This is a genomic window from Citrobacter sp. MGH105, from assembly GCF_001037485.2.
GTDB classification, from domain to species: Bacteria; Pseudomonadota; Gammaproteobacteria; order Enterobacterales; family Enterobacteriaceae; genus Citrobacter; species Citrobacter portucalensis.
On the sequence record NZ_CP073048.1, the window covers coordinates 3,614,001 to 3,671,671 of the forward strand.

Here is a 57,671-nt window from a genome sequence, read left to right on the forward strand (position 1 = left end):
GCTGCCGTCGAACAGACCGTCAACAAACCATTTAAAGCCAACCGGCACTTCGACCAGTTTACGCCCTAAATCATTCACCACGCGGTCAATCATTGCCGAGGACACCAGCGTCTTACCAACGGCAACATCTTTGCCCCACTGCGGACGATGCTGGAACAGGTAGTTGATCGCCACCGCCAGATAGTGGTTCGGATTCATCAGCCCTGCCGGGGTGACGATACCGTGACGGTCGTAGTCTGGGTCGTTGGCAAAGGCCAGATCGAACTTGTCGCGCAGCGCCAGCAGGCCCGCCATCGCGCACTCGGAGGAGCAGTCCATGCGGATTGCGCCATCTTTGTCGAGATGCATGAAACGGAAAGTCTGATCAACGTGATCGTTAACGATAGTCAGGTTCAGGTTGTAGTGCTTAGCAATACGCTTCCAGTATTCGATACCGGAACCGCCCAGCGGATCGACACCCAGCGTCAGACCCGCTTTTTGGATCGCCGCCATGTCGACGATGTCAGCCAGTCCTTCAACAAACGGCTGAACCAGATCCTGCTCTGTTACATGACCAGATGCCAGCGCAGCGTCCAGCGACATGCGCTTCACGCCTTGCAGGCCGTCAGCCAGCAGCGCGTTGGCTCTGTCTTCCACCACTTTGGTGACGTTGGTATCTGCCGGACCACCGTTTGGCGGGTTATATTTAATGCCGCCATCTTCCGGCGGGTTGTGGGACGGCGTGATCACAATGCCGTCAGCCAGCGGGCCGCCTTTTTTGTTGTGGACCAGGATAGCATTCGACACAGCAGGGGTTGGCGTAAAGCCGTTATTTTCCTGCACGATGACGTCAACGCCGTTCGCCGCCAGCACTTCCAGTACAGAGATAAAAGCCGGTTCAGACAGCGCGTGGGTATCCTTGCCCACATAGCACGGGCCAGTAATCCCGTTTTTCGCACGTTCTTCAGCAATCGCCTGAGCGATAGCCAGAATATGCGGCTCGTTAAAACTATGACGACCTGCACTGCCACGATGTCCGGACGTACCGAACTTAACGGCGTGCTCAGCGTTCCCTGCTGTTGGTTTCAGTACATAGTACTGTGCCGTCAGTTGGGCGACGTTAATCAAATCACTCTGTTGCGCAGGTTGACCTGCACGGTTGTGGATTGCCATTGCCTGGTCCTTCTAATGCAAGGATTAAATTGTTCCGCAAACCTTTTCAATCAATTCCGCAGGGAATTGCATTGACTGCATGATGTGTTCAACCATGCTGCATTTACGGCCGGTATTGGTGTTGGTGATCACCCAGTACGGCGTGCCTGGCACGTGTTTCGGTTTGGTTTGATTACCATTTTTCAGCAGCGTCTGTTCATCCGCTGCAAAATAAACGCGCGTACGGCCATGCAACGATTCCGTTGCTTCGGCGAACGCGTTTTGATCCAGTGAATAGAGTGTAGACAGCACCAGCATAAAGCGATTTACTGCTTTCTTCTGTTCCGCGTATTCGTCGGACAGCAGCAGTTCACGCATCGCGCGCACTTTATCTTTTACGGGGTTAACCGGCTTAGCTTCCACGACAGGTTGCACAGCGCGGACTTCTTTGACTACCGGAGTGACAGGCTGTGATGCGGCGGAAAATTTCAACATACGCCGTAAAATGTCGGATGCGCTCTCGCCAATATGCTTGGTGTGGCTGGCAATATAGCTATAGAGTTCATCATCAACTTCAATCGTTTTCATCTTAATCCAGTGCAGTGTTTAGCTGAATACAAGTTGTCGGGGTAAACACACGTAGTGTAAAGGCAAATCCCAACAGCGGATAGCGTCAAGCCTGGTGGCCAGCAAAACTCAGAGTAACCGTAGTTGTTGCAGCCATGTGGCAGAATGGTCAACATGATACCCTAACCCGTGAGTGTGAAAAAAAGAACTTTGCCATGAAATTGAATATCCGAGCGCAATCTGCGCAAAACCTGCACAATAATTCTCCCATCGTCCTGGTTCACGGCCTGTTTGGCAGTCTTGATAACCTGGGGATCCTGGCGCGCGATCTGGTGGTCGATCACGATATCATCCAGGTTGATATGCGAAATCATGGCCTCTCCCCTCGCTCCCCTGAGATGAATTATCCGGCCATGGCGCAAGATTTGCTGGATACGCTGGACGCTCAGCAAATAGAAAAGGCGACCTTTATTGGTCACTCGATGGGGGGGAAAGCCGTCATGGCGTTAACCGCGCTGGCTCCTGATCGTATCGATCGACTGGTGGCCATTGATATTGCTCCGGTCGACTATCATGTTCGCCGTCACGATGCGATCTTTACCGCTATTAATGCCGTAACCGATGCCCAGGCCACTTCGCGTCAGCAGGCGGCCAACGTCATGCGTCAGCATCTGCATGAGGAAGGCGTAATCCAGTTTCTGCTGAAATCTTTCGTAGACGGCGAATGGCGTTTTAACGTTCCCGTGCTGTGGGATCAGTATCCTCATATCGTCGGTTGGGAAACCATTCCTGCGTGGGAGCACCCGGCGCTGTTTATCCCTGGCGGCAACTCACCGTATGTTACCGAAGCGTATCGCGAACAACTGCTGGCGCAATTCCCACAGGCTCGGGCGCATGTTATTGCTGGAGCCGGTCATTGGGTGCATGCGGAAAAACCGGAGGCAGTGCTGCGCGCCATCCGTCGTTATCTGAACGAACAGGCTAACTGATTAAAAACTCAGCGTCTGCGCGCGATTACGCGCGTGGGCGTTGGCGTGTCCCCCCTGCTGATGTATTATGGCGCGCTATCCATCCGGGCAGACGCCTGGCTGATTGTTTCCCCGAAGTCACCAAGATCATGGCCAAAGAACAAACGGACCGTACGACATTAGATCTGTTCGCGCAGGAGCGTCGCCCGGGACGACCCAAAACTAATCCGCTCTCGCGTGATGAACAGTTACGTATTAATAAACGTAATCAGCTTAAGCGTGACAAAGTTCGCGGGCTTAAGCGTGTCGAACTGAAACTGAACGCTGATGCCGTTGACGCTCTGAACGAGCTGGCTGAGGCGCGCAACATGAGTCGCAGTGAACTCATCGAAGAGATGCTGATGACCCAACTCAGCACATTGCGCGGTCAGGCATAGTCTGAATTTCTGCTCTAAATCATAAATCGTGTAGCACAGAGTGCAGTCCTGCGTGTTTGCTGTTTCCGCATGCCTGACTGTTCTGCTATGATTGCCCTTATCCGTGGGCAATGCGCCACCACCATTTCAATAAGTTTCAAGAGGTTATTTTACTCATGGCAATCACTGGCATCTTTTTCGGCAGCGACACCGGTAATACCGAAAACATCGCAAAAATGATTCAAAAACAGCTTGGTAAAGACGTTGCCGATGTTCATGACATTGCAAAAAGCAGCAAAGAAGACCTCGAAGGTTATGACATTCTGCTGCTCGGCATCCCAACCTGGTACTACGGTGAAGCTCAGTGTGACTGGGACGACTTCTTCCCTACCCTCGAAGACATTGATTTTAATGGAAAACTGGTTGCATTATTCGGCTGCGGCGACCAGGAAGATTACGCAGAATATTTCTGCGATGCGTTAGGGACCATTCGCGACATCATCGAACCGCGCGGCGCAACTATCGTTGGTCACTGGCCGACTGCGGGTTATCACTTTGAAGCGTCTAAAGGCCTGGCTGACGACGACCACTTTGTCGGTCTGGCTATCGATGAAGATCGCCAGCCAGAACTGACAGCAGAACGCGTAGAAAAATGGGTTAAGCAGATCTCTGAAGAGCTGCACCTCGACGAAATCATTAATGCCTGATTTCGTGCGGCGTAGATTTCCATCTGCGCCGCATCAATAGATAAAACCAATCAAAATAATTGCTACAAATTTGTAACTTTTTCGTCTGACCCTGTACAATGGCTGGATGCCAATCGGGTGTTGCACAGTGTGTTTGTCGGCGATACCACGTTTTGATTAACAATATATGCCAGAGACTTGCAGTTTTCATTTAGCCATGGCAGTTCTATAATGATACGCATTATCTCAAGTGCAATTTCTGTCACTTCTGTTAATGAAGTGAATCGTTTAGCTACAGGACAGATTCCGCATGACTGACAACAATACCGCATTAAAGAAGGCTGGCCTGAAAGTAACGCTTCCTCGTTTAAAAATTCTGGAAGTTCTTCAGGAACCGGATAACCATCACGTCAGTGCGGAAGATTTATACAAACGCCTGATCGATATGGGTGAAGAGATTGGTCTGGCGACCGTGTATCGTGTGCTGAACCAGTTTGATGATGCCGGTATCGTGACCCGCCATAATTTTGAAGGCGGTAAATCCGTCTTCGAACTGACTCAACAGCATCACCACGATCACCTCATTTGCCTCGACTGCGGCAAAGTGGTCGAGTTCAGCGATGATTCCATCGAAGCGCGCCAGCGTGAGATTGCGGCTAAACATGGTATTCGTTTAACCAACCATAGTCTCTATCTCTACGGCCACTGCGCTGAAGGCGATTGCCGCGAAGATGAGCATGCCCACGACGGCAAATAATGTAATGCTTTTTGAAAAGCCAACCTTCCGGTTGGCTTTTTTTATGGGCATTACCTGCCCTTTTCCCCTTCCCTCCGCTCCTGTGTTACTTTAATGTAAAAATCAATTGCCCCTTCCGGAGAGTCGAAATGGAACTTCGCCAGCTACGCTATTTTGTGCGCATTGTAGAAACCGGCAGCTTGGGTAGCGCGGCGCTCGATCTCAATATCGGGGTTTCGGCACTCAGCCAGCAAATGTCGCGTCTGGAAAACGAACTCGCTATTCGCCTGCTGCAGCGCACCTCGCGAGGCGTGACGCCCACCAGCGCCGGGCTGGCTTTTTACTCCCAGGCGCAGCTGGCGCTTCGTCACGCAGACGACGCGATCCTCGCCGCACGCGAGTCCCGGCTTTCCGGGCACGTCAGCGTCGGCATGGCTCCCAGTACCGCTTCCGTTCTCGGAATGCCGTTTATCAACGCCATGCGGGAAAGCTACAGTGATGTCCGTCTGCATGTGGTGGAAAGCCTCTCTGGCAATCTGGAGCGGATGATTAATACCCGCCAGATTGATCTGGCTGTCGTGTTTCAGAAAGAAAAGATCCTGCGCTGGAGCGCCATACCGATTCTCGAAGAGCGGCTGTTTTTGATTGGGACTCATGCCTTACTGGCTGATATTGCCGATGACAATATTGCTCCAGCCCAGCTGGCAAGTATCCCATTGATAATGCCAAGCCCGGGCCACGGTCTGCGCGGCCGGCTGGAAGCGATTTGTCAGGAACACGCGCTGAACATTGAGATCGCCACGGAAATTGATGGTCTGGCGCTACTCATGCGCGCCGTGCGCAGTGGCATTGGTGCCACTCTCCAGCCCGGCGCGGCAATTTCCCATCTAGATAAAGAGACGCTAAGAGTGATCGGCGTTCACAATCCAATACTTAGCCGCCCCAACTTTCTGGTGAGTCTCTCAGACGATGAACTCACCCCGGCAGGCCTCGCGGCCCGCGTGGTGCTGACGAAAGTGATGCATCAACTGGTGGAATCAGGAAGCTGGCCTGGCGCCATCCTTTACAATAACTAAAGTACCGTTTAGCACCACGTCATAGCGCCCGCACAAGCTGTGCGTATACATTTCAATTACAAATTTAACAAATGATTAAATGGTAATGGAGTATACGATGGTTGATGTTCTGGTGATTGGTGGTGGCAATGCCGCGTTATGCGCTGCCTTGTCCGCCCGGGAGCAAGGAGCTTCGGTACTTCTGCTCGAAGCGGCTCCCCGGGAATGGCGAGGGGGAAATTCCCAACACACGCGTAATCTGCGCTGTATGCATGATGCGCCGCAGGATGTGCTGGTGGAAAGCTATCCGGAAGAGGAGTTCTGGCAGGATCTGCGCCGCGTCACGGAAGGAAATACCAACGAAGCCCTGGCGCGTCTGGTGATCCGTACCTCTTCCCAATGCCGCGACTGGATGCGCCAGCACGGCGTTAACTTTCAGCCTCCTCTCTCTGGCGCTTTGCACGTGGCGCGTACCAACGCCTTTTTTATGGGGGGCGGAAAAGCCCTGGTGAATGCCTATTACCGCAGCGCAGAAAAGCTGGGCGTGCAAATCCGCTATGACACTCCCGTTCAGGCGCTTGAACTGCACAACGGCGAGTTCGTGGCGGCGCTGTCAGGCAACGAGCGTATCACAGCGAAATCCTGCGTGCTTGCCGCTGGCGGATTCGAATCTAACCGGGAGTGGCTGCGAGAAGCCTGGGGAGAGAACGAGCGCGGCGAGTGGCCAGCGGATAACTTCCTGATTCGCGGCACGCGTTTTAATCAGGGCGTACTGCTCAAATTTATGATGGATGCTGGCGCAGACATTATCGGCGCTCCCTCCCAGTCACACTGTGTGGCAATTGATGCCAGAGCGCCATTATATGACGGCGGGATTTGCACCCGCGTGGACTGCGTTTCGCTCGGTATTGTGGTGAACCGGGACGCTGAGCGTTTTTATGATGAAGGTGAAGATTTCTGGCCCAAACGCTACGCCATCTGGGGACGTCTGGTCGCTCAACAGCCAGGACAGATTGGCTACTCCATCATCGACAGTAAAGCTATCGGACACTTCATGCCTCCGGTCTTTCCTGGCACGCAGGCCAATACGCTGGCTGAACTGGCCTTTCAGTTAGGACTGGATGCCGAACGCTTTACCCACACCGTGACAGAGTACAACAACGCCTGCCAGCCAGGTCAGTTCGACCATACCGTTCTGGATAACTGCGCCACTAAAGATTTGCTACCCGCGAAAACGCATTGGGCGCGACCGCTGGATCAACCTCCTTACTACGGCTACGCCCTTCGGCCAGGAATCACCTTCACTTATCTTGGGTTAAAAGTGAACGAACGCGCCGCTGTGCATTTTGCAGGGCTTCCAAGCCGTAACCTGTTCGTCGCCGGAGAGATGATGGCGGGCAACGTGCTGGGCAAGGGATACACCGCAGGTGTGGGCATGTCGATCGGCACGACCTTTGGCCGCATTGCCGGAAAAGAAGCTGCGCTGGCCGCACGTAAGGAGACACGTCATGAAGCAGCTTGAGAAACTGATCATCGAAGCGCAAATTATCACCGAACCGGAAGCGGAAGTTGAACGCGTGATGCAGGTGTGTAACGCCTGCCGCTATTGCGAAGGCTTTTGCGCCGTGTTCCCGGCCATGACTCAGCGTCTGGAATTCGGTAAAGCGGATATCAATTATCTGGCAAACTTGTGCCATAACTGCGGCGCTTGCCTGCACGCGTGTCAGTATGCCCCGCCTCATGAATTTGCCATCAACGTACCGAAAGCGATGGCGGAAGTCCGGCTCGAAACCTATCAGCACTACGCGCAACCCGCCGCCTTTGGCGCGCTTTATCGTCGCGCAGGCGTCACCGTGACGCTGGCGCTGGTTTTCGGTCTGATCCTGTTTTTACTCCTCGCTATAGGTTTGAAAGGTTCACTATTCCATCCTCCGCTGGCCTGGGATTTCTATCAAATTTTCCCGCATAACCTGCTGGCCTGGATGTTTGGTTCGGTCTTTTTTCTGGCGATCGGTTTGCTGATGGCAGGAGTGATCCGCTTCTGGCGCGAGATTTCTCCGGGCATGCCGCGTTCCGCCGAGATTGCTGAAGCCTCGCACAATGCGCTGACGCTGAAGTATCTCGATGGAGGCCATGGCAAAGGTTGTAACGAAGCGGATGATGCTTTCACCCTGATGCGTCGCCGTTTCCACCACTTTACCTTCTACGGTTTTATGCTCTGCTTTGCCGCCACCGTGGTCGCAACGGGCTATCACTACTTTGCAGGCATAGAAGCTCCCTATCCGTTCTTCAGCGTTCCGGTGATGCTGGGCACGTTGGGTGGCATTGGCCTGGTTGTCGGCCCGGCTGGCTTGCTATGGCTTAATCTTAAGCGCTCACCGCTACATGGCGACGCACGGCAAAAACCGATGGATCGCGGTTTTATTTTGCTGCTGCTGCTGACCAGTCTGACCGGTCTGGCGCTGCTGGCGGGAAGGGACACTTCATGGATGGCTATTTTACTGGCCATTCATCTCGGTGTGGTCATGGCGCTTTTTCTGACCATTCCTTACGGAAAATTTGCCCACGGATTTTACCGCTGCGCAGCCTTACTCAAGTGGGCGATTGAGAAACGGCGCGGCAAACAGGCGGGGGTCACAGGCGACTAACCCGCAAACTCTTACCTCTATAAATATTATGATAAGACAGTGGAGCAAACCCAATGACACAACAACCATCGCGCGCCGGAACTTTCGGCGCAATACTGCGGGTAACCAGCGGTAATTTTCTCGAACAGTTCGACTTTTTTCTGTTCGGGTTTTACGCCACCTATATTGCAAAGACGTTCTTCCCCGCTGAGAGTGAGTTTGCCGGGCTCATGTTGACCTTTGCGGTTTTCGGTTCAGGTTTTTTAATGCGGCCCGTTGGCGCAATCGTGCTGGGTGCTTATATCGACAGAATTGGTCGCCGCAAAGGACTGATGGTGACGCTGGCGATCATGGGCTGCGGGACCCTGTTGATTGCTCTGGTTCCCGGTTATCAAAGTATTGGCCTGCTGGCTCCTGTGCTGGTATTAGTCGGTCGATTATTGCAGGGCTTCTCTGCGGGCGTAGAGTTGGGCGGCGTTTCGGTTTATCTTTCTGAAATCGCCACGCCTGGCAATAAAGGTTTCTACACCAGCTGGCAGTCTGCCAGCCAACAGGTTGCCATTGTGGTGGCAGCGCTGATTGGCTACGGCCTGAATGCCACGCTGGGGCACGATGAAATCTCTGAATGGGGCTGGCGCATTCCGTTCTTTATTGGTTGTATGATTATTCCGTTGATCTTCGTCCTGCGCCGCTCGCTTCAGGAAACGGACGCATTTTTACAACGTACACACCGTCCCGACACCAGGGAAATTTTCACCACTATCATCAAAAACTGGCGTCTGATCTCAGCGGGTACACTGCTGGTGGCGATGACCACAACGACGTTTTACTTTATTACCGTCTATACCCCGACCTATGGCAGGGCTGTACTCCACCTGAGCGCGCGCGATAGCCTGGTCGTCACCATGCTGGTCGGTATTTCTAACTTTATCTGGCTGCCGATTGGCGGAGCGATTTCTGACCGAATTGGTCGCCGCCCGGTGTTGATGGGGATTACCGTACTCGCACTGCTCACCACCTGGCCGGTCATGCACTGGCTCACCGCCGCGCCAGATTTTATGCGCATGACGTTGGTTCTGCTTTGGTTCTCGTTCTTTTTTGGCATGTACAATGGGGCAATGGTCGCGGCACTCACCGAGGTGATGCCTGTCTATGTCCGTACGGTGGGTTTTTCACTGGCCTTCAGTCTGGCTACGGCGATTTTTGGCGGTCTGACACCCGTCATATCCACGGCGCTGGTCCAGCTAACCGGAGATAAAAGCTCGCCGGGATGGTGGCTGATGTGCGCGGCACTTTGCGGACTCGCCGCCACGGCAATGTTGTTTGTCCGCCTGAGTCGTCATTATCAACCGGCCGAACAGAAACTCTGACATGCAAACGGGCGGAGAATTCTCCGCCCGTTGTATTTTCATTTTTCGATTTACTGCGCAGTATTCTTACTGCGTATTTCCTGCCAGACCTTGTCACAATCAGCATTGACGGACTGACCGTTACCCGTGCGCGTGGCCTGGATACACTGCTGATAATCCAGCACGCGTACGCTTTCTTCATTGGCAAACTGTTGGTGCTGTTTTTCTTTCTTCAGCACATTCAACACGCTTTGGCAGGCTTCAATTTTCTCCGGCGATCCCTGCGCGGTATTAATACACGCGCTGTAGGCTTCTTTCAGACGGCTGTCCTCTTTCGGCGCAGGAGATTGCGCACATGCCACCAGCCCTGATGCCATAACGGCGATGAGTATCAGTTTTTTCATAGCACTTTCCTCAACGAGGCGGCAGGCACCCGGCCTGCCGCTGTTGGCATTAGAAGATGGTGAACGGAGCAATAACGATGAACTTCACGTCGCGCTCATCCTGGAACATGTTGCCGTAGCCACCGCCCCAGCTCGGAATGTCTGAATGGTTGTCGTACTGAGTGAAGTGCAGCTTAAACATGGTGCCCTTCGCACGACCTTCCTGCAGGGTGTAGACCGCATCCAGGCTGTAAGAAGATTCTTCGATAGTCCGGTTTTTGTCGTAGTACGCATCCGGGTTGAGCTGCCAGGTTGATGGCTTAGCATCCCATGCGTAAACGTAGGATGCACCTACCGCCCAGCCCGGCAGATTCCAGTTCTTCAGGTCATACATTGCGCCGAAGAAGACTGCCTTTTCACCGTTGGCGTTGAAGTCAGAACGGTTATCCCACCAGACATCCAGACGACCGTTTGAAGAGGCGTAGGTTGGGGTCATACGCTGCAGGAAGTAACCCTGCTGGCCGTCCGCTTTAACCCAGGTCCCTTCCAGACGAAGGTCAACGACTTCTGCCACTTTGTAGCCAAAGGTCAACGCCTGCAACCAGGCAGTGCCATCATAAATATCGTTCACGGTACGATCATCAACCTTGTCGCGTGCACCGTAGAACTGGTAGCTGGTGGTAAATGGGTTACCGCCTAAATCGAATTTGTAGCTGGCTTTTGCGAAGTACTGATCGACGTAACCTTCAGACTGACCAAATGCCGCTTCCAGCAACAGGTTATTCTTGAAGTCATATTTCGCGCCAATTGAGTGCAGGTAATCAACGCTGGTCTTTTTATCAGCCTGATAGAATTTATCGACTTCGGTGTGCCACGGTGCTTTATATTCGTTAGCCCACATATAGGAGAAGCTCAGTGCGCCAGCATCACCGTAATCGAAGTTGGCACCGGCTTCAGCTCCCTGATAGGTACCTGGCATAAAGCTCCAATGCGGTGCCAGCAGAGTCTGCCCGGTTGGTTGAATGTAACCGGCGCGCGCCCAGGTTGGGCCGTATTTAAATTTAGCTGCTGCTTTATAAAGGCTAATCCCGCTCTTATCGCCGGAGTAATCCTCGTCATAGCCTTTATTTTTGGAAGAGAATGCGATTTCGTTTGGATGGCCGCTTTCGCTACTTTCGTTCATTTCAATAGCGGTAAATGCTGCGATATCAATACCAAACATATCGGCCGCATAACCGGACTGGAAGTCGAGGTTAGCGTTCCAGGTGGAGTGAGAAAGGTTGGTTTTGTATTTGTCATGATCGGTCACATCTTTACGGTCACGCTCACGCTGCCAGTAATAGATGCCACCGGTTAAGGTTGAGTCATCAATAAATCCTTCGGCGTGTACCTGCGGAGCGACAACAAAACCCGACATTGCTGTGATACCGGCGATAGCCAGCGCCAGCGTACTACGTTTGCCACTAAACGTACGCATATGTTAATCCTCTTTGACGTATAAAATGCTGCCGACAAAAGCGGACAGCGAAAAAACAAAAAATAAAAAAGTAGCGCTAAGAAAACCTCAGTGACTACAATGAATAGACTATTTTTCGCGACGCGAATTATCAATCTCTTTCTGTAACGAGTATGTAATAGTATGAGCAACCGCACATATTTGATTGCTTTCTGTTACATTTTTTATGGGAAGATAAAAAAGCGTTGAAAAAATGAAAAAATCGCTTGTTTTCCATGGAGATGAAATCGGTTTCAGCCCATTTCATATTGAGGTAAGTTATTTAAACGTAAAAACATTCGCCCAGTCCATTATTACGGACATGTAATTAATTCGCTCCGCAAACGGAGCCTGGAACACGGTTTTTTTGCGAAAAAAAACGCCGCATGAAGCGGCGTTTAGAGAGGATGTGTTGCGGCTTATTCGCCCGCTTTAGCCCACGTGTCACGTAGACCAACGGTACGGTTAAACACCAGCTTGTCAGCCGTTGCATAACGACTGTCCAGGCAGAAGTAACCTTCACGCTCAAACTGGAACGCTTTACCTGCAACCGCTGCCTTCAGCGACGGCTCACCGTAACCCTGCTTAATGACCAGCGATTCCGGGTTAATAACGGACAGGAAGTCTTCCGCCGCGCCTGGATTTGGCACGCTAAACAGACGATCGTACAAGCGGATTTCAATCGGCAGCGCATGGGATGCGCTCACCCAGTGAATAACGCCTTTGACTTTACGACCATCGGCCGGGTCTTTGCTCAGGGTGTCGGCATCGTAGGTGCAGAAAATGGTGGTGATATTCCCTTCCGCATCTTTCTCAACACGTTCGGCTTTGATCACATAAGCATTACGCAGACGTACTTCTTTGCCCATCACCAGACGCTTGTACTGCTTGTTCGCTTCTTCACGGAAGTCTGCGCGATCGATCCAAATTTCACCGCTAAATGGCACTTCGCGGCTGCCCATTTCCGGTTTGTTCGGATGGTTAGGCATGGTGACCAATTCGCTTTCGCCCTGCGGATAGTTTTCGATAACCAGTTTAACCGGATCGATAACCGCCATCGCGCGCGGGGCGTTTTCGTTCAGATCTTCGCGGATACAGGATTCCAGAGAAGCGATCTCAATGGTGTTGTCTTGTTTGGTCACGCCAATGCGTTTGCAGAACTCACGGATCGCGGCAGCGGTGTAACCGCGACGACGCAGGCCAGAAATCGTCGGCATACGCGGATCGTCCCAGCCTTCAACGTGCTTGTCGGTCACCAGCAGGTTCAGCTTGCGCTTGGACATCACGGTATATTCCAGATTCAGGCGCGAGAATTCGTACTGACGCGGATGAACCGGAATGGTGATGTTGTCCAGCACCCAGTCGTACAGACGACGGTTATCCTGGAACTCCAGCGTACACAGGGAATGCGTAATGCCTTCCAGCGCATCGCTGATGCAGTGGGTAAAGTCGTACATCGGGTAGATGCACCACTTGTTGCCGGTCTGGTGGTGTTCGGCGAACTTAATACGGTACAGCACCGGATCGCGCATCACGATAAACGGCGACGCCATATCGATTTTCGCACGCAGGCAGGCTTTACCTTCTTCAAAACCACCGGCACGCATTTTTTCGAACAGCGCCAGGTTCTCTTCGACGCTACGATCGCGGTACGGGCTATTTTTGCCAGGCTGAGTCAGCGTGCCGCGGTATTCACGGATTTCGTCCGCTGACAGTTCGTCAACGTACGCCAGGCCTTTATTAATAAGCTCTACCGCATAGGCGTGAAGCTGATCGAAGTAATCCGAAGAGTAGCGAATGTTGCCAGTCCAGTGGAAACCTAACCATTCAACGTCGTTTTTAATCGACTCAACGTACTCGATATCTTCTTTAACCGGGTTCGTATCATCAAAACGCAGGTTGCACTGGCCCTGGTAATCTTGCGCAATGCCAAAGTTCAGACAAATGGATTTCGCGTGGCCAATGTGCAGATAGCCATTTGGCTCCGGCGGAAAACGGGTATGGATAGTGGTGTGCTTACCACTGGCCAGATCTTCATCGATGATCTGACGAATAAAGTTACTCGGGCGGGCTTCAGCCTCACTCATCGTGGATTCCTCAAAGCGTAAACAACGTATAACGGAGTATGATCTTATAAGCGACGTCAGGAGACAACTATTAGTTGCACAAAAAAGGTGTTTCAACAGGATATATGAGGGCATTTGCTGCAAAAAAAAGCGGCGGAGGAATATCCCCCGCCGCTTAAGGCACTTAACTCACTTTACTCAGGAGCAGTTATTTACCTTTAATCTCATACAGTGGTGTTTGACCGGCAACCACATGACCTTCGGCTTTAATAACCAGAGCGCCGAAATCATCGCTGTTGCTGCACACAACCGGGCTTATCATGGAACGTGCGTTAGCGTTCAGGAACTCCAGATCCATTTCCAGAATCGGTTGGCCTGCAGTAACTTCCGCACCTTCTTCGACCAGACGCTTAAAGCCTTTGCCTTCCAGCGCTACGGTGTCGATGCCCATATGGACCACGATTTCCGCGCCTTTAACAGTTTCCAGGCAGAACGCATGGTTAGTGTTGAAGATTTTCACGATGGTGCCCGCAGCCGGAGCAACCACGATTTTATCCGTTGGTTTCACTGCAACGCCGTCGCCTACTGCTTTGCTGGCGAAGGCTTCATCAGGAACCTGTTCCAGCGCAACTACGTCACCAGTAATCGGAGAAACCAGCGCTTCAACGGTGACTGCATTCGCTACAGCCTGCGGTTTTGCTACTGGGGCCGCTGCTGCTGGCGCACTTTCACCAGATGCTGCTGCCACCGGGCCACGCGCGACAACTTTCTTCATTTCGTCGCCGATGGATTCGGCTTTCGCCCCCACGATGACCTGGATAGTTTGCTTGTTCAGCTTAACTACCCCAGATGCGCCTAAACGCTTACACATCGCATCGTTAACGCGACCGGAGTCGGCAACGGTCAGACGCAGACGAGTGATACAGGCATCAATCGCTTTCAGGTTATCAGTACCACCAACCGCTGCAATGTAGTTGGTTGCAAGTTGAGCCAAACCTTCTTCAGTGTTGCTGTTGGCTTCTTCAGTAACGATATCGTCTTCTTTATCTTCGCGGCCCGGCGTTTTCAGGTTAAACATACGAATAACCGCGCTGAACAGCACAAAGTAGATAACGAAGAACACCAGCCCCATCACTACCAGCATCCAGACGTTCTGGCTTGCTGCCGGCAGGTTGTACATCAACACGTAGTCGATAGCTCCTGCGGAGAAGGAGAAGCCTGCGTGGATCCCCAGCAGTGTTGCAACGAACAGGCTGATACCCGTTAACAGTGCGTGCAGGAGATACAGCAGTGGAGCCAGGAACATGAACAGGAATTCCAGCGGCTCGGTAACACCGGTCAGGAACGCGGTAATCGCAACGGACAGCAGCATACCGCCCACCATCGGACGACGTGCTTTCGGAGCCGCGAAGTACATTGCCAGCGCCGCACCCGGCAGACCAAACATCATGATTGGGAAGAAGCCAGACATGAACATACCCGCAGTGCCGTCACCCGCGTAGAAGCGGTTGATGTCACCGTGGAATACGGTACCTGCAGCGTTAGTAAATTCGCCAATCTGGAACCAGGCGATGGTGTTCAGCACCTGATGCAGACCGGTTGGGATCAGCAGACGGTTGATGAAACCAAAGATACCGGAACCCAGCGCGCCAGCGCCCACGATCCACTCACCACCCGCATGGATGGCGTTCTGTACCGGCGGCCATACGTAACCGAAGATAGCAGCCAGCACCAGACAGAAGAAGCCAGTGGCGATCGGCACAAAGCGTTTGCCGCCAAAGAAGCTCAGGAAGTCAGGCAGTTTGATACCAGACCAGCGGTTATACACGGCACCGCCGACCAGACCGGTGATGATACCAGCCAGCACGCCCATATTGATTGCAGGGTTAATGGTAACCATTGCTTTGGTCAATATGAAATAACCGACCGCACCTGCCAGCGCTGCTGCACCTGCGCTGTCTTTTGACCAGCTGGAAGCAACACCGATCGCAAAAATTAACGCGAGGTTATCAAAGATGGCCCCACCCGCTTGCGCGATGAAGGGTACGTTAAGTAAATCTGGTTGGCCGAATCGCAGCAGCAGTGCCGCGACTGGCAGCACAGCGATGGGGAGCTGTAACGCCCTACCCAGCCGCTGGAAAAAACCTAAAATATTCATTTTATTCCCCCTACGAGACCCCGATTAGGCTTCTTTGAAGCCATATTTTTATTGTGCGACCATTCCTGACAGCAAGATTCTGGAACAACGATATTAACCATTCATCTACATTCAGAGTGTGTGAAAAATTAATTCGTATCGCAAATTAAACGCGTGTTTTTTGTGATTCCAGTCACCAAATATCGTTATTAACCCTCCCTTTCACTGGCTAACTACGAAAACTTATTTTATCATTCAAAAAATCGAAACGGATTGATCCTTACCGATGCAAAACCAGGTTACGCTTATTACTGCACAGAGACTCAATCCGCCAACTGCTTACTTTTACTTTTGAGGTGAAGAATGAGACTGATCCCCCTGAATACCGCTGAACAAGTCGGCAAATGGGCTGCTCGCCATATCGTTAACCGTATTAACGCGTTCAAACCAACGGCAGATCGTCCGTTCGTTCTGGGCCTGCCGACTGGCGGTACTCCACTGACAGCTTATAAAGCATTGGTTGAAATGCACAAAGCGGGCCAGGTGAGCTTCAAGCATGTTGTTACGTTCAACATGGACGAATATGTTGGCCTACCGAAAGAGCATCCGGAAAGCTACCACAGCTTTATGCACCGCAATTTCTTTGATCACGTTGATATTCCAGCAGAAAACATCAACCTCCTCAATGGTAACGCGCCGGATATTGATGCAGAATGCCGTCAGTATGAAGAAAAAATCCGTTCTTACGGTAAAATCCACCTGTTTATGGGCGGTGTAGGCAACGATGGTCACATCGCGTTCAACGAACCAGCTTCCTCTTTGGCTTCCCGTACCCGCATCAAAACGCTGACTCACGACACACGTGTTGCTAACTCACGCTTCTTTGACGGCGACGTAAGCCAGGTGCCTAAATATGCGCTGACCGTTGGCGTGGGCACCCTGCTGGATGCTGAAGAAGTGATGATCCTGGTTCTGGGCCACCAGAAAGCACAGGCGCTGCAAGCTGCCGTTGAAGGCAACGTTAACCACATGTGGACCATCAGCTGCCTGCAGTTGCATCCAAAAGCCGTTGTGGTCTGCGATGAGCCTTCCACCATGGAACTGAAAGTGAAGACGCTGAAATACTTCAACGAGTTAGAAGCGGAAAATATTAAAGGTCTGTAATTGATGTCTCCGCCCTGTCGATAAGTTGCAGGGCGGCATTTTTTGAAATCGGGGGTCGGAATGTATGCTTTAACCCAGGGCCGGATCTTTACCGGTCACGAAATTCTTGATGACCATGCGATTATTGTCGCCAATGGCCTGATCGACAGCGTTTGCCCACTGGCTGAATTACCGTCAGGGATTGAACAGCGCTCACTGAATGGGGCCATTGTTTCCCCCGGTTTTATTGATGTACAGCTGAACGGCTGCGGCGGTGTGCAGTTTAACGATACGGCAGAAGCCGTAACCGTTGAAACGCTGGAAATCATGCAGAAAGCCAATGAAAAATCTGGCTGCACCAACTATCTGCCAACGCTTATCACCACCAGCGATGACCTGATGAAACAAGGTGTTCGCGTGATGCGTGAATACCTGGCGAAACACCCCAATCAGGCATTAGGACTTCATCTTGAAGGCCCGTGGCTGAACCTGGTGAAAAAAGGTACACATAATCCGGGATTTGTCCGTCAGCCGGACGCTGCGTTGGTTGATTTCCTGTGCGATAATGCGGATGTGATCACCAAAGTCACACTGGCACCAGAAATGGTCCCGGTAGAGGTCATCACCAAACTGGTGAATGCGGGTATCGTGGTTTCTGCGGGTCACTCCAATGCAACGGTAAAAGAAGCAAAAATCGGATTCCGTGCAGGTATTACCTTTGCAACGCATCTGTTCAACGCGATGCCGTACATTACCGGCCGCGAACCCGGTCTGGCGGGCGCTATTTTGGATGAAGCCGATATCTACTGCGGTATCATCGCCGATGGCCTGCACGTTGACTACGTTAACATTCGTAATGCTAAGCGCCTGAAAGGCGACAAGCTGTGCCTGGTCACTGACGCGACAGCGCCAGCAGGTGCAAACATTGAACAGTTCATTTTCGCTGGTAAAACAATATACTACCGCAATGGACTGTGTGTTGATGAGAACGGCACGTTGAGCGGTTCATCATTAACCATGATTGAAGGCGTACGCAATCTGGTCGAGCATGCAAATATCGCCCTCGACGAAGTCTTACGCATGGCAACGCTCTACCCTGCTCGCGCCATCGGCGTCGACAAACAACTCGGCAGCATCGCGCCAGGCAAAGTAGCCAACCTGACTGCGTTCACGCACGACTTTAAAATTATCAAGACCATCGTTAATGGCAACGAGGTCGTTACTGAGTAAGAGAAAGAATGACACCAGGCGGACAAGCTCAAATAGGTAATGTTGATCTCGTAAAACAGCTTAACAGCGCGGCGGTTTATCGCCTGATTGACCAGCATGGGCCAATCTCGCGAATTCAAATTGCCGAGCAAAGCCAGCTTGCCCCCGCCAGCGTAACCAAAATTACGCGTCAGTTGATCGAACGCGGGCTGATCAAAGAAGTCGATCAGCAGGCCTCCACCGGGGGCCGCCGCGCTATCTCTATCGTCACAGAAACTCGCAATTTCCACGCCATTGGCGTACGACTGGGTCGCCACGACACAACGCTCACGCTCTATGATATGAGCAGTAAAGTTGTCGCCGAAGAGCATTACCCCCTCCCGGAGCGCACCCAGGAAACGCTGGAATATGCGCTGCTCAACACCATTGCCATCTTTATTGAGAGCTGCCAGCGGAAAATCCGTGAGCTGATCGCAATTTCTGTCATCCTGCCAGGCCTTGTCGATCCTGAAAGCGGCGTCATCCGCTATATGCCACACATTCAGGTCGAAAACTGGGGACTGGTCGAAGCGCTCGAAAAACGCTTCAAAGTCACCTGCTTTGTTGGTCATGATATTCGCAGCCTGGCGCTGGCTGAGCACTATTTCGGGGCAAGCCAGGATTGCGAAGACTCCATTTTGGTGCGAGTGCACCGCGGAACCGGCGCGGGTATCATCTCCAATGGCAGAATTTTCATCGGTCGCAATGGCAACGTCGGCGAGATTGGTCATATTCAGGTAGAGCCGCTGGGTGAGCGCTGTCACTGCGGTAATTTCGGCTGCCTGGAAACCATTGCCGCCAATGCTTCTATTGAACATCGCGTGCAGAACTTACTGAAGCAGGGTTATCCAAGTCGACTCACGCTGGATGATTGCAGCATCAAAGCCATCTGTAAGGCCGCGAATAAAGGCGATAATCTGGCAGCAGAAGTTATTGAGCACGTTGGTCGCCACCTGGGTAAAACTATCGCCATTGCCATCAACCTGTTTAACCCGCAAAAAATCGTCATTGCGGGCGAAATTACCGAGGCTGATAAGGTGCTGCTGCCTGCGATAGAAAGCTGTATCAACACGCAGGCGTTGAAAGCGTTTCGCCATAATTTACCGGTGGTTCGGTCCACGCTGGATCACCGCTCCGCCATTGGCGCCTTTGCGCTGGTGAAGCGCGCAATGCTCAACGGGACATTGCTACAACGTTTGCTGGAAAGCTAATGCTCTCATATAGTAGTCGATTACTATCAGACTCATAACGAATTCCCTGGGTAGTCCATGGCCATTAAGAATGTAATTTGTGATATCGACGGCGTGCTGATGCACGACAATGTTGCTGTACCGGGTGCGGCAGAATTTTTGACTGGGATTCTGGAAAAAGGTTTGCCGTTAGTCCTGCTGACTAACTACCCTTCGCAAACCGGGCAAGATCTGGCAAACCGCTTCGCCACCGCGGGTGTGAATGTCCCTGATAGCGTCTTTTATACTTCCGCGATGGCTACCGCTGATTTTCTTCGTCGCCAGGAAGGGAAAAAGGCCTACGTGGTGGGTGAAGGCGCGTTAATTCACGAACTGTATAAAGCTGGATTTACCATTACCGACGTGAACCCCGATTTTGTGATTGTTGGCGAGACACGTTCCTATAACTGGGACATGATGCATAAAGCAGCCTATTTTGTCGCCAACGGCGCGCGTTTTATCGCCACTAACCCGGATACCCACGGTCGCGGCTTTTATCCCGCCTGTGGAGCACTCTGTGCCGGTATTGAGAAGATCTCAGGTCGTAAACCGTTTTATGTCGGCAAACCCAGCCCGTGGATTATTCGCGCGGCTCTCAACAAAATGCAGGCGCACTCGGAAGAAACCGTTATCGTTGGTGACAACCTGCGTACCGATATTCTGGCAGGTTTTCAGGCGGGTCTGGAAACTATCCTGGTACTGTCTGGCGTATCCAAGCTTGATGATATTGACAACATGCCGTTCAGACCAAGCTGGATTTACCCGTCCGTTGCTGAAATAGACGTCATTTAATCTCTTTAGCCGGATAACAACATCTGCAAGTTATCCGGCCTGAAAAATACATCCATTCAATAAAATCACCACTTCACTGTTGATTCATCAATAATAGCGTTCATTACATAATCTTTTTTCATCAATCAGCAATGACCATTGCGTTTTTTATTTTCTGACCCGTAATTCGCTTGCGCCCTCTCCAGCTTTGCGGCATTTTCTTTATCAAGCAAACATAAAAAGCATCACGCAACAGGTTAACGGAGAAGGTTATGTGTTCTATTTTTGGCGTATTCGATATTAAAACTGACGCAGTTGAACTGCGTAAAAAAGCCCTGGAACTGTCTCGTCTGATGCGCCACCGCGGCCCGGACTGGTCAGGTATTTACGCCTGTGATAACGCCATTCTGGCGCACGAACGTCTGTCCATCGTCGACGTCAATGCCGGTGCTCAGCCGCTGTACAACGTGAAGAAGACACATATCCTGGCGGTTAACGGTGAAATTTATAACCACCAGACACTGCGTGCTGAATACGGCGATCGCTACCAGTTCCAGACCGGTTCCGACTGCGAAGTTATCCTCGCCCTGTATCAGGAAAAAGGACCCGCGTTCCTCGATGACCTGCAAGGGATGTTCGCTTTTGCCCTGTACGACAGCGAGCAGGACGCCTACCTGATCGGTCGTGATCATATCGGGATCATCCCGCTGTATATGGGTTACGACGAGCACGGTAACTTCTACGTTGCGTCTGAAATGAAAGCGCTGGTTCCCGTCTGCCGCACAATCAAAGAATTCCCGGCCGGTAGCTATTTGTGGAGTAAAGACGGTGAAATTCGTCAGTACTACCAGCGCGACTGGTTTGAATACGATGCAGTCAAAGACAACGTTACCGATAAAAACGAGCTGCGCCAGGCACTGGAAGATGCGGTGAAAAGCCACCTGATGTCAGATGTTCCTTATGGAGTGCTGCTGTCCGGCGGTCTGGATTCATCCGTAATTTCCGCGATAACTAAAAAATACGCGGCACGCCGTGTTGAAGATCAGGAACGTAGCGAAGCCTGGTGGCCACAGCTGCACTCCTTCGCCGTCGGCCTGGAAGGCGCTCCGGATCTGAAAGCTGCGCAAGAGGTGGCGAACCATCTGGGGACCGTGCACCATGAGATCCACTTCACCGTGCAGGAAGGTCTGGATGCGATCCGCGACGTGATTTACCACATCGAAACTTACGATGTCACGACGATTCGCGCCTCGACGCCAATGTACTTAATGTCGCGTAAAATTAAAGCGATGGGCATTAAAATGGTGTTGTCGGGTGAAGGTTCGGACGAAGTGTTTGGCGGCTATCTCTATTTCCACAAAGCGCCAGATGCAAAAGAACTGCACGAAGAAACCGTGCGCAAGCTGCAAGCGCTGCATATGTTCGACTGCGCCCGTGCCAACAAAGCCATGTCGGCCTGGGGTGTAGAAGCCCGCGTGCCCTTCCTGGATAAGAAATTCCTTGATGTGGCGATGCGCATCAACCCACAGGACAAAATGTGCGGCAACGGCAAAATGGAAAAACACGTTCTGCGCGAATGTTTTGAGTCCTACCTGCCGGCAAGCGTCGCATGGCGTCAGAAAGAGCAGTTCTCTGACGGTGTCGGTTACAGCTGGATTGACACTCTGAAAGAGGTGGCTGCAGAACAAGTTTCTGACCAACAACTGGAAACTGCCAGCTTCCGTTTCCCGTACAACACGCCATCGTCAAAAGAAGCGTATTTGTACCGTGAGATTTTCGAAGAGTTGTTCCCGGTAGCAAGCGCTGCCGAATGTGTGCCGGGCGGGCCGTCGGTTGCCTGTTCTTCTGCTAAGGCGATCGAATGGGATGAGGCGTTTAAAACCATGAACGATCCGTCTGGCCGTGCCGTTGGCGTACATCAGTCCGCTTATAAATAAGTTAATCCTTAGATAAGAGCCCTGCGGGGCTCTTTTTTTATGTTTGTTTTCTGTGCAAAAAAACAATTAATAACTAATAATTGCCGAATATTGCGTCATGCTGTTCGCAACCTAACCAAACAGTCACATTCCAGCTATTTTCAATGAAAAAGGGGTTGACGCTTCAAGGCTCAATACGCATAATGCGCCCCGCAACGCCGATAAGGTTACGCGAAAAAAAGATGGCTACGTAGCTCAGCTGGTTAGAGCACATCACTCATAATGATGGGGTCACAGGTTCGAATCCCGTCGTAGCCACCATCTTTTTTGCGGGAGTGGCGAAATTGGTAGACGCACCAGATTTAGGTTCTGGCGCCGCAAGGTGTGCGAGTTCAAGTCTCGCCTCCCGCACCATTCACCCGTAAGCGTTGCACGGATGGGGTATCGCCAAGCGGTAAGGCACCGGTTTTTGATACCGGCATTCCCTGGTTCGAATCCAGGTACCCCAGCCATTTTTTCTTCGATATAGCGGTTCACCGCAACGGTCATTGGGGTATCGCCAAGCGGTAAGGCACCGGTTTTTGATACCGGCATTCCCTGGTTCGAATCCAGGTACCCCAGCCATCGAAGAAAATGTTAGTATTTGGCTACGTAGCTCAGCTGGTTAGAGCACATCACTCATAATGATGGGGTCACAGGTTCGAATCCCGTCGTAGCCACCATATTAAGGACATATCGACTCGTTCGGTAAATCCAAAAAATTGTTGGGGTATCGCCAAGCGGTAAGGCTCTGGTTTCTGATACCAGCATTCCGAGGTTCGAATCCTCGTACCCCAGCCAATTTCAAAAAGTCGTCCACTCTGTGGGTGCACCCGTTGGGGTATCGCCAAGCGGTAAGGCTCTGGTTTCTGATACCAGCATTCCGAGGTTCGAATCCTCGTACCCCAGCCATATTAAAAAAGCTCGCCTCGGCGAGCTTTTTGCTTTTCTAACGTTGGGTGACGGCAAGCCTTAACCGGCCTACATGACTTGTAGGCCTGATAAACGTAGCGCCATCAGGCACCACTCGAGCTACAACCCTAACGCATACTTCAGTGCCTGACGTTTCAGTACGCCAGCGCGCTCTGCGGCCATGAGCCCGAGATTACGCATGATGCGCAGCGGCTGCAGGTTATTGCTGAATCCGGCATAGAACAGATCCATACCGCTTTGCATTATGAAATTGTCAGTCATACGGCGATTCTGATAGCGCTTGAGCACCGGCTGACTGGCCCAGGATTCACCGTAGCTGCGCGCGTTCACCAGCACATCAATCAACGCATCGACATCACGAAAGCCCAGATTAACGCCCTGCCCCGCCAGCGGATGAATGGTATGCGCGGCATCACCTACCAGCGCCAGCCCCGGTTGCACATATTGCAGCGCATGACGACGCGTAAGCGGGAACGCCCCCGCAGCCACTGGCATCACCTTACCGAGTCGCGATGGAAAATGTTTAGCAATCTCCGTCTGCAATTGCGGCATATTCAGCGCTTGCAATTGGCGGATGCGAGCCGGTGAGTCGTACCACACCAACGAGGCCCAGTTATCAAACAGCGGTAAAAACGCGCGCGGGCCGTCAGGCGTAAATTGCTGCCAGGTGCTGTCTCCCGGTGAATTTTCGCATTGCACGGTTATCAACATACAGGACTGCGCGTACTGCCAGGCATGGATACCAATCCCGGCCATTTTTCGCACCTGAGAGTTGGCACCATCGGCGCCGATGACCAGCTTCGCGCTAATAGTTTCGCCACCTGCCAGCTCAAGCTCATGTCGATCGTTATGTTGATGCAAAGAAATCAGGGACGCCGGTACGCGCAGCGTGACTTTAGGGTGAGCTTGCAGCGCCTGCCAGAGCGCCTGTTGCAGGACCGTGTTTTCCACCATATAGCCCAACAGAGGCAGCTTAAGCTCGGCGGCATCAAACATCACATGGGCATTTTCCCACTCCCACGTTTCCAGTCGACGATAAGGATGGCTGCGCATCCCCTGCACCGTATCCCAGACGCCCAGCCCTTTTAGCAACGACACCGACGCGGAACTAATGGCAGAAATTCTGACATCAGGCTGTCCGTCAGCCACAAACGGCGCGGGAACGGCATGCTCGATGACCGTTACCGTAAATCCATGCTGCGCCAGTCCAAGCGCCAGCGCGCCGCCGACCATCCCCCCGCCGACAATGGCAATTTCCGTTGGTTGATTTGTCATGGTCAATTATCCAGTTACATGTATTGTGTAAGTTTACAGGATTTTTTACCCCTTGAGGCTGACATCCGTCATACTGGTCACAACCGCGCCAAAGCAGTACACTATGCGCCCTGCATTTCAGCCACAATTTCGCAAGAGCAAGTCGATGACCAAAAAACTCCATATTAAAACCTGGGGCTGTCAGATGAACGAATACGATTCATCGAAGATGGCCGATCTGCTGGATGCCACTCATGGGTATCAACTGACTGACGTGGCGGAAGAAGCGGATGTGCTGCTGCTGAATACCTGCTCAATCCGTGAGAAGGCTCAGGAAAAAGTGTTCCATCAACTGGGCCGCTGGAAACTGTTAAAAGAGAAAAACCCCAAGCTCATCATTGGGGTCGGTGGCTGTGTTGCGTCTCAGGAAGGCGATCATATTCGCCAGCGCGCGCATTACGTCGATATTATTTTTGGGCCGCAAACGCTGCACCGCCTGCCGGAAATGATCAACAAAGTGCGTGGAAGCACGACCCGTAGCCCGGTGGTTGATATCAGTTTCCCGGAGATCGAAAAGTTCGACCGCCTGCCGGAACCGCGTGCTGAAGGTCCAAGCGCGTTTGTGTCCATCATGGAAGGTTGTAATAAATATTGTACTTACTGCGTGGTGCCCTACACCCGTGGTGAGGAAGTCAGCCGTCCGGCGGATGATATTCTGTTTGAAATCGCCCAGCTTGCAGCCCAAGGCGTGCGTGAAGTGAACCTGCTGGGGCAAAACGTGAACGCCTGGCGTGGGGAGAACTACGACGGCACGATCGGATCTTTTGCCGATCTGTTACGTCTGGTCGCAGCGATCGACGGCATTGATCGTATCCGCTTCACCACCAGCCATCCGATCGAATTCACCGATGATATCGTTGAAGTTTATCGCGATACGCCAGAGCTGGTGAGCTTCCTGCATCTGCCGGTACAGAGCGGTTCAGACCGCGTACTGAACCTGATGGGGCGTACCCATACCGCGCTGGAATACAAAGCGATCATCCGCAAACTGCGCGCTGCGCGTCCGGATATCCAGATTAGCTCCGACTTCATCGTTGGCTTCCCGGGTGAAACCACGCAGGATTTCGAGCAGACCATGAAGCTGATTGCTGACGTCAATTTTGACATGAGCTACAGCTTTATTTTCTCTGCGCGTCCTGGCACCCCTGCCGCCGATATGGTTGACGACGTACCGGAAGAAGAGAAGAAACAGCGTCTGTACATTCTACAGGAGCGTATCAACCAGCAAGCTATGGCCTGGAGCCGCCGTATGGTCGGCACGACCCAGCGCATTCTGGTTGAAGGCACATCGCGTAAGAGCATCATGGAACTGTCAGGCCGTACCGAAAATAACCGTGTGGTGAACTTTGAAGGCAACCCGGATATGGTCGGTAAGTTCGTAGACGTAGAAATTACCGATGTCTGGACTAACTCCCTGCGCGGTAAAGTGGTGCGTACCGAGGACGAAATGGGTCTGCGTATCGCAGAATCCCCTGAATCGGTCATTGCGCGTACCCGCAAAGAAAACGATCTGGGCGTCGGTATTTATCAGCCTTAATCCTGCTGAAAAACGTAAAAAAGGCCCGATACTGCTACACTTATCGGGCCTACAATCCTGGGCTCGCTGTCCCGGCGGGTCTTGTAATCTGCCCTATCATCCCCATATTTGCTGCAATGCTTGCGCCTTTCCCCCATGGCGTGAATAATTTCCTTAGATGCCGGTAAATGTTCAGCGTCCGGCGAGACATGCATAAGAGGAACAGTTTGAACATAGACACTCGCGAAATCACCCTTGAACCAGCAGACAACGCCCGCCTGTTGAGCCTTTGCGGCCCATTTGATGACAACATCAAACAGCTGGAACGTCGCCTCGGCATCGAAATTAACCGCCGTGATAACCACTTTAAACTGACCGGTCGTCCAATTTGCGTCACCGCTGCGGCAGATATTTTACGTAGCCTGTACGTCGATACCGCCCCAATGCGCGGTCAGACGCAGGACATCGAGCCTGAACAAATTCATCTGGCGATCAAAGAAGCGCGTGTGCTTGAGCAAAGCGCAGACAGCATGCCTGAATTTGGCAAAGCGGTGAACATCAAAACCAAGCGTGGAGTAATTAAGCCGCGCACGCCGAACCAGGCACAGTACATTGCGAATATCCTCGACCACGACATCACATTTGGCGTTGGCCCTGCGGGTACAGGTAAAACGTATCTCGCGGTTGCCGCTGCGGTTGATGCGCTTGAGCGTCAGGAGATCCGTCGCATTCTGCTGACCCGTCCGGCAGTGGAAGCGGGCGAAAAACTGGGATTCCTGCCAGGAGATCTCAGCCAGAAAGTCGATCCGTATTTACGACCGCTGTATGACGCGCTTTTCGAAATGCTCGGCTTTGAAAAGGTTGAAAAGCTGATTGAGCGTAACGTCATTGAAGTTGCGCCCCTGGCCTACATGCGCGGTCGTACGTTGAACGATGCGTTCATCATTCTTGATGAAAGCCAGAACACCACCATCGAACAGATGAAAATGTTCCTGACCCGTATCGGCTTTAACTCCAAAGCGGTCATCACTGGCGATATCACCCAGATTGACCTGCCGCGTAGCACCAAATCCGGTCTGCGTCATGCCATTGAAGTGCTGGCTGAAGTCGACGAAATTAGTTTTAATTTCTTCCATAGCGAAGACGTGGTGCGCCACCCGGTGGTCGCCCGTATCGTCACGGCGTATGAAGCCTGGGAAGAAGCAGAACAGAAACGCAAAGCCGAGCAGGCTGCAGAACGCAAGCGCGAAGCTCAGGAGCAGGAACAAAAATGAGTCAGGTTATCCTCGATTTACAGCTGGCATGTGAAGACGAATCCGGTTTGCCAACAGAAAGTCAGTTTCAGGGCTGGCTGGATGCGGTGATCCCGCAGTTTCAGGAAGAGTCTGAAGTGACGATTCGTCTGGTCGATGACGCGGAAAGCCACGACCTGAACCTGACCTATCGCGGGAAAGATAAATCCACCAACGTGCTCTCTTTCCCGTTTGAAGCCCCGCCGGGCATTGAAATGCCGCTACTGGGCGATTTGATCATCTGCCGTCAGGTGGTCGAGAAAGAAGCGCAGGAGCAAGGCAAACCGCTTGAGGCCCACTGGGCGCACATGGTGGTGCACGGTAGCCTGCATTTACTCGGCTACGACCATATTGAAGACGATGAAGCGGAAGAGATGGAATCCCTCGAAACAGAGATTATGCTTGCTCTGGGCTATGAGGATCCGTACATTGCCGAGAAGATTGCAGAATAGTAGCTTGCCGGATGGCGGCGCTTGCGCCTAATCCGGCCTACATTCATGCCTTTCGTAGGCCTGATAAGCGTAGCGCCATCAGGCAAAACATGCCGTCAACAGCTGAGTAAACGCATGACGCGCTTTGTATTAACTAACATGAGAACCCATACGACGCCATGAGCGACGACAATTCACACAGTAGTGACACCTTAAACAGCAAAAAGGGATTTTTTTCCCTGTTACTGAGCCAACTTTTCCACGGTGAACCGAAAAACCGCGACGAACTGTTGGAGCTGATCCGTGATTCCGGGCAAAACGACCTTATCGATGAAGATACGCGCGATATGCTCGAAGGGGTAATGGATATTGCGGACCAACGCGTTCGCGACATCATGATCCCTCGCTCCCAGATGATTACCCTGAAACGCAACCAAACTCTGGACGAATGCCTCGATGTCATTATCGAGTCTGCCCACTCGCGTTTCCCGGTAATTAGCGAAGACAAGGATCACATTGAAGGGATTCTGATGGCCAAAGATCTGCTGCCATTTATGCGTAGCGATGCCGAAGCCTTCAGCATGGAGAAAGTGTTACGCCAGGCGGTTGTCGTCCCTGAAAGCAAGCGGGTTGACCGCATGCTGAAAGAGTTCCGCTCCCAGCGTTATCATATGGCTATCGTCATCGACGAGTTCGGCGGTGTCTCAGGTCTGGTGACCATTGAGGACATCCTTGAACTGATTGTCGGTGAAATTGAAGATGAGTACGACGAAGAAGACGATATTGATTTCCGTCAACTCAGTCGCCACACCTGGACTATTCGCGCGCTGGCGCCAATTGAAGACTTCAACGAAGCTTTCGGCACGCATTTCAGCGATGAAGAAGTGGATACCATTGGCGGGTTGGTCATGCAGGCCTTCGGTCATCTGCCCGCACGCGGGGAGACTATCGACATTGATGGTTACCAGTTCAAAGTGGCAATGGCCGACAGCCGTCGTATTATTCAGGTTCATGTCAGAATTCCGGACGACTCACCCCAGCCCAAACTGGACGAATAAACCCGAAACTGGATCTAAGACTACATGGCATTTGCCCCATTAATTGAACGCCAGCGCATTCGCCTGCTGCTGGCGTTATTATTCGGTGCCTGCGGGACACTGGCTTTCTCACCGTATGACATCTGGCCCGCTGCGATTGTTTCGCTGATGGGTCTGCAGGCTCTCACCTTCAACCGCCGTCCGCTCCAGTCTGCCGCTATCGGCTACTTCTGGGGACTGGGACTGTTTGGCTCAGGCATCAACTGGGTTTACGTCAGTATCGCGCAGTTTGGCGGTATGCCGGGCCCCGTTAACGTATTCCTCGTGGTTCTGCTTGCTGCTTACCTTTCCCTCTACACTGGCCTGTTTGCCGGCGTTTTGGCGCGTCTGTGGCCGAAAACTACCTGGATACGTGTAGCGATTGCCGCGCCGGTAGTCTGGCAAATCACTGAATTTCTACGCGGCTGGGTACTGACCGGTTTTCCGTGGTTGCAATTCGGCTACAGCCAGATCGACGGTCCGTTAAAAGGGCTGGCGCCGGTAATGGGCGTTGAGGCGATAAACTTCCTGCTGATGATGGTTAGCGGCCTGCTGGCACTTGCACTGGTAACGCGTAACTGGAAGCCGCTGGCTGCCACCGTGGTGCTTTTCGCTCTGCCCTTCCCGCTACGTTATATTCAGTGGTACACGCTGGAGCCGGAAAAAACCACCCAGGTCTCGATGGTGCAGGGTGACATCCCGCAGTCGCTCAAATGGGATGAAGGCCAGTTACTCAACACCCTGAAGATTTATCTCGACGCCACCCAGCCTGAGATGGGCAAATCACAGCTCATCATCTGGCCAGAATCCGCTATTCCGGACCTGGAAATTAACCAGCAGCGTTTTCTGAGTATGATGGATGACCTGCTGAAATCGAAAAACAGCACGCTGATTACCGGTATTGTAGACGCGCGTCTGAACAAGCAGAATCGTTACGACACCTACAACACCATCATCACACTGGGTAAAGACAGCCCATACAGCTACGACTCCAGCAACCGCTACAACAAAAACCATCTGGTACCGTTTGGCGAATTTGTCCCGCTGGAATCTATCCTGCGCCCGCTAGCGCCATTCTTTGATCTGCCAATGTCTTCGTTCAGCCGCGGTCCTTATGTACAGCCACAGTTGCATGCACACGGCTTTAAGCTGACCGCTGCCATCTGCTACGAAATCATTCTTGGCGAACAGGTACGGGATAACTTCCGCCCGGATACGGACTACCTGCTGACTATCTCTAACGATGCATGGTTTGGTAAATCTATTGGCCCGTGGCAGCACTTCCAGATGGCGCGTATGCGTTCCCTGGAGCTGGCGCGACCTCTGCTGCGTAGCACCAACAACGGTATTACGGCGGTGATTGGTCCACAGGGCGAAGTTCAGGCGATGATCCCGCAGTTTACCCGTCAGGTGCTGACCACCAGCGTGACGCCAACGACGGGCTTAACCCCTTATGCCCGTACCGGAAACTGGCCGCTCTGGCTGCTAACCGCGCTGTTTGGCTTTGGCGCAGTGGTAATGAGTCTGCGCCAACGTCGTAAGTAAAACAGCGCCCCATCAAATGCAGGCCGGATAAGGCGGTACGCCGCCATCCGGCAGTTGTGCAGCATCGTGCCTGATGGCGCTACGCTTATCAGGCCTACTTCCCCCCTCCAAAAGACCATTCTGGCACGTCTATTGCTTTGTTCTACAAGGCAAACGCTGTTTTGGCTGAATGTGCAACCTGGTCGCACCAAAGTTGAGCGCCGGTAGCACCTGAAAAGTGCAACAAGATATTTTTGCCCCCAAATGGTGCGGCGCACTTCGCAAAAATAAACAATAACACAGCAAATTCTTTACATTCATCCAAACTAAATGTTAACAAACACATACAAGACTGCACGTTTTAGTAGCAAACAATAACAACATCACAATGGGTATCAATGCGTCCCTGGCGCAGACGATAAAGGAGTTGGATATGCAATTACGTAAGCTCGCCACTGCCATGCTGGTCATGGGAATGTCCGCCGGTCTGGCGCACGCAGAAGACGCAGCACCAGCGGCAGGCAGCACGCTGGATAAGATCGCCAAAAATGGCGTGATCGTTGTCGGCCACCGTGAATCATCAGTACCGTTTTCTTACTACGATAATCAGCAAAAAGTGGTCGGTTATTCACAGGATTACTCCAACGCGATCGTTGACGCCGTGAAGAAAAAGCTGAACAAGCCTGATCTGCAGGTGAAACTGATCCCGATTACTTCACAAAACCGTATCCCGCTGCTGCAAAACGGCACCTTCGATTTTGAATGTGGATCCACCACCAACAACGTCGAGCGCCAAAAACAAGCCGCTTTCTCTGACACCATTTTCGTTGTCGGCACCCGTCTGCTGGCGAAAAAAGGCGGCGACGTCAAAGATTTCGCCGATCTGAAAGGTAAAGCCGTAGTCGTGACTTCGGGTACCACCTCCGAAGTTCTGCTGCACAAGCTGAATGAAGAACAAAAAATGGATATGCGCATCATCAGCGCGAAAGACCACGGTGACTCTTTCCGTACTCTGGAAAGCGGTCGCGCCGTTGCCTTTATGATGGATGACGCCCTGCTGGCTGGTGAGCGCGCGAAAGCGAAGAAACCAGACAACTGGGAGATCGTCGGCAAGCCACAGTCTCAGGAAGCCTACGGCTGTATGTTGCGCAAAGATGATCCTGAGTTCAAAAAGCTGATGGACGACATTATCGCCAAGGCGCAAACCTCAGGCGAAGCTGAGAAATGGTTTGATAAGTGGTTTAAAAATCCAATTCCGCCGAAGAACCTGAACATGAATTTCGAACTGTCAGACGAGATGAAAGCCCTGTTCAAAGAACCGAATGATAAAGCGCTTAACTAACTAAAATAAATGGGAGGCTTCCCCTCCCTCTCGATTGTTACTCGGCACGGACAGACTATAAGCCTGATGGTCGTTCCCCATCAGGCCTGAAAACCGCAAAACGCCGAATAACAATCTTCGAGGGTAGCGCTGCTACCCTTTTTTTTCTGGAGTAGATTTATGTCTATAGACTGGAACTGGGGTATTTTTTTACAACAAGCCCCGTTCGGCAACACCACCTATCTCGGCTGGCTCTGGAGTGGTTTCCAGGTCACTGTCGCGTTATCCATCACCGCATGGATTATCGCTTTCCTCATAGGCTCTTTATTCGGCATCTTACGTACCGTTCCAAATCGTTTCCTTTCTGGGATCGGCACGCTGTACGTTGAGCTGTTTCGTAACGTTCCGCTCATCGTCCAGTTTTTTACCTGGTATCTGGTTATTCCTGAACTGCTGCCGGAAAACATTGGGATGTGGTTCAAGGCTGAGTTGGATCCCAACATCCAGTTCTTCCTTTCATCGATGCTTTGTCTGGGGCTGTTTACCGCCGCGCGCGTCTGCGAACAGGTTCGCGCCGCTATTCAGTCTCTGCCTCGTGGGCAGAAAAACGCCGCACTGGCGATGGGGCTGACGTTGCCTCAGGCTTATCGTTATGTTCTGCTGCCAAACGCATACCGCGTGATTGTTCCGCCAATGACCTCAGAGATGATGAACCTGGTGAAGAACTCCGCGATCGCCTCCACCATCGGCCTGGTCGATATGGCGGCACAGGCGGGCAAACTGCTGGATTACTCCGCCCACGCATGGGAATCGTTTACCGCTATCACTCTGGCTTACGTCCTGATTAACGCCGTCATCATGCTGGTGATGAATCTCGTTGAACGTAAAATCCGCCTGCCTGGCAATTTGGGAGGCAAATAATGTACGAATTTGACTGGAGTTCTATCATCCCTTCCCTGCCGTATCTGCTGGACGGGCTGATGATCACGCTGAAAATCACCGTTACGGCGGTCGTCATTGGTATCGTATGGGGAACTATCCTGGCCGTCATGCGTCTGTCCAGCTTCGCGCCGATAGCCTGGTTTGCGAAAGGCTACGTCAACGTATTTCGTTCTATTCCGCTGGTCATGGTGCTGCTGTGGTTCTACCTGATTGTGCCCGGCTTCCTGCAAAACGTACTGGGTCTGTCGCCAAAAACCGATATTCGCCTGATCTCAGCAATGGTCGCGTTTTCGATGTTTGAAGCCGCGTACTATTCCGAGATTATCCGTGCCGGTATCCAGAGTATTTCTCGTGGGCAATCCAGCGCCGCGCTGGCGCTAGGGATGACCCACTGGCAGTCGATGAAGCTCATTATTCTGCCGCAGGCATTCCGCGCGATGGTACCGCTGCTGCTAACCCAGGGCATCGTACTCTTCCAGGATACCTCGCTGGTCTATGTATTAAGTCTGGCAGACTTCTTCCGTACCGCCTCCACCATTGGCGAGCGTGACGGCACACAGGTTGAAATGATCCTGTTTGCTGGCGCCGTTTATTTTGTATTCAGTCTGAGCGCATCGTTGTTGGTCAGCTATTTGAAGAAAAGGACAGTTTAATGATTACCCTGAAAAATGTTTCTAAATGGTATGGTCACTTTCAGGTGCTGACCGACTGCTCCACGGAAGTGAAAAAAGGGGAAGTGGTTGTGGTCTGCGGCCCGTCAGGTTCAGGTAAATCAACGCTTATCAAAACGGTGAACGGGCTGGAGCCGGTACAACAAGGCGTCATCACCGTTGATGGTACCGTGGTGAACGACAAAAAAACCGATCTGGCCAAACTGCGCTCTCGCGTTGGTATGGTGTTCCAGCACTTTGAACTGTTCCCCCACCTGTCGATCATTGAGAACCTGACTCTGGCGCAGGTAAAAGTGCTCAAGCGCGATAAAAAACCGGCCCGCGACAAAGCGCAAAAGTTACTGGAACGCGTTGGTCTATCAGCACATGCGGAGAAGTTTCCAGCTCAGCTCTCAGGGGGCCAGCAACAGCGTGTCGCTATCGCCCGGGCGCTGTGCATGGATCCTATCGCCATGCTGTTTGACGAACCGACGTCGGCGCTTGATCCTGAAATGATCAACGAAGTACTGGATGTTATGGTTGAACTGGCCAATGAAGGGATGACCATGATGGTGGTAACCCACGAAATGGGCTTTGCGCGTAAAGTGGCGAACCGGGTGATCTTCATGGATGAAGGGAAAATTGTTGAAGACTCACCGAAAGAAGAGTTTTTCGCTAATCCGAAATCGGACCGCGCCAAAGACTTCCTCGCGAAAATACTGCACTAATCTTGCTGGCGCGCATCTCCATGTGCGCGCCACCTCACGCTTTATCCCTTCGCCTCTCGAAACACATACAGCCCAGCGTTAACCTTGTCACAAAGTCCCACTTACAAGGAGCAACAATGGCACTTCCTATCCTGTTTGATTGCGATCCGGGTCATGACGACGCTATCGCAATTGTGCTCGCCCTCGCCTCACCAGAACTGGATGTGAAAGCGATAACCTCATCAGCCGGTAACCAGACACCTGACAAAACGCTGCGTAACGTGTTGCGCATGTTAACGTTGCTCAACCGTACGGATATCCCAGTGGCTGGTGGCGCAGTGAAACCACTGATGCGCGATCTGATTATCGCCGATAACGTTCACGGCGAGAGTGGGCTGGATGGCCCGGCGCTGCCGGAACCCGCTTTTGCGCCACAAGACTGTACCGCCGTGGAACTGATGGCGAAAACCCTGCGTGAAAGCCCGGAACCGATGACGATTGTCTCCACCGGGCCGCAAACTAACGTCGCATTGCTCCTGAATAGCCATCCTGAGCTGCACGCCAAAATCGCCCGTATCGTGATCATGGGTGGTGCGATGGGCCTCGGAAACTGGACGCCCGCCGCCGAGTTCAATATTTTCGTGGATCCTGAAGCCGCTGAAATCGTATTCCAGTCTGGCATTCCAGTGGTGATGGCTGGTCTGGACGTCACGCATAAAGCGCAAATACATCGCGAAGATACCGAACGATTCCGCGCTATCGGCAACCCTGTTTCGACGATCGTTGCTGAACTACTCGACTTCTTCTTTGAATATCACAAAGATGAAAAATGGGGATTCATCGGCGCGCCACTGCATGATCCATGCACCATTGCCTGGCTGCTGAAACCTGAACTGTTTACCACCGTTGAACGCTGGGTCGGCGTGGAAACTCAGGGTAAATATACCCAGGGAATGACCGTGGTGGATTACTACTTCCTGAGCGGCAATAAGCCAAACGCCACCGTAATGGTAGACGTGGATCGCGAAGGGTTTGTCGATTTGCTGGCAGAACGTTTAAGATATTACGCGTAAAACTGTAGGCCGGATAAGGCGCTTGCGCCACCATCCGGCATATTGCCTGATGGCGATGCTGGCGCATCTTATCAGCCCTACAAATAACTTCTGGCACGCCTAATCATCACGGCTCAAACGGTCGGCGCTGGAACTGATCGTGTCCGCATTTCGGACACAGCGGCAGCACATCCGGGGTGTAAACCGCTAAATGGAAGTGGCACTTCTCGCAGACCAGATTACCTAATCCGACCACCTCGCCGCTGTGATAAACCCCGTGATGACTGAGGTCCTGGAACACCTCGCGCCATTCGAGCTGGGTTTTATCTGTAATATCGGCCAGTTCCTGCCAGATACTCTCCTTGATAACCCGCATAAAGACGCTGTCTGTCTCCTCATCGAGACTTTCTTCATAGCTCAGAGCAAACTCTTCCAGGTCGCGTCTGACGGCCCGGGTGAGCTCTTCCACCTCGGTTCGCGTTAACTCCCCGGTCTGCATAACTCGTTGACGCGCCTGCTCCACCAACGCATCAATATCGCGTTCACCATTACGCAGACGTTCGCTCAGTGAAGCCACCAGTTCACGGTAATATTGAGCAACCTTGTTCATCGCTTCGCCTCCTGGGTCGTTAACTGTCTATAATAATAGACGTTATTTACGCTACGCTTTGCAAGACTGTCCACAGAGTGTGTAAATTCGTGCAAGAATTATCCTTGCGGGAATTCAACGCTGAATGCGCGAAAGGCTGTTTTGGCGCGGGCGTTTGGGCTATGCTATGCGGATCTGAAACACCACATCTAGAGCTACGTTTGTAGCTGTATTGAAAACAGGACCACTGGCTGCCATGCAAGAGCAATACCGCCCGGAAGAGATAGAATCCAAAGTACAGCTTCACTGGGATGAGAAGCGCACATTTGAAGTTACCGAAGACGAGAGCAAAGAGAAGTATTACTGCCTGTCTATGCTTCCCTATCCTTCTGGTCGACTACACATGGGCCACGTACGTAACTACACCATCGGTGACGTGATCGCCCGCTACCAGCGCATGCTGGGCAAAAACGTACTGCAGCCAATTGGCTGGGATGCGTTCGGTCTGCCTGCAGAAGGTGCTGCGGTTAAAAACAATACCGCGCCAGCACCGTGGACGTACGACAACATCGCATACATGAAAAACCAGCTCAAAATGCTGGGTTTCGGTTACGACTGGAGCCGTGAGCTGGCGACCTGCACCCCGGAATACTACCGTTGGGAACAGAAATTCTTCACCGAGCTGTACAAAAAAGGCCTGGTGTATAAGAAAACGTCTGCGGTCAACTGGTGCCCGAATGACCAGACCGTACTGGCGAACGAACAGGTTATCGACGGCTGCTGCTGGCGTTGCGATACCAAAGTCGAGCGTAAAGAGATCCCACAGTGGTTCATCAAAATCACCGCTTACGCTGACGAACTGCTGCGTGACCTGGATAACCTGGATCACTGGCCTGACACCGTGAAAACGATGCAGCGCAACTGGATTGGCCGTTCTGAAGGCGTGGAAATCACCTTCGATGTGAACGGTTACGACAACACGCTAACCGTTTACACCACCCGCCCGGACACCTTTATGGGTGCGACCTATCTGGCCGTTGCCGCAGGTCACCCGCTGGCGCAGAAAGCTGCTGCAAATAACCCAGAACTGGCCGCCTTCATTGACGAATGCCGCAACACCAAGGTTGCTGAAGCCGAAATGGCAACCATGGAGAAGAAAGGCGTCGACACGGGCTTTAAAGCCGTTCACCCGCTGACTGGCGAAGAAATCCCCGTTTGGGCAGCAAACTTCGTCCTGATGGAATACGGTACGGGCGCAGTCATGGCCGTTCCGGGCCACGATCAGCGCGATTACGAGTTTGCGACAAAATATGGCCTGACCATCAAGCCAGTAATTCTGACCGCTGAAGGCGCAGAGCCGGATCTGTCCGAACAAGCTCTGACCGAAAAAGGCGTGCTGTTTAACTCCGGTGAGTTTGACGGCCTCGACTTCGAAGCTGCCTTCAACGCCATTGCTGACAAGCTGGTAGCGAAAGGCGTGGGTGAGCGTAAAGTGAACTACCGTCTGCGTGACTGGGGTGTTTCCCGTCAGCGTTACTGGGGGGCGCCAATTCCGATGGTGACGTTGGAAGACGGTACCGTGCTGCCGACGCCAGAAGATCAGTTGCCGGTTATTCTGCCGGAAGACGTGGTTATGGACGGCATCACCAGCCCAATCAAAGCCGATCCGGAGTGGGCAAAAACCACCGTTAACGGCATGCCTGCGCTGCGCGAAACCGACACTTTCGATACCTTTATGGAATCCTCCTGGTACTACGCGCGCTACACCTGCCCGCAGTACAACGAAGGGATGCTGGATCCAGAAGCCGCAAACTACTGGCTGCCAGTTGATATCTACATTGGTGGTATTGAACACGCCATCATGCACCTGCTCTACTTCCGCTTCTTCCACAAGCTGATGCGCGATGCGGGCATGGTCAACTCTGACGAACCGGCCAAACAGCTGCTGTGCCAGGGTATGGTACTGGCTGATGCGTTCTATTACGTTGGTGCAAACGGCGAGCGTAACTGGGTTTCTCCGGTTGATGCCATCGTTGAGCGCGACGAAAAAGGTCGTATCGTCAAAGCTCAGGACGCAGAAGGCCATGAACTGGTCTATACCGGCATGAGCAAAATGTCCAAGTCGAAAAATAACGGTATCGACCCGCAGGTTATGGTTGAACGTTACGGTGCTGACACGGTACGTCTGTTCATGATGTTCGCTTCTCCGGCTGATATGACGCTGGAATGGCAGGAATCCGGCGTTGAAGGGGCGAACCGCTTCCTGAAACGTGTATGGAAGCTGGTTTACGAACATACTTCCAAAGGCGATGTAGCTGCCCTGAACGTTGATGCGTTGAGCGAAGACCAAAAAGCGCTGCGTCGCGACGTACATAAAACCATTGCTAAAGTTACCGATGATATCGGTCGTCGTCAGACCTTTAACACCGCAATTGCGGCGATTATGGAGCTGATGAACAAGCTGGCGAAAGCACCGCAGGAAGACGAACAAGACAGAGCCCTGATGCAGGAAGCGTTACTGGCCGTCGTTCGCATGCTGAACCCGTTCACCCCACATGTTTGTTTCACGATGTGGGAAGCACTGAAAGGCGAAGGCGATATCGACAACGCACCGTGGCCGGTGGCGGACGAAGCCGCAATGGTTGAAGACTCGACGCTGGTTGTAGTTCAGGTGAACGGTAAGGTCCGTGGCAAAATTACCGTTCCGGTAAATGCGACAGAAGAACAGGTTCGTGAACGTGCTGGCCAGGAGCATCTGGTGGCAAAATATCTTGATGGCGTTACCGTACGTAAAGTGATTTATGTACCGGGTAAACTCCTCAATCTGGTCGTTGGCTAAGCGCGGGAGGAAGCGTGCGACTTCTGACAACATTGTTGTTATCTCTGGCGGTGCTTGTCACCGCCGGGTGTGGCTGGCATCTGCGTAATACTACGCAGGTCCCACCCTCAATGAAAACCATGATCCTGAACTCTGGTGATCCGAACGGCCCATTAAGCCGCGCGGTTCGTAATCAGCTGCGTCTGAACGGCGTTACGCTGCTTGAAGACGGCTCAATGCGTAAAGATGTGACGTCCTTACGTCTTGGCGCGGTCAGCATTTCGCAGGATACGGCGTCGGTATTCCAGAACGGTCAAACGGCTGAATACCAGATGGTGATGTCCGTGAGTGCATCCGTGCTGATCCCAGGTCATGATATTTATCCAATCAGCGCCAAAGTTTATCGTTCGTTCTTTGACAACCCACAGGCTGCACTGGCGAAGGATAACGAGCAGGAGATGATCATCAAAGAGATGTATGACAAAGCGGCTGAACAGTTAATTCGTAAGCTGCCAAGCGTACATCTGGCCGATACTCTGTCATCCAATGCTGATGATGATGCTAAGCCAGCGGCGACAAAAGCCGCAGAGCCTGCATCATCTCCGGCGCGTGTTTCCACCACGCTGGGTAACTGATGCTCAAGTTGTACCCTGAACAACTCCGCGCACAGCTCAATGAAGGGCTGCGCGCGGCGTATTTGCTCTTAGGTAACGATCCTCTCTTATTGCAGGAAAGCCAGGACGCTATCCGTCAGGCAGCAGCAACGCAAGGATTCGAAGAACACCACGCTTTCACCCTGGACAACAGCACCGACTGGGGAGAGATTTTTTCACTCTGCCAGGCGATGAGCCTGTTTGCCAGCCGTCAAACCCTGTTCCTGCAGTTGCCAGAAAATGGCCCCAATGCCGCCATTAACGAACAGCTCGCTTCACTCGTCACACTGCTACATGACGACCTGCTGCTGATTGTTCGCGGCAACAAACTGACTAAAGCGCAGGAAAACGCCGCATGGTATTCCGGACTTGCCAATAATGCGGTGCAGGTAAGCTGCCAGACGCCGGAGCAAGCACAGCTTCCTCGTTGGGTCGCCGCCAGAGCGAAGCTTAACAATCTACAACTGGATGACGCAGCCAATCAGCTGTTGTGCTATTGCTATGAAGGTAATCTGTTAGCACTGGCGCAAGCGCTGGAACGGCTAGCATTGCTTTGGCCTGATGGCAAACTAACGCTGCCTCGCGTGGAGAAAGCCGTTAACGATGCCGCGCACTTTACCCCGTTCCATTGGGTGGATGCGCTGCTGATGGGCAAAAGCAAACGCGCGCTGCACATTCTGCAACAGTTACGTCTGGAAGGCAGTGAGCCGGTTATTTTGCTACGTACGATACAGCGTGAATTACTGCTGTTGGTCAACTTAAAACGGCAGTCAGCCCATACGCCTTTACGCACGTTGTTTGATAAACACCGGGTGTGGCAAAATCGCCGGGGTATGATGGGAGACGCGCTAAACCGGCTGAATCCTGCGCAGTTGCGTCAGGCGGTAACGCTGTTAACGCGTACGGAAATTACGCTTAAACAAGACTATGGTCAGTCAGTGTGGGCGGAACTTGAGGGGCTTTCCCTGTTACTCTGCCATAAATCGCTGGCCGATGTTTTTATTGATGGTTGATATGAAATCATTGCAGGCTCTGTTCGGTGGCACCTTTGATCCGGTGCATTATGGTCATCTTAAACCGGTTGAAATTCTGGCGAATCTGATTGGCCTTTCCCGGGTCATTATCATGCCCAATAACGTGCCGCCGCATCGTGCGCAACCCGAAGCGTCCGGCGAACAACGTCAACGCATGGTTGAACTGGCCATTGCCGATAAGCCGCTGTTCTCCCTTGATGAACGCGAACTGAAACGTGATACTGCCTCCTACACTGCGCAAACGCTCAAAGAGTGGCGCGAGGAGCAAGGACCGGACGTACCATTAGCGTTTATTATTGGCCAGGACTCACTGCTTACCTTTCCGTCCTGGCATGACTACCACACGATACTGGGTAACACCCACCTCATTGTCTGCCGACGTCCGGGCTATCCGCTCGAAATGGCGCAGGAAAAGCACCAGCAGTGGCTGGAGGATCATCTGACCCATTCGCCAGATGACCTGCACAACTTGCCTTGCGGGAAAATTTATCTGGCTGAAACGCCGTGGTTTAACATCTCCGCCACGCTCATCCGTGAGCGTCTGGAAAAAGGCGAGCCGTGCGACGACCTGATGCCAGCTGCAGTGCTTGACTATATCAATCAGCAGGGGTTGTACCGCTAAGCACCTTGCGTAAAGCCGCCAACAGGCGGTTATTCTCTTCCTGGCTGCGAACGGCTACCCGATAATAGCGCGCATCCAGCCCCGGATAATTAGTACAACTGCGAATCAAGACATGTTGTTCCAGCATTGCGCGTTGCAGATCAAAATCCGCCCGCTCGCAGCGCAATAAGCGATAATTTGCCCTGCCAGGATACACCGTCAGGCCGGGCAGTTCTTTCAACTGCCGATCAAACCTCGCGCCCTCTTGCTCCAGCCACTTCCACGTTGCCTGCTGATATGCGCTGTCGTGTAAAATAATCTCGCCTGCCAGTGCAGCAAATGCGTTAATTGACCACGGCATTTGTCGACGGCGCATCTGTGCCACAGCCTGTTCATTACGGTTGACCAGATACCCTAACCGCAGCCCCGGTATCGCATAGAACTTGGTGAGAGAGCGCAGCACCCAAATATGCGGGTTATCACGAAGCAGCGGAATAAACCCCGGCTCCCCGGCAATAAAATCGATAAACGCTTCATCAAGGATCAGATTGATCCCAAGCAACTCACAACGCGCGGCTATTTCCCGCAGCAGGCGGTTATCGGGCAGCAAGCCAGTGGGATTGTTGGGCGTACAGAGAAACAGGCAGCCCAGCTCTGAGGATAACGCATCGAGGATTGCATCGGTAAGCTGCCAGCCATCGTCTTCGCACAGCGCAAACTCATGGATCGTACAGTCTCCCCATTGCAGCGCCCGACGATATTCAGCAAACCCGGGCGTCACGATCATCGCATGACGTGGTTTAAGTCCTTGCACCAAAGTGAAAATCGACTCAGTCTCGCCGTTTCCGGCAAGTATCCATGAGGCAGGAATCTGATGATGCTCCGCCAGCGCCGCATGCAGTTTAGCGTAATCAACATCCGGGTAACGCTCCGCGCAGTCCAGGCTGTCGACGATCGCGCGTTTTAAACTTGCCGGCATACCCAGCGGATTAATATTCGCGCTAAAATCCAACAATTGTTCAGGCGAGATGCCCAACAGTTCGGCGGCTTCTCGGGTATTGCCACCATGCGCGCTCTTCAATAAAGACATCGTGCCGCTCCACGCAAAAAAAGGTATTTTAGTGAAAAATCTCTGCGCAATCAGGGCAAACATCATGTTTTGTGCGAATAACCTCAAGAGGAAAAAATGAGACTCTGGTTAGTACGTCATGGAGAAACTGAAGCCAATGTCGCTGGTTTATACAGCGGCCATGCCCCCACACCGCTAACGGAACGGGGTATCGCTCAGGCGCAAACACTGGGTACGCTGTTACGCCATGTGCCTGTCGACAACGTTCTGTGCAGCGAGTTGGAACGTGCCCGCCATACAACGCAGTTGATCTTAGGCGATCGTGAGGTCCCTGTGCGCAACATGCCTGAGCTCAATGAGATGTTTTTTGGTGACTGGGAAATGCGCCATCATCGCGATCTGGCGCGAGAAGACGCCGAAAACTACGCCGTGTGGTGTAACGACTGGCAGAATGCGACGCCAACCAATGGTGAAGGCTTTCAGGCGTTTTCCCAGCGCGTGGAACGCTTTATTGCTCAGCTCGCTGATTACAAAACGTGCCAAAACCTGCTGGTGGTGAGCCATCAGGGTGTTCTGAGCGTGTTGATCGCCCGTCTGCTGTCCATGCCGGCTGCAGCAATGTGGCATTTTCGCGTCGAACAAGGTTGCTGGAGCGCAATTGATTTTTGCGACAATTTTGCGGTTCTGAAAGTGCTCAACAGCCGGGCTGTATGGCACGACGGGGAGTGAACGCACTGTTTTTTCTGCCGAAGGGCTTCTCTCCCATTGACACCCCATGACAGGCTGTTATTCTCCGCAACCTGACTTTTCCCGCCCTTCAGAGCTTTGCAGAAATTGTTTTACAAAAATGGCGATGCATTCTGCGGCGTGGGGTGGGATGATAGCGCACTTCAAAAGCGCTTTCGGAGACATTTGTCCCGATATCGCCTCTGGTTCAGGTATACTAACAGACGTTTTTAACTCTTTTCACCCAGGGGGAACACTTGCAGGGTAAAGCACTTCAGGATTTTGTAATCGACAAAATTGATGACCTGAAAGGTCAAGACATCATCGCCTTAGACGTTCAGGGCAAATCCAGCATCACTGATTGCATGATTATCTGCACCGGCACGTCCAGCCGCCATGTAATGTCTATCGCAGACCACGTTGTTCAGGAGTCCCGCACTGCTGGTCTGCTGCCGCTCGGCGTAGAAGGCGAGAACGTTGCAGACTGGATCGTCGTTGACCTCGGTGATGTGATTGTCCACGTGATGCAGGAAGAAAGCCGTCGCCTGTATGAACTGGAAAAACTCTGGAGTTAATGCGTGAAGCTGCAACTTGTCGCTGTGGGTACGAAAATGCCTGACTGGGTGCAAACCGGGTTTACGGAGTATCTCCGTCGGTTTCCAAAAGATATGCCCTTTGAGCTGATCGAAATCCCGGCAGGAAAACGCGGCAAGAACGCGGATATTAAACGCATTCTCGACAAAGAGGGTGAGCAGATGCTGGCTGCCGCAGGCAAAAACCGCATCGTCACCCTTGATATCCCTGGTAAACCCTGGGACACGCCGCAGCTGGCGACTGAACTGGAACGCTGGAAACTGGACGGTCGTGACGTCAGTCTGTTGATTGGCGGGCCGGAAGGTCTCTCTTCTGCCTGTAAAGCGGCAGCGGAACAAAGCTGGTCACTCTCTGCGTTAACCCTTCCTCACCCTCTTGTTCGGGTTCTGGTCGCGGAGAGTCTGTACAGGGCGTGGAGCATCACCACCAACCATCCTTATCACCGTGAGTGATCATTGATTCTTGAGTAGATTAAGCAGCGGATGAAACTACAGAATTCTTTTCGCGACTATTCGGCTGAGTCCGCGCTGTTTGTGCGCCGGGCGCTGGTCGCTTTTTTGGGGATTTTGCTGCTCACCGGCGTGCTGATCGCCAACCTTTATAATCTGCAAATCGTTCGCTTTACTGATTATCAGACTCGCTCGAACGAAAACCGCATCAAACTGGTGCCTATCGCCCCCAGTCGCGGCATCATTTATGACCGTAACGGAATTCCGCTCGCCCTTAACCGCACCATTTATCAGATAGAAATGATGCCGGAAAAGGTCGACAACGTTCAGGATACCCTCGACGCGCTGCGTAACGTCGTAGACCTGACGGACGACGACATTGCCGCCTTTAAAAAAGAGCGCGCCCGTTCACACCGCTTCACCTCCATTCCGGTAAAAACTAACCTGAGTGAAGTTCAGGTGGCACGGTTCGCCGTTAATCAATATCGCTTTCCCGGCGTCGAAGTTAAAGGCTATAAACGCCGCTATTACCCCTACGGCTCTGCGCTGACCCACGTCATTGGCTACGTATCGAAGATCAACGATAAAGACGTGGACCGCCTGGACAAAGACGGCAAGCTGGCCAACTACGCGGCGACGCACGACATCGGTAAATTGGGTATTGAACGCTATTATGAAGACGTACTTCACGGCCAGACTGGTTATGAAGAAGTTGAAGTGAACAACCGTGGCCGCGTCATTCGCCAACTGAAAGAAGTGGCGCCGCAGGCCGGGCACGATATCTATCTCACCCTTGACCTGAAACTCCAGCAGTACATCGAAACGCTGCTGGCGGGCAGTCGTGCCGCGGTGGTAGTCACCGACCCGCGTACCGGTGGCGTTCTCGCACTGGTGTCCATGCCGAGCTACGACCCGAACCTGTTTGTCGATGGTATCTCGAGTAAAGATTACTCCGGGTTGCTCAATGACCCGAATACCCCATTGGTTAACCGCGCGACTCAGGGTGTCTACCCCCCTGCTTCGACGGTTAAACCTTACGTCGCGGTTTCTGCATTAAGTGCAGGCGTCATCACCCGCAATACTGGTCTGTTCGATCCGGGTTGGTGGCAATTACCGGGCTCTGAAAAACGTTACCGCGACTGGAAAAAATGGGGGCACGGCCATCTGAACATCACCCGTTCTCTGGAAGAGTCGGCGGATACGTTTTTCTATCAAATCGCCTATGATATGGGGATAGACCGCCTTTCAGAATGGATGAGCAAGTTTGGCTACGGCCAATATACGGGTATCGATCTTGCCGAAGAGCGCGCCGGAAACATGCCAACCCGCGAGTGGAAGCAAAAACGGTTTAAAAAGCCATGGTACCAGGGTGATACCATTCCGGTCGGCATCGGTCAGGGTTACTGGACGGCAACCCCTATCCAGATGAGTAAAGCGCTGATGATCCTTATCAACGACGGTTTGGTAAAAGTCCCGCATCTGCTGATGAGCACAGCAGAAAACGGCAAGCAAGTGCCGTGGATCCAGCCACACGAACCACCCGTTGGTGACATTCATTCCGGTTATTGGGAAATCGCAAAAGACGGCATGTACGGTGTAGCCAACCGTCCTAACGGTACTGCACACAAATATTTCGCTGGCGCACCTTACAAAATTGCGGCGAAATCCGGTACTGCACAGGTCTTTGGCCTGAAAGCCAATGAAACCTATAACGCACATAAGATCGCCGAGCGCTTACGTGACCACAAGCTGATGACGGCCTTCGCACCCTATGATAAGCCCCAGGTTGCTGTCGCCATAATCCTTGAAAACGGTGGCGCGGGCCCGGCTGTGGGTACCATTATGCGCCAGATACTTGACCACATTATGTTGGGCGACAATAACACCAATCTGCCTGCAGAAAACCCCGCGGTTGCAGCAGCGGAGGACCAATAATCGTGACGGATAATCCGAACAAAAAAACATTCTGGGACAAAATCCACATCGATCCCACGATGTTGCTTATTTTGCTGGCGCTGCTGGTTTACAGTTCTCTGGTCATCTGGAGCGCCAGCGGCCAGGATATTGGCATGATGGAGCGCAAGGTCGGTCAGATCGCGATGGGCCTGGTCATCATGGTGGTGATGGCGCAAATCCCGCCCAGGGTTTATGAGGGCTGGGCTCCCTATCTCTACATCTTTTGCATCATTTTGTTGGTGGCAGTAGATGCCTTCGGCGCTATCTCCAAAGGCGCGCAGCGCTGGCTGGATTTGGGGATTGTGCGTTTTCAGCCTTCCGAAATCGCCAAGATTGCCGTGCCGCTGATGGTCGCGCGCTTCATCAACCGTGATGTTTGCCCGCCATCGCTAAAAAATACCGCCATTGCGTTGGTGCTGATATTTATGCCCACCCTGCTGGTGGCCGCCCAGCCAGACCTCGGAACTTCAATTCTGGTCGCCCTTTCCGGTCTGTTTGTTCTGTTCCTTTCTGGTTTGAGCTGGCGTTTAATCGGTGTTGCGGTGGTCCTGGTTGCGGCGTTTATCCCGATACTGTGGTTCTTCCTGATGCATGATTATCAACGTCAGCGCGTCATGATGTTACTCGATCCGGAAACCGATCCGCTGGGTGCGGGTTATCACATCATTCAGTCTAAAATTGCTATTGGCTCCGGCGGTCTACGTGGTAAGGGCTGGCTACACGGTACGCAGTCGCAGCTTGAGTTTTTACCCGAACGCCATACAGATTTTATCTTCGCGGTATTAGCGGAAGAACTGGGTCTGGTAGGGATCTTAATTCTGCTGGCGCTGTACATTTTGCTGATTATGCGCGGATTATGGATCGCTGCCCACGCGCAAACCACCTTTGGTCGCGTCATGGCGGGTGGTTTAATGTTGATATTATTCGTTTATGTCTTCGTAAATATTGGTATGGTGAGCGGTATTCTGCCCGTGGTTGGCGTTCCTCTCCCACTGGTCAGTTACGGAGGCTCGGCACTTATCGTGCTGATGGCTGGGTTCGGGATTGTTATGTCGATCCATACCCATAGAAAAATGTTGTCGAAAAGCGTGTAAGGGGTACGCAATGCGTAAGCAGTGGCTTGGTATCTGCATCGCAGCAGGAATGCTCGCGGCGTGTTCGAGTGATGATGGTCAGCAACAGGGTGCTGTCGCGCCGCAGCCTGCGGTGTGTAATGGTCCGATTGTTGAAATCAGCGGGGCCGATCCGCGCTTTGAACCCCTGAACCCAACGGCGAATCAGGACTATCAGCGTGATGGTAAGAGCTACAAAATCGTCCAGGACCCTTCCCGCTTTAGCCAGGCAGGGCTTGCCGCTATCTATGATGCGGAACCCGGAAGCAACTTAACCGCGTCTGGTGAAGCGTTCGACCCGATGCAGTTAACCGCAGCGCATCCGACGCTGCCAGTCCCAAGCTATGCCAGAATAACTAACCTGGCTAATGGCAGGATGATTGTCGTGCGCATTAACGATCGCGGCCCTTATGGCAACGATCGCGTGATTTCACTTTCACGTGCAGCAGCCGACCGTCTGAATACCTCCAACAATACCAAAGTACGTATCGACCCGATCATCGTCGCCCAGGATGGTTCCTTGTCCGGGCCGGGAATGGCTTGTACCACGGTAGCGAAACAAACCTATGCCCTGCCCGCGCGTCCTGATTTAAGCGGCGGTGGCAATATGGGCAGCATGCCTGCGCCATCGGATGCGGGTCAGCCGCAAGGCGATATTCGTCCGATCAGCAATTCCACGTTGAAAAGCGATGATACAACCGGTGCGCCAGTGAACAGCAGTGGATTCCTCGGTGCGCCGACCACGCTCGCTGCAGGCGTGCTGGAAGGTAGCGAGCCGACTACGGCTCCGCAACCGACCACCACCGCACCGGTAACGCCAACCGCGCCAGCAGCAACACCAGCCGCCGTCGCTGCACCTGCGCCAGCGGCAGTAGCCAACGGACGCTACGTGGTTCAGGTTGGCGCAGTCAGCGAGCAGTCGCGTGCGCAGCAGTATCAAAAACGTTTAAGCCAGCAATTTGGCGTCCCAGGTCGGGTGGTACAAAACGGCGCAGTCTGGCGTATCCAGATGGGGCCGTTCGCCAGCAAAGCTGAAGCTTCCACATTGCAGCAGCGTCTTCAAGCCGAGGCGCAATTACAGTCCTTCATCACCGGCGTGTAATAACGTAAATCAGGTATCTGAACTGTCAGTTTCTGTAAATGACATTAACAAAGTCACGCGGAAAGTCAGATGCCTGCCCGTTTTGCATTTGCTATAGTAGGGCACTTTTTTTAATTTCATCACGGACGTCGTAGTTCAGACCATGAAGACCACTTTTTCCGCTCGTTTCGTGCAGCGTATGGCGCTCACCGCGGCTCTCTGCGCAGCTTCTCTCTCTGCTGCCCATGCCGATGACCTGAATATTAAAACCATGATCCCGGGTGTTCCGCAGATCGATGCGGAGTCATATATCCTGATTGATTACAATTCAGGCAAAGTTCTGGCAGAACAGAACGCTGACACTCGCCGCGACCCCGCCAGTCTGACCAAAATGATGACCAGCTACGTCATCGGCCAGGCGATGAAAGCCGGGAAATTCAAAGAAACCGATCTGGTCACCGTCGGCAATGACGCCTGGGCTACAGGTAACCCGGTCTTTAAAGGTTCATCGTTGATGTTCCTGAAGCCAGGAATGCAGGTTCCTGTTTCTCAGCTTATCCGTGGTATCAACCTGCAATCCGGGAATGACGCGTGCGTGGCAATGGCGGACTTCGCAGCCGGTAGCCAGGATGCTTTCGTCGGTCTGATGAACAGCTATGTGAACGCGCTGGGCCTGAAAAACACCCACTTCCAGACCGTTCATGGTCTCGATGCTGACGGTCAGTACAGCTCGGCTCGCGACATGGCGATGATTGGTCAGGCGCTGATTCGCGACGTGCCTAACGAATACTCTATCTATAAAGAAAAAGAGTTCACCTTTAACGGCATCCGTCAGTTAAACCGTAACGGCCTGCTGTGGGATAACAGCCTGAATGTCGACGGTATCAAAACCGGTCATACCGACAAGGCTGGCTATAACCTCGTTGCATCCGCAACCGAAGGCCAGATGCGTCTGATCTCCGCCGTCATGGGTGGCCGCACCTATAAAGGTCGCGAAACCGAAAGTAAAAAACTGCTGACCTGGGGCTTCCGTTTCTTTGAAACCGTGAACCCACTGAAAGTCGGTAAAGAGTTTGCTTCTGAGCCCGCCTGGTTTGGTAACACCGATCGTGCATCGTTAGGCGTAGATAAAGATGTCTACCTGACTATTCCGCGCGGCCGCATGAAAGATCTGAAAGCAAGCTATGTGCTGAACACCACGGAACTGCACGCACCGCTGCAGAAAAACCAGGTTGTCGGCACCATCAACTTCCAGCTGGATGGCAAAACCATTGAGCAGCGCCCGCTGGTAGTCCTGCAGGAAATCCCTGAAGGCAACTTCTTTGGGAAAATCATTGATTACATTAAATTAATGTTCCATCACTGGTTTGGCTAAAAATCGAACACTTGAAAGTGTGATTTACGTCCCCATATACTAGGTATCCAGATAACTCCCACGCGCTGTGGGAGTTATTATTTATTGATGTAACGCCGGAGCTGACATGAAAACCAAACTTAACGAACTGCTTGAATTCCCTACTCCATTTACTTACAAAGTAATGGGGCAGGCGTTGCCTGAGCTGGTTGATCAGGTGGTTGAAGTGGTACAGCGCCATGCGCCAGGTGATTACTCTCCGACGGTAAAACCGAGCAGCAAAGGCAACTACCACTCGGTCTCAATCACTATTACTGCTACACACATTGAGCAGGTTGAAACGCTGTACGAAGAATTAGGCAATATCGATATCGTACGCATGGTACTGTAAAAACCTGTTGGTTACCCGCTGCATCCCCGCTCGGGTAACCCCTCCCCCTGTGATATACTTTTCCCCCTCTTTTATATTCTCTACTCTATGTGAGTATCTACGGAGATGCCGTTTTGTATCAGGATAAAATTCTTGTCCGCCAGCTCGGTCTTCAACCTTACGAGCCAGTTTCTCTGGCCATGCACGAATTCACCGATACCCGCGATGAAAACAGTTATGACGAAATCTGGCTGGTAGAGCATTATCCTGTTTTTACCCAGGGTCAGGCAGGTAAAGCAGAGCACGTACTGATGCCAGGAGATATTCCGGTGATCCAGAGCGATCGTGGCGGTCAGGTGACTTATCACGGGCCGGGCCAGCAGGTCATGTATGTGCTGTTGAACCTGAAGCGTCGTAAACTTGGCGTTCGCGAACTGGTTACGCTGCTGGAGCAAACCGTTGTGAATACCCTTGCGGAAATCGGTATTGACGCCCACCCGCGAGCCGATGCGCCTGGCGTATACGTTGGAGAGAAGAAAATCTGCTCTTTGGGGTTACGTATTCGTAAAGGTTGTTCATTTCACGGCTTAGCGCTCAATGTGGATATGGACTTGTCGCCTTTCCTGCGTATCAATCCTTGTGGTTATGCCGGAATGGAAATGGCGAAGGTATCGCAGTGGGATAGCACCGCCACGGCCGAGAGCATTCGCCCAAGGCTGCTGGCCAACATTCTGGTGCTGTTGGGTAACCCACCGCACGAGTACATCGCGGACTGAAAATACGCGCATACTTTGCCACGGCATATGTTGTGGCAAATGGCACAAAACAACAACTATTTTACATTTTGCCAGCCTGTCAGGCTGCTTTCTGGCCCGTTTCAATGATATACTGCGTATCACTAATTCAAAAATAGTTGATAAATGCAACATTCCCTTGAATTGAAACGCTTTCCTTCGTAATTCGCAACTGGAACACGCAAGCTATGAGTAAACCCATTGTGATGGAACGCGGTGTTAAATACCGCGATGCCGATAAGATGGCTCTTATCCCGGTAAAAAATGTGGCAACAGAGCGTGAAGCCCTGCTGCGTAAACCGGAATGGATGAAAATAAAACTGCCAGCGGACTCCACTCGCATCCAGGGCATCAAAGCGGCAATGCGCAAAAATGGCCTGCACTCTGTCTGCGAAGAAGCTTCCTGCCCTAACCTGGCTGAATGTTTCAATCACGGAACTGCAACCTTTATGATCCTCGGCGCAATCTGTACCCGCCGTTGCCCATTCTGTGACGTTGCCCATGGCCGTCCGGTTGCTCCTGATGCTAACGAGCCGTTAAAACTTGCTCAGACGATTGCTGACATGGCGCTGCGCTATGTCGTCATTACCTCCGTTGACCGCGACGATCTGCGTGACGGCGGTGCTCAGCACTTTGCTGACTGCATCACCGCTATTCGTGAGAAAAGCCCGTCGATTAAAATCGAAACGCTGGTGCCTGACTTCCGTGGTCGTATGGATCGCGCGCTGGATATTCTCACCGCCACTCCGCCGGATGTGTTTAACCACAACCTCGAAAACGTACCACGTATTTATCGCAATGTACGCCCCGGGGCTGACTACAACTGGTCACTGAAGCTTCTGGAACGTTTCAAGGAAGCGCACCCGGAGATTCCGACTAAATCAGGTCTGATGGTCGGTCTGGGCGAAACCAATGCGGAAATCATTGAGGTCATGCGTGACCTGCGCAGTCATGGTGTAACCATGTTGACGCTGGGGCAGTATTTACAGCCAAGCCGCCATCACCTGCCGGTTCAACGCTATGTGAGCCCGGATGAGTTCGATGAGATGAAAGCCGAAGCTATGGCAATGGGCTTTACCCATGCAGCCTGCGGTCCATTCGTTCGCTCTTCTTACCATGCTGACATGCAGGCCAAAGGGCTGGAAGTGAAGTAATCGTGTAATACTCACTTACATATCAGCAATAAAAAAACCGGCAAATTGCCGGTTTTTTTTCATGCAGAGTATGCAGTATGAGCATCATGCTCCTGACATTACTCTTTATGAGAAAGCTTCTCAGCCTGAACGCTACCATCAGCATCTTTCTTAGCATCGGCATTATCGTCGTTCATTGCTTTCTTGAAGCCCTTGATTGCCGTTCCCAGGTCTCCACCCAGTGTACGTAACTTCTTGGTACCAAACAGCAGAACAACCAGTGCGGCAACCACCAGCAGTTTGGTAATACTAATCTCACCCATAGATACCTTCTTGACTTAAACCAGGCTGCATAAAGCGCCATATTAACCTGAGAATATTAACGGCCTTTCGACGCGCGCACACAATAGCAATCTGTAACAAGGTGAATCAAGCCTTGTTTAAAAAAACGTCATAATAATTGCGGTGGCGCAAAGCGTCGGTTACTTAACACCGGGAGTTGTGCCCTAACCTGCCTCACCCGCTCGGCGGAAACCTCGGCCATAATTAGCGCGGGCGTTTCTGCCGCAGCAGCAATGGTCACACCAAAGGGGTCGATGACCCTGCTTTGGCCTATATTCTTGTTACCGCACTCTCCCGCCGCAATCAGGTAACACGTCGCATCTAACGCTCTTGCCGCCAAAAGCGTAGCCCAGTGATGCTCTTTAAGCGATCCCCGAACCCAGGCTGCGGGTAAGACAAGAATTTCCGCTCCCTGCAATGCGTGCACCAGCGCCAGCTCAGGAAAGCGCAGATCATAACAGGTCATTAACCCTACTTTTAACCCGTCTACGTCCAGCAGCGGCGCTATGGCGTCCCCTGCATCAACATTACGTGACTCCTGAATCGAAAAGGCATCATAGAGATGTAATTTAGCGTAATGGGCCACGACCTGACCTGCCCGTAGCGCCACCAGCATGTTAAACGCCCGGCCTGGCACAGAAGGAACATGAATCGTCAGGATTGTCGTCATCTCGTTTTGCGCGCTTTCTCGCAGCAAGCGCGTCAAAAATCCGCCCTCCAGCAGTTGAGCTGATTTCACTGACAGGTCTGGGTCCAGATCGTCACGGGCCAGAAGCGCCTCCGGTAATACCAGCAGCGACGCCCCCTCTCCTGCAGCCTGTGACATCAATAAGACGCAGGTTTCTGCATTTTTTTCCCATGAAGGTCCCACGGCAAATTGCCCTGCTGCAACGAACATATTCCCTCCAGAAAACGTTGTTAGGCTCGCCAACCACGATTATTCAGAGTTACACTCATCCTATATACAATCAAATAGCAGGATTATGCAGTGTTACAACTCCTTTTAGCGGTTTTTATCGGTGGTGGTACAGGTAGTGTAGCAAGATGGATGTTGAGCATGAGGTTTAACCCGCTACATCAGGCCATCCCATTCGGCACGCTGGCTGCAAACTTACTTGGCGCATTTATCATTGGTATGGGTCTGGCATGGTTTAATCGCATGACAAACATTGATCCAATGTGGAAGGTACTGATTACCACTGGCTTTTGCGGGGGACTGACAACGTTTTCCACTTTCTCAGCTGAGGTGGTGTTTTTGCTACAGGAAGGACGCTTTGGTTGGGCTATGGTGAATGTACTGGTTAATCTGTTGGGATCATTTGCGATGACCGCCCTGGCATTCTGGCTGGTTTCGGCCTCTCCCGCGCACTGAAGCGAAAAAAAACCCGCAATTAAGCGGGTTTTGAATGCTTGCTGTCGTATGCTTACAGAGCGATTACGTTTGCAGCAGAAGGGCCTTTGGCACCGTTAGTGATTTCGAACTCTACACGCTGACCTTCAGCCAGAGTTTTAAAACCATTGGTCTGGATTGCAGAGAAGTGTACGAACACGTCTTTGCTGCCATCTTCCGGAGTAATGAAACCGAATCCTTTGGACTCATTAAACCACTTAACGTTACCTTTAATCTTAGACATCAAAATTACCTTTACATGAAAAATAGACACAAATGCTGTGTCGGGTATCAGTACAACAATTGTGGTGGACTTTGTCCAGTCGAACTTTATCAAAAAGTGATAAATGTCGCGTTATTTTTCAGTTAAAGTTAATATCGCACTGTTTTTAAAAGACTTTTTAATAATCCACCTGACAATACAGGTAGCCCATCAAAACTGGAAACGCATCCATGCAAAGTAGACGTTACCGTTGTTGTACGTTCCCGGAATGTAGGTCATCTGGAACGTTGCCGGACCATACCCTATCGATGCCAGCGGTAACAGCACGGGTACCGGAATGTAGTTCCAGTTATCGCGCGCGGTAAAACCAGCGGTAAAACCGAGACCTGTGTGGAAATTTTCATCTGCCAGCGGTCGCCAGGTTTTTTCCCAGCCATAACCACCAATGGGTTCCCATTTATTGTAGGAATCCTTAAAGGCCATTATATAAAGCCCGTGCCAGTTACCTTTATCATCCCAACGGGATTGACCAAAGCCCGCCCCCCATGGGCGTTCATTGTAGCGATCCGTTTTTTCTTTATCATAAGCAAAACGAGCATGCCAGGTAATAGCCGGCACGTACAGATCATAATGTTCTGGCTGCTGCCAGGTTTCACTGACATTGTCTTTAAAAGTAGCAAACCAACCTTTATCTTCAGCAGCGCCCTGGGGAATGAAAGCTAACTGAATAAAAAGAAATGAAAAAATGAGAAAATATCGTTTAGCGACAATCACAACTTAATTACCATCCTGGGATTTATTATTAATTGTAGCAAACCCAACCTTAATGTTAGCTTAACAAAAATGCGCAGCTAAAAAATCAGAATAATCCTCAGCCTATAATTTTTAAGATAATTATCCATGAGTTTATTGAGCCATCTAATAGGAACTATTTTCTCTTTATTGCCAATAAATTGTTCTTTCCTGCGAAAAAAGTTAAATAGCATCACAATAAATTAACAATTGATGTTCATCATCGCCACAACACACACACATCAGCGCTGCACTTCACAGTTTCTTATTGTGAGATTCTTTTTTTAACCACGATGCTGAAAAAACGGCTTAACCATCGCTTGAATCCGTATTTTTATTGATTTTAATCAGCAAGAGTTATCGGTTTATTAGGCACATTCTGTCACCACTTTTTACTTTTTTTAGTTTTTTTACTTTCTGGGCAGCAATGCGACAGGGGAAACGATGTTGACATTTATTGAACTCCTTATTGGAGTTGTGGTTATTGTGGGTGTAGCGCGCTACATCATTAAAGGTTATTCCGCGACAGGCGTACTGTTTGTTGGCGGTCTGGTTTTGCTGATTATCAGTGCGCTGATGGGGCATAAAGTTTTGCCGTCCAGCGCGGCATCGACGGGCTATACGGCAACAGACATTGTTGAATATATTAAAATTTTGCTGATGAGCCGTGGTGGCGATCTCGGCATGATGATCATGATGCTGTGTGGTTTTGCCGCTTATATGACCCATATTGGCGCGAACGATATGGTCGTTAAGCTGGCCTCCAAGCCTCTGCAATACATCAACTCTCCTTACCTGCTAATGATTGCCGCCTATTTTGTCGCCTGCCTGATGTCACTGGCGGTTTCTTCAGCAACCGGTCTGGGCGTATTGCTGATGGCAACACTGTTCCCGGTCATGGTTAACGTTGGAATCAGCCGTGGCGCCGCAGCGGCCATTTGTGCCTCCCCTGCTGCAATTATTCTTTCACCAACATCCGGTGATGTGGTGCTGGCGGCAAAAGCTGCGGAAATGCCGCTGATCGATTTCGCCTTTAAAACCACGCTGCCAATTTCCATTGCCGCCATCATTGCTATGGCGATTGCCCACTTTTTCTGGCAGCGTTTTCTGGATAAAAAAGAGAACATTTCTCATGAAATGTTAGATGTGGCTGAAATCACCACGACTGCCCCGTCATTTTACGCCATTCTGCCGTTTACCCCGATTGTTGGCGTCCTGATTTTTGATGGTAAATGGGGTCCACAGCTGCATATCATTACGATTCTGGTACTGTGCATGCTCATCGCGGCTATTCTGGAGTTCGTACGTGGGTTCAACACCCAAAAGGTTTTCTCTGGTCTGGAAGTCGCTTACCGTGGCATGGCGGATGCCTTTGCTAACGTGGTGATGTTGTTAGTCGCTGCGGGTGTTTTTGCCCAGGGCCTGAGCACAATCGGCTTTATTCAGAGTCTGATATCTATCGCCACCTCGTTTGGTTCGGCGAGCATTATTCTGATGATGGTGCTGGTGATCCTGACTATGCTGGCGGCAATGACTACGGGTTCCGGTAACGCTCCGTTCTATGCCTTCGTTGAGATGATCCCTAAGCTGGCGCATTCCTCCGGCATTAACCCAGCTTACCTTGTTATCCCGATGCTGCAGGCGTCAAACCTTGGACGCACAATCTCCCCGGTCTCCGGCGTGGTGGTTGCTGTTGCAGGTATGGCGAAGATTTCTCCGTTCGAAGTGGTGAAACGTACTTCGGTTCCGGTTCTGGTTGGGCTGTTGGTTGTGATTATCGCAACTGAAGTGATGGTACCAGGTTCTTCTTCAGCCGTCGTTGGCGGCTGATACTCAGTGAAATGTAGGCCGGATAAGGCATTCACGCCGCATCCGGCATTTCGACTGCAACGTTGCCGGATGTCGATGCTAAAGCATCTTATCCGGCCTACGTCAGAAATCAGCATTTAGCCGCCGTGATAGATACGCTGCGGCCTACCCACCTTACCGTGAATAATCTCCGCAATAATCAAATGACGGCTGGCACAGTACTCCAGGTAGCGTCTGGAAGTCGTTCGGCTGATGGTGAGCGCCTGGGCGATCGTTTCTGCTGTATGGTGTACCGTCGGATCGGCGAATAATTTCAGCACTGCATTCAGCGTTAAGGCATCAATCCCAGTCGGTAAATCCCCTTTCGGCTCGCCCCGCGCGTAGGCATTAAACATCTCATCTATCTGCTTTTGACTGGCGCTATCATTACCCGCCAACATGCGTCGACGCTGTTGATAACGCGTCAGGGTCTGCCCCAGTCGCTCGTAGGCAATGGGTTTGACCAGGTAATCAAACGCGCCGCTGCGCACAGCTTCGGAGACTGTTTCCATGTCGCTGGCCGCCGTGGTAAACACCACACCGCCCGGATAACGCGCCTGGGTTAGCTCATGCAATAAGGTAATTCCCTTGCCGTCCGGCAAGTAGTTATCGAGCAGAATCAAACCGGGCTTAAAACGCTCAATCATCATCCTCGCCTGCGCAAGATTACCCGCCAGCCAAATCTGGCTGAAGCCGGGTATATGGCGGATATATTCAGCATGCATTTCCGCCAGTAGCGTTTCATCCTCAACGATCAATAGCGTTAATGGTTCCGTCATTGTTTTTTTTCACTTTCGGAAGAAATAAAGAAAATAAGGTGCCGCAGGGGGAGTTATCTTCGAGCGTAATCACCCCGTCACAGCGCCTCACATAACTTGCAATAAGATACAAACCGATGCCATGTTCACCTGGTTCATCGGTACGGGTGCTCACACCCTGTTCAAATATTTTTTCACGCAATGCTTCCGGCACACCGCATCCCTGATCGGCAACTTCGATGATCACATCATCCCCTTCATCGCTCAAATAGAGTTCGACGACCTTGTTGCCTTGCTGGGTGCGCAAGCTCGCTTCAAATGCATTATCAAGCAGATTGCCAACAATTGCTGCAAACTCTGTGCTATCCAGCCCCTCGGGGAGTTGATGCAGTTGGCTGCCCGGAACAATAGTCATGGTGAGACCCAGTTCCCGCGCGCGCTGCACCTTGCCAAACAACAGACCGGCTACCTGACGATCGGCAAACGCGCCGCGCAGGCTGTCAATCAGTTGCTGTTGCGCCTGGGATTCCCCCTGCACCATGGCCAGAACCTTGTCATACTCTTTCATTTGCAGCAGACCATTGATAGTCGACATCCAGTTCAGATGCTCATGACGCAGCGTCCTCAGGCTCTCTACATACTGTTTGATTTGCGTTAACTGCGCATTAAGAGTAGCAATTTCATCTTTACTACGAAAACTGATGATTGCCCCAAGCAGTTCGTCACCGGAGCGAATCGCCTCACGGTTGGCGATAACGCTCAGTCCATTAAAGTTGACCATCGCGTCCTGTCGTTTTTCCGCAATCTGTTGGGTGAAAAAGTCCGCTGGCTGAACCACCTCACTCACCGGTTTTCCAAGCCACTTTCTCCCAGGTGAAGACAGCCCCAGCATTTTCCTCGCACTGCGGTTTATTGCGGTGATATATCCATCAGGATCCACGGCAATCAATCCTTCATATACCGAGCTGAACAACGCTTCCTGCTGACGTACCACACGCGCAATTTGTTTCGGTTCCATACCCAACATCTGCCGACGAATATGGGCAGCGAAAAACCAGGAGAGCAGCATCAGAACCAACAGCAGCAGGATAAATACCCCAGCCATTGGCAGTAAGAAATCCGATCGCCAGCTATCGATTTTGCTGATCAGATAACCAATTGAGACCACGCCAATGATTTTGCCATCGTCATCAAAGATGGGCGTTTTAGCGCGCATTGCCATCCCAATGGAGCCTTTACCGGTAATAAAGTAGCTCTCCCCTTTT

At 52.0% G+C, this 57,671-nt stretch carries 55 protein-coding genes and 7 tRNA genes (2 of these 62 cut by a window edge); 47 read left to right on the forward strand and 15 right to left on the reverse strand.

What is annotated here, in order from left to right; genetic code table 11:
• Both pgm and seqA read right to left on the reverse strand, forming a co-directional pair.
• A protein-coding gene (gene pgm, locus SK35_RS17540) for a phosphoglucomutase (alpha-D-glucose-1,6-bisphosphate-dependent) (protein WP_008784117.1) crosses the window boundary here: on the reverse strand, positions 1 to 1,152 show its 5' portion. 489 nt of this gene lie to the left of the window's left edge; 1,152 of the gene's 1,641 nt are visible here — the first part of the coding sequence; it begins with the start codon at positions 1,150 to 1,152; the stop codon falls past the left edge of the window.
• A 24-nt stretch (positions 1,153 to 1,176) separates the two neighbouring features.
• Entirely contained in the window at positions 1,177 to 1,719 is a 543-nt protein-coding gene (seqA, locus tag SK35_RS17545; protein ID WP_048214679.1) for a replication initiation negative regulator SeqA, read from the reverse strand.
• Between the two features lie 194 nt (positions 1,720 to 1,913).
• Here seqA and ybfF point away from each other — a divergent pair, with 194 nt between their 5' ends.
• The 9 genes from ybfF to SK35_RS17590 all read left to right on the forward strand — a co-directional run bounded on the left by ybfF (position 1,914) and on the right by SK35_RS17590 (position 9,556).
• Positions 1,914 to 2,687, forward strand: a complete 774-nt coding sequence (gene ybfF, locus SK35_RS17550) for an esterase (protein ID WP_048216341.1) — start codon at positions 1,914 to 1,916, stop codon at positions 2,685 to 2,687.
• Positions 2,688 to 2,815: 128 nt separating this feature from the next.
• Positions 2,816 to 3,103 (forward strand): LexA regulated protein, encoded by a 288-nt coding sequence (ybfE, locus tag SK35_RS17555; protein WP_003831362.1) that lies wholly within the window; start codon positions 2,816 to 2,818, stop codon positions 3,101 to 3,103.
• Positions 3,104 to 3,258: 155 nt separating this feature from the next.
• Complete coding sequence (gene fldA / locus SK35_RS17560; protein ID WP_003022839.1) at positions 3,259 to 3,789, forward strand: flavodoxin FldA; 531 nt, start codon at positions 3,259 to 3,261, stop codon at positions 3,787 to 3,789.
• Positions 3,790 to 3,999: 210 nt separating this feature from the next.
• Complete coding sequence (locus tag SK35_RS17565; protein ID WP_100247215.1) at positions 4,000 to 4,086, forward strand: ryhB-regulated fur leader peptide; 87 nt, start codon at positions 4,000 to 4,002, stop codon at positions 4,084 to 4,086.
• A complete protein-coding gene (gene fur, locus SK35_RS17570) occupies positions 4,079 to 4,525 on the forward strand; it encodes a ferric iron uptake transcriptional regulator (RefSeq protein ID WP_003022836.1) in 447 nt (148 codons plus the stop codon). Before SK35_RS17565 ends, fur begins: the two co-directional genes overlap by 8 nt.
• Before the next feature lie 128 nt (positions 4,526 to 4,653).
• Entirely contained in the window at positions 4,654 to 5,580 is a 927-nt protein-coding gene (gene tcuR, locus SK35_RS17575) for a tricarballylate utilization LysR family transcriptional regulator TcuR (protein ID WP_048214680.1), read from the forward strand.
• 97 nt (positions 5,581 to 5,677) lie between these two features.
• On the forward strand, positions 5,678 to 7,081 hold the full coding sequence (gene tcuA, locus SK35_RS17580) for an FAD-dependent tricarballylate dehydrogenase TcuA (protein ID WP_048214681.1): 1,404 nt from the start codon (positions 5,678 to 5,680) through the stop codon (positions 7,079 to 7,081).
• The gene (gene tcuB / locus SK35_RS17585; protein ID WP_048214682.1) at positions 7,068 to 8,207 is read left to right on the forward strand and encodes a tricarballylate utilization 4Fe-4S protein TcuB; all 1,140 of its coding nucleotides are present in this window, start codon (positions 7,068 to 7,070) and stop codon (positions 8,205 to 8,207) included. The genes tcuA and tcuB overlap by 14 nt, the downstream gene beginning before the upstream one ends.
• Positions 8,208 to 8,260: 53 nt before the next feature.
• Positions 8,261 to 9,556, forward strand: a complete 1,296-nt coding sequence (locus tag SK35_RS17590) for an MFS transporter (protein ID WP_048214683.1) — start codon at positions 8,261 to 8,263, stop codon at positions 9,554 to 9,556.
• Positions 9,557 to 9,606: 50 nt separating this feature from the next.
• Here the strand turns inward: SK35_RS17590 and chiQ are convergent, their stop codons facing one another.
• From chiQ to nagE, 4 genes are all read right to left on the reverse strand, one after another.
• The gene (gene chiQ / locus SK35_RS17595; protein WP_008784106.1) at positions 9,607 to 9,939 is read right to left on the reverse strand and encodes a ChiQ/YbfN family lipoprotein; all 333 of its coding nucleotides are present in this window, start codon (positions 9,937 to 9,939) and stop codon (positions 9,607 to 9,609) included.
• 49 nt (positions 9,940 to 9,988) lie between these two features.
• The gene (chiP, locus tag SK35_RS17600; protein ID WP_008784105.1) at positions 9,989 to 11,395 is read right to left on the reverse strand and encodes a chitoporin ChiP; all 1,407 of its coding nucleotides are present in this window, start codon (positions 11,393 to 11,395) and stop codon (positions 9,989 to 9,991) included.
• A gap of 437 nt (positions 11,396 to 11,832) precedes the next feature.
• The gene (glnS, locus tag SK35_RS17605) at positions 11,833 to 13,500 is read right to left on the reverse strand and encodes a glutamine--tRNA ligase (protein WP_048214684.1); all 1,668 of its coding nucleotides are present in this window, start codon (positions 13,498 to 13,500) and stop codon (positions 11,833 to 11,835) included.
• A 187-nt stretch (positions 13,501 to 13,687) separates the two neighbouring features.
• Entirely contained in the window at positions 13,688 to 15,637 is a 1,950-nt protein-coding gene (nagE, locus tag SK35_RS17610) for a PTS N-acetyl glucosamine transporter subunit IIABC (protein ID WP_003831342.1), read from the reverse strand.
• 342 nt (positions 15,638 to 15,979) lie between these two features.
• Between nagE and nagB the strand changes: the two genes are divergently transcribed.
• The 12 genes from nagB to SK35_RS17670 all read left to right on the forward strand — a co-directional run bounded on the left by nagB (position 15,980) and on the right by SK35_RS17670 (position 22,874).
• On the forward strand, positions 15,980 to 16,780 hold the full coding sequence (gene nagB, locus SK35_RS17615) for a glucosamine-6-phosphate deaminase (protein ID WP_003022803.1): 801 nt from the start codon (positions 15,980 to 15,982) through the stop codon (positions 16,778 to 16,780).
• 60 nt (positions 16,781 to 16,840) lie between these two features.
• Entirely contained in the window at positions 16,841 to 17,989 is a 1,149-nt protein-coding gene (nagA, locus tag SK35_RS17620; RefSeq protein WP_048214685.1) for an N-acetylglucosamine-6-phosphate deacetylase, read from the forward strand.
• Between the two features lie 8 nt (positions 17,990 to 17,997).
• A complete protein-coding gene (gene nagC / locus SK35_RS17625) occupies positions 17,998 to 19,218 on the forward strand; it encodes a DNA-binding transcriptional regulator NagC (RefSeq protein WP_003022796.1) in 1,221 nt (406 codons plus the stop codon).
• 57 nt (positions 19,219 to 19,275) lie between these two features.
• Entirely contained in the window at positions 19,276 to 20,028 is a 753-nt protein-coding gene (nagD, locus tag SK35_RS17630; protein WP_003022792.1) for a ribonucleotide monophosphatase NagD, read from the forward strand.
• A gap of 251 nt (positions 20,029 to 20,279) precedes the next feature.
• Complete coding sequence (gene asnB / locus SK35_RS17635; RefSeq protein WP_008784099.1) at positions 20,280 to 21,944, forward strand: asparagine synthase B; 1,665 nt, start codon at positions 20,280 to 20,282, stop codon at positions 21,942 to 21,944.
• A 223-nt stretch (positions 21,945 to 22,167) separates the two neighbouring features.
• Positions 22,168 to 22,244: transfer RNA gene (locus SK35_RS17640), tRNA-Met, on the forward strand.
• 8 nt (positions 22,245 to 22,252) lie between these two features.
• Positions 22,253 to 22,337: transfer RNA gene (locus SK35_RS17645), tRNA-Leu, on the forward strand.
• 23 nt (positions 22,338 to 22,360) lie between these two features.
• Positions 22,361 to 22,435, forward strand: a tRNA-Gln gene (locus SK35_RS17650).
• A 37-nt stretch (positions 22,436 to 22,472) separates the two neighbouring features.
• Positions 22,473 to 22,547, forward strand: a tRNA-Gln gene (locus SK35_RS17655).
• Positions 22,548 to 22,568: 21 nt separating this feature from the next.
• Positions 22,569 to 22,645, forward strand: a tRNA-Met gene (locus SK35_RS17660).
• A 43-nt stretch (positions 22,646 to 22,688) separates the two neighbouring features.
• Positions 22,689 to 22,763: transfer RNA gene (locus tag SK35_RS17665), tRNA-Gln, on the forward strand.
• A 36-nt stretch (positions 22,764 to 22,799) separates the two neighbouring features.
• Positions 22,800 to 22,874: transfer RNA gene (locus SK35_RS17670), tRNA-Gln, on the forward strand.
• A gap of 120 nt (positions 22,875 to 22,994) precedes the next feature.
• On the opposite strand, the gene ubiF is transcribed toward SK35_RS17670, so the two are convergent.
• Positions 22,995 to 24,170, reverse strand: a complete 1,176-nt coding sequence (gene ubiF, locus SK35_RS17675; protein ID WP_048214686.1) for a 3-demethoxyubiquinol 3-hydroxylase — start codon at positions 24,168 to 24,170, stop codon at positions 22,995 to 22,997.
• Between the two features lie 145 nt (positions 24,171 to 24,315).
• Here ubiF and miaB point away from each other — a divergent pair, with 145 nt between their 5' ends.
• The 10 genes from miaB (at position 24,316) to rihA (ending at position 34,741) form a co-directional block, all read left to right on the forward strand.
• Positions 24,316 to 25,746, forward strand: coding sequence for a tRNA (N6-isopentenyl adenosine(37)-C2)-methylthiotransferase MiaB (gene miaB / locus SK35_RS17680; RefSeq protein ID WP_003831327.1), 1,431 nt, complete (start codon positions 24,316 to 24,318; stop codon positions 25,744 to 25,746).
• Between the two features lie 206 nt (positions 25,747 to 25,952).
• Positions 25,953 to 26,999, forward strand: coding sequence for a PhoH family protein (locus SK35_RS17685; protein ID WP_048214687.1), 1,047 nt, complete (start codon positions 25,953 to 25,955; stop codon positions 26,997 to 26,999).
• Positions 26,996 to 27,469, forward strand: a complete 474-nt coding sequence (gene ybeY, locus SK35_RS17690) for an rRNA maturation RNase YbeY (protein ID WP_048214688.1) — start codon at positions 26,996 to 26,998, stop codon at positions 27,467 to 27,469. The genes SK35_RS17685 and ybeY overlap by 4 nt, the downstream gene beginning before the upstream one ends.
• A gap of 158 nt (positions 27,470 to 27,627) precedes the next feature.
• The gene (corC, locus tag SK35_RS17695) at positions 27,628 to 28,506 is read left to right on the forward strand and encodes a CNNM family magnesium/cobalt transport protein CorC (protein ID WP_003022770.1); all 879 of its coding nucleotides are present in this window, start codon (positions 27,628 to 27,630) and stop codon (positions 28,504 to 28,506) included.
• A 24-nt stretch (positions 28,507 to 28,530) separates the two neighbouring features.
• Positions 28,531 to 30,069, forward strand: a complete 1,539-nt coding sequence (gene lnt, locus SK35_RS17700) for an apolipoprotein N-acyltransferase (RefSeq protein ID WP_048214689.1) — start codon at positions 28,531 to 28,533, stop codon at positions 30,067 to 30,069.
• A 412-nt stretch (positions 30,070 to 30,481) separates the two neighbouring features.
• The gene (locus tag SK35_RS17705; RefSeq protein ID WP_048214690.1) at positions 30,482 to 31,390 is read left to right on the forward strand and encodes an amino acid ABC transporter substrate-binding protein; all 909 of its coding nucleotides are present in this window, start codon (positions 30,482 to 30,484) and stop codon (positions 31,388 to 31,390) included.
• Positions 31,391 to 31,549: 159 nt separating this feature from the next.
• On the forward strand, positions 31,550 to 32,290 hold the full coding sequence (gene gltJ, locus SK35_RS17710) for a glutamate/aspartate ABC transporter permease GltJ (protein ID WP_003831316.1): 741 nt from the start codon (positions 31,550 to 31,552) through the stop codon (positions 32,288 to 32,290).
• Positions 32,290 to 32,964: a glutamate/aspartate ABC transporter permease GltK gene (gene gltK / locus SK35_RS17715; protein WP_048214691.1), complete on the forward strand. Its 675-nt coding sequence runs from the start codon at positions 32,290 to 32,292 to the stop codon at positions 32,962 to 32,964. The genes gltJ and gltK overlap by 1 nt, the downstream gene beginning before the upstream one ends.
• Positions 32,964 to 33,689, forward strand: a complete 726-nt coding sequence (gene gltL, locus SK35_RS17720) for a glutamate/aspartate ABC transporter ATP-binding protein GltL (RefSeq protein WP_003022754.1) — start codon at positions 32,964 to 32,966, stop codon at positions 33,687 to 33,689. Before gltK ends, gltL begins: the two co-directional genes overlap by 1 nt.
• A 116-nt stretch (positions 33,690 to 33,805) precedes the next feature.
• Positions 33,806 to 34,741: a pyrimidine-specific ribonucleoside hydrolase RihA gene (gene rihA / locus SK35_RS17725; protein ID WP_048214692.1), complete on the forward strand. Its 936-nt coding sequence runs from the start codon at positions 33,806 to 33,808 to the stop codon at positions 34,739 to 34,741.
• Between the two features lie 106 nt (positions 34,742 to 34,847).
• Here rihA and SK35_RS17730 read toward each other — a convergent pair whose 3' ends face one another.
• On the reverse strand, positions 34,848 to 35,330 hold the full coding sequence (locus tag SK35_RS17730) for a zinc ribbon-containing protein (RefSeq protein WP_003022748.1): 483 nt from the start codon (positions 35,328 to 35,330) through the stop codon (positions 34,848 to 34,850).
• A 235-nt stretch (positions 35,331 to 35,565) separates the two neighbouring features.
• On the opposite strand from SK35_RS17730, the gene leuS reads away from it, so the two are divergent.
• Genes leuS through nadD form a run of 4 tightly spaced genes read left to right on the forward strand, consistent with a single transcriptional unit; the run spans position 35,566 to position 40,436 of the window.
• On the forward strand, positions 35,566 to 38,148 hold the full coding sequence (gene leuS, locus SK35_RS17735; RefSeq protein WP_095533124.1) for a leucine--tRNA ligase: 2,583 nt from the start codon (positions 35,566 to 35,568) through the stop codon (positions 38,146 to 38,148).
• Between the two features lie 14 nt (positions 38,149 to 38,162).
• Positions 38,163 to 38,762, forward strand: a complete 600-nt coding sequence (gene lptE / locus SK35_RS17740) for an LPS assembly lipoprotein LptE (RefSeq protein WP_048214693.1) — start codon at positions 38,163 to 38,165, stop codon at positions 38,760 to 38,762.
• The gene (gene holA / locus SK35_RS17745) at positions 38,762 to 39,793 is read left to right on the forward strand and encodes a DNA polymerase III subunit delta (RefSeq protein WP_048214694.1); all 1,032 of its coding nucleotides are present in this window, start codon (positions 38,762 to 38,764) and stop codon (positions 39,791 to 39,793) included. Before lptE ends, holA begins: the two co-directional genes overlap by 1 nt.
• Before the next feature lies 1 nt (position 39,794).
• Positions 39,795 to 40,436 (forward strand): nicotinate-nucleotide adenylyltransferase, encoded by a 642-nt coding sequence (gene nadD / locus SK35_RS17750; protein WP_103015104.1) that lies wholly within the window; start codon positions 39,795 to 39,797, stop codon positions 40,434 to 40,436.
• Here nadD and cobD read toward each other — a convergent pair.
• Positions 40,411 to 41,505 carry a threonine-phosphate decarboxylase CobD gene (gene cobD / locus SK35_RS17755; protein WP_048216343.1) on the reverse strand — a complete coding sequence of 365 codons (1,095 nt, stop codon included), beginning with the start codon at positions 41,503 to 41,505 and terminating at the stop codon, positions 40,411 to 40,413. The two genes, nadD and cobD, sit on opposite strands and share 26 nt — an antisense overlap.
• Positions 41,506 to 41,601: 96 nt before the next feature.
• Between cobD and SK35_RS17760 the strand changes: the two genes are divergently transcribed.
• From SK35_RS17760 to lipA, 10 genes are all read left to right on the forward strand, one after another.
• Positions 41,602 to 42,213, forward strand: coding sequence for an adenosylcobalamin/alpha-ribazole phosphatase (locus SK35_RS17760; RefSeq protein WP_032942684.1), 612 nt, complete (start codon positions 41,602 to 41,604; stop codon positions 42,211 to 42,213).
• 254 nt (positions 42,214 to 42,467) lie between these two features.
• Positions 42,468 to 42,785 (forward strand): ribosome silencing factor, encoded by a 318-nt coding sequence (rsfS, locus tag SK35_RS17765; RefSeq protein WP_003022728.1) that lies wholly within the window; start codon positions 42,468 to 42,470, stop codon positions 42,783 to 42,785.
• 3 nt (positions 42,786 to 42,788) lie between these two features.
• Complete coding sequence (rlmH, locus tag SK35_RS17770; RefSeq protein ID WP_048214695.1) at positions 42,789 to 43,256, forward strand: 23S rRNA (pseudouridine(1915)-N(3))-methyltransferase RlmH; 468 nt, start codon at positions 42,789 to 42,791, stop codon at positions 43,254 to 43,256.
• 30 nt (positions 43,257 to 43,286) lie between these two features.
• Positions 43,287 to 45,188, forward strand: coding sequence for a peptidoglycan DD-transpeptidase MrdA (gene mrdA, locus SK35_RS17775; protein WP_003831292.1), 1,902 nt, complete (start codon positions 43,287 to 43,289; stop codon positions 45,186 to 45,188).
• 2 nt (positions 45,189 to 45,190) lie between these two features.
• The gene (mrdB, locus tag SK35_RS17780) at positions 45,191 to 46,303 is read left to right on the forward strand and encodes a peptidoglycan glycosyltransferase MrdB (protein WP_003022718.1); all 1,113 of its coding nucleotides are present in this window, start codon (positions 45,191 to 45,193) and stop codon (positions 46,301 to 46,303) included.
• Positions 46,304 to 46,313: 10 nt separating this feature from the next.
• The gene (gene rlpA / locus SK35_RS17785; RefSeq protein WP_048214696.1) at positions 46,314 to 47,423 is read left to right on the forward strand and encodes an endolytic peptidoglycan transglycosylase RlpA; all 1,110 of its coding nucleotides are present in this window, start codon (positions 46,314 to 46,316) and stop codon (positions 47,421 to 47,423) included.
• Between the two features lie 142 nt (positions 47,424 to 47,565).
• Complete coding sequence (gene dacA, locus SK35_RS17790; protein WP_003022711.1) at positions 47,566 to 48,777, forward strand: D-alanyl-D-alanine carboxypeptidase DacA; 1,212 nt, start codon at positions 47,566 to 47,568, stop codon at positions 48,775 to 48,777.
• Positions 48,778 to 48,883: 106 nt separating this feature from the next.
• Positions 48,884 to 49,147, forward strand: a complete 264-nt coding sequence (gene ybeD / locus SK35_RS17795; protein WP_003022706.1) for a DUF493 family protein YbeD — start codon at positions 48,884 to 48,886, stop codon at positions 49,145 to 49,147.
• A 113-nt stretch (positions 49,148 to 49,260) separates the two neighbouring features.
• A complete protein-coding gene (lipB, locus tag SK35_RS17800) occupies positions 49,261 to 49,902 on the forward strand; it encodes a lipoyl(octanoyl) transferase LipB (RefSeq protein ID WP_048214697.1) in 642 nt (213 codons plus the stop codon).
• Between the two features lie 206 nt (positions 49,903 to 50,108).
• The gene (lipA, locus tag SK35_RS17805) at positions 50,109 to 51,074 is read left to right on the forward strand and encodes a lipoyl synthase (protein WP_003022702.1); all 966 of its coding nucleotides are present in this window, start codon (positions 50,109 to 50,111) and stop codon (positions 51,072 to 51,074) included.
• Between the two features lie 98 nt (positions 51,075 to 51,172).
• Here the strand turns inward: lipA and tatE are convergent, their stop codons facing one another.
• Together tatE and SK35_RS17815 are read right to left on the reverse strand one after the other, a co-directional pair.
• Positions 51,173 to 51,376 (reverse strand): twin-arginine translocase subunit TatE, encoded by a 204-nt coding sequence (gene tatE / locus SK35_RS17810; RefSeq protein ID WP_003022699.1) that lies wholly within the window; start codon positions 51,374 to 51,376, stop codon positions 51,173 to 51,175.
• 128 nt (positions 51,377 to 51,504) lie between these two features.
• Positions 51,505 to 52,293, reverse strand: coding sequence for a deaminated glutathione amidase (locus SK35_RS17815; RefSeq protein ID WP_048214698.1), 789 nt, complete (start codon positions 52,291 to 52,293; stop codon positions 51,505 to 51,507).
• 90 nt (positions 52,294 to 52,383) lie between these two features.
• On the opposite strand from SK35_RS17815, the gene crcB reads away from it, so the two are divergent.
• Entirely contained in the window at positions 52,384 to 52,767 is a 384-nt protein-coding gene (gene crcB / locus SK35_RS17820; protein WP_003831281.1) for a fluoride efflux transporter CrcB, read from the forward strand.
• Positions 52,768 to 52,819: 52 nt separating this feature from the next.
• Here crcB and cspE read toward each other — a convergent pair whose 3' ends face one another.
• The gene (gene cspE / locus SK35_RS17825) at positions 52,820 to 53,029 is read right to left on the reverse strand and encodes a transcription antiterminator/RNA stability regulator CspE (RefSeq protein ID WP_000034825.1); all 210 of its coding nucleotides are present in this window, start codon (positions 53,027 to 53,029) and stop codon (positions 52,820 to 52,822) included.
• A gap of 189 nt (positions 53,030 to 53,218) precedes the next feature.
• Positions 53,219 to 53,782, reverse strand: a complete 564-nt coding sequence (gene pagP, locus SK35_RS17830; protein ID WP_003831280.1) for a lipid IV(A) palmitoyltransferase PagP — start codon at positions 53,780 to 53,782, stop codon at positions 53,219 to 53,221.
• A 462-nt stretch (positions 53,783 to 54,244) separates the two neighbouring features.
• On the opposite strand from pagP, the gene dcuC reads away from it, so the two are divergent.
• Positions 54,245 to 55,630 carry an anaerobic C4-dicarboxylate transporter DcuC gene (gene dcuC / locus SK35_RS17835; RefSeq protein WP_003022136.1) on the forward strand — a complete coding sequence of 462 codons (1,386 nt, stop codon included), beginning with the start codon at positions 54,245 to 54,247 and terminating at the stop codon, positions 55,628 to 55,630.
• A gap of 116 nt (positions 55,631 to 55,746) precedes the next feature.
• Here the strand turns inward: dcuC and dpiA are convergent, their stop codons facing one another.
• Positions 55,747 to 56,427 (reverse strand): two-component response regulator DpiA, encoded by a 681-nt coding sequence (gene dpiA / locus SK35_RS17840; RefSeq protein ID WP_003831279.1) that lies wholly within the window; start codon positions 56,425 to 56,427, stop codon positions 55,747 to 55,749.
• Positions 56,396 to 57,671, reverse strand: partial view of a sensor histidine kinase DpiB gene (gene dpiB / locus SK35_RS17845; protein ID WP_008784080.1) — the 3' portion only. The gene runs 386 nt beyond the window's last position; the window shows 1,276 of its 1,662 coding nt (coding positions 387-1,662); its start codon lies beyond the right edge, outside the window — the gene reads right to left on this strand; its stop codon occupies positions 56,396 to 56,398. Before dpiB ends, dpiA begins: the two co-directional genes overlap by 32 nt.

Bases quoted from the DNA above. Each gene is read 5' to 3' on its own strand.
- seqA (WP_048214679.1), bottom strand. From the start codon at position 1,719: ATGAAAACGATTGAAGTTGATGATGAACTCTATAGCTATATTGCCAGC.
- ybfF (WP_048216341.1), top strand. From the start codon at position 1,914: ATGAAATTGAATATCCGAGCGCAATCTGCGCAAAACCTGCACAATAAT.
- ybfE (WP_003831362.1), top strand. From the start codon at position 2,816: ATGGCCAAAGAACAAACGGACCGTACGACATTAGATCTGTTCGCGCAG.
- fldA (WP_003022839.1), top strand. From the start codon at position 3,259: ATGGCAATCACTGGCATCTTTTTCGGCAGCGACACCGGTAATACCGAA.
- SK35_RS17565 (WP_100247215.1), top strand. From the start codon at position 4,000: ATGATACGCATTATCTCAAGTGCAATTTCTGTCACTTCTGTTAATGAA.
- fur (WP_003022836.1), top strand. From the start codon at position 4,079: ATGACTGACAACAATACCGCATTAAAGAAGGCTGGCCTGAAAGTAACG.
- tcuR (WP_048214680.1), top strand. From the start codon at position 4,654: ATGGAACTTCGCCAGCTACGCTATTTTGTGCGCATTGTAGAAACCGGC.
- tcuA (WP_048214681.1), top strand. From the start codon at position 5,678: ATGGTTGATGTTCTGGTGATTGGTGGTGGCAATGCCGCGTTATGCGCT.
- tcuB (WP_048214682.1), top strand. From the start codon at position 7,068: ATGAAGCAGCTTGAGAAACTGATCATCGAAGCGCAAATTATCACCGAA.
- SK35_RS17590 (WP_048214683.1), top strand. From the start codon at position 8,261: ATGACACAACAACCATCGCGCGCCGGAACTTTCGGCGCAATACTGCGG.
- chiQ (WP_008784106.1), bottom strand. From the start codon at position 9,939: ATGAAAAAACTGATACTCATCGCCGTTATGGCATCAGGGCTGGTGGCA.
- chiP (WP_008784105.1), bottom strand. From the start codon at position 11,395: ATGCGTACGTTTAGTGGCAAACGTAGTACGCTGGCGCTGGCTATCGCC.
- glnS (WP_048214684.1), bottom strand. From the start codon at position 13,500: ATGAGTGAGGCTGAAGCCCGCCCGAGTAACTTTATTCGTCAGATCATC.
- nagE (WP_003831342.1), bottom strand. From the start codon at position 15,637: ATGAATATTTTAGGTTTTTTCCAGCGGCTGGGTAGGGCGTTACAGCTC.
- nagB (WP_003022803.1), top strand. From the start codon at position 15,980: ATGAGACTGATCCCCCTGAATACCGCTGAACAAGTCGGCAAATGGGCT.
- nagA (WP_048214685.1), top strand. From the start codon at position 16,841: ATGTATGCTTTAACCCAGGGCCGGATCTTTACCGGTCACGAAATTCTT.
- nagC (WP_003022796.1), top strand. From the start codon at position 17,998: ATGACACCAGGCGGACAAGCTCAAATAGGTAATGTTGATCTCGTAAAA.
- nagD (WP_003022792.1), top strand. From the start codon at position 19,276: ATGGCCATTAAGAATGTAATTTGTGATATCGACGGCGTGCTGATGCAC.
- asnB (WP_008784099.1), top strand. From the start codon at position 20,280: ATGTGTTCTATTTTTGGCGTATTCGATATTAAAACTGACGCAGTTGAA.
- ubiF (WP_048214686.1), bottom strand. From the start codon at position 24,170: ATGACAAATCAACCAACGGAAATTGCCATTGTCGGCGGGGGGATGGTC.
- miaB (WP_003831327.1), top strand. From the start codon at position 24,316: ATGACCAAAAAACTCCATATTAAAACCTGGGGCTGTCAGATGAACGAA.
- ybeY (WP_048214688.1), top strand. From the start codon at position 26,996: ATGAGTCAGGTTATCCTCGATTTACAGCTGGCATGTGAAGACGAATCC.
- corC (WP_003022770.1), top strand. From the start codon at position 27,628: ATGAGCGACGACAATTCACACAGTAGTGACACCTTAAACAGCAAAAAG.
- lnt (WP_048214689.1), top strand. From the start codon at position 28,531: ATGGCATTTGCCCCATTAATTGAACGCCAGCGCATTCGCCTGCTGCTG.
- SK35_RS17705 (WP_048214690.1), top strand. From the start codon at position 30,482: ATGCAATTACGTAAGCTCGCCACTGCCATGCTGGTCATGGGAATGTCC.
- gltJ (WP_003831316.1), top strand. From the start codon at position 31,550: ATGTCTATAGACTGGAACTGGGGTATTTTTTTACAACAAGCCCCGTTC.
- gltK (WP_048214691.1), top strand. From the start codon at position 32,290: ATGTACGAATTTGACTGGAGTTCTATCATCCCTTCCCTGCCGTATCTG.
- gltL (WP_003022754.1), top strand. From the start codon at position 32,964: ATGATTACCCTGAAAAATGTTTCTAAATGGTATGGTCACTTTCAGGTG.
- rihA (WP_048214692.1), top strand. From the start codon at position 33,806: ATGGCACTTCCTATCCTGTTTGATTGCGATCCGGGTCATGACGACGCT.
- SK35_RS17730 (WP_003022748.1), bottom strand. From the start codon at position 35,330: ATGAACAAGGTTGCTCAATATTACCGTGAACTGGTGGCTTCACTGAGC.
- leuS (WP_095533124.1), top strand. From the start codon at position 35,566: ATGCAAGAGCAATACCGCCCGGAAGAGATAGAATCCAAAGTACAGCTT.
- holA (WP_048214694.1), top strand. From the start codon at position 38,762: ATGCTCAAGTTGTACCCTGAACAACTCCGCGCACAGCTCAATGAAGGG.
- nadD (WP_103015104.1), top strand. From the start codon at position 39,795: ATGAAATCATTGCAGGCTCTGTTCGGTGGCACCTTTGATCCGGTGCAT.
- cobD (WP_048216343.1), bottom strand. From the start codon at position 41,505: ATGTCTTTATTGAAGAGCGCGCATGGTGGCAATACCCGAGAAGCCGCC.
- SK35_RS17760 (WP_032942684.1), top strand. From the start codon at position 41,602: ATGAGACTCTGGTTAGTACGTCATGGAGAAACTGAAGCCAATGTCGCT.
- mrdA (WP_003831292.1), top strand. From the start codon at position 43,287: ATGAAACTACAGAATTCTTTTCGCGACTATTCGGCTGAGTCCGCGCTG.
- rlpA (WP_048214696.1), top strand. From the start codon at position 46,314: ATGCGTAAGCAGTGGCTTGGTATCTGCATCGCAGCAGGAATGCTCGCG.
- dacA (WP_003022711.1), top strand. From the start codon at position 47,566: ATGAAGACCACTTTTTCCGCTCGTTTCGTGCAGCGTATGGCGCTCACC.
- ybeD (WP_003022706.1), top strand. From the start codon at position 48,884: ATGAAAACCAAACTTAACGAACTGCTTGAATTCCCTACTCCATTTACT.
- lipA (WP_003022702.1), top strand. From the start codon at position 50,109: ATGAGTAAACCCATTGTGATGGAACGCGGTGTTAAATACCGCGATGCC.
- tatE (WP_003022699.1), bottom strand. From the start codon at position 51,376: ATGGGTGAGATTAGTATTACCAAACTGCTGGTGGTTGCCGCACTGGTT.
- SK35_RS17815 (WP_048214698.1), bottom strand. From the start codon at position 52,293: ATGTTCGTTGCAGCAGGGCAATTTGCCGTGGGACCTTCATGGGAAAAA.
- cspE (WP_000034825.1), bottom strand. From the start codon at position 53,029: ATGTCTAAGATTAAAGGTAACGTTAAGTGGTTTAATGAGTCCAAAGGA.
- dcuC (WP_003022136.1), top strand. From the start codon at position 54,245: ATGTTGACATTTATTGAACTCCTTATTGGAGTTGTGGTTATTGTGGGT.
- dpiA (WP_003831279.1), bottom strand. From the start codon at position 56,427: ATGACGGAACCATTAACGCTATTGATCGTTGAGGATGAAACGCTACTG.